Origin of the sequence: Collinsella aerofaciens (assembly GCF_040915545.1) — a bacterium.
In the GTDB taxonomy this organism is placed as follows: domain Bacteria; phylum Actinomycetota; class Coriobacteriia; order Coriobacteriales; family Coriobacteriaceae; genus Collinsella; species Collinsella aerofaciens_BE.
The window spans coordinates 3,844-56,179 of the sequence record NZ_JBCPDH010000014.1; the positions used below are offsets into that span (position 1 = coordinate 3,844).

Genomic DNA, 52,336 nt, shown 5'->3' on the forward strand with positions numbered 1-52,336 from the left:
TTGACGATGCTGCCGTGCTGCGCCATTTCGTCAGCTGCGGCATGGCGGAGGGCAGGCGCGGGAACGAGTCCTTCGACGTGCTGAGCTATTACAACAGATACCCCGACCTGCGTCGCGCGTTCGGTGCCAACCTCACCGCTCTATATGGCCATTACCTCAGTAGCGGTCGCGCTGAGGGGAGGATCGCGACCGGATGCGATTCCCTCGCGGGCGCTGTCGTTTCGCAAGGCGGTACCGATTATTCCCCCGTTTACGATTTCGACTTCTATACCTCCAACAACGGTGACGTCCTGAACGCCTTTACAGCCGTCAGGGGCGGTTTGAGGTTCGTTGACGATGCTGCCGTGCTGCGCCATTTCGTCAGCTGCGGCATGGCGGAGGGCAGGCGCGGGAACGAGTCCTTCGACGTTTACGGCTATCGAAATCGTTATACGGACCTGAGGAAGGCCTTCGGGCTGAACCTGAAGGGCTATTACATTCACTATTTATATTGCGGCATTAAGGAGGGGCGTAATGGCGCAAGTATGACTGGATATGAAGGTCTTATTATGTCGTCCGCCTATTCAACCTATCTAGATGCCGCCAATCATTTCACAAAGACCGTGGGCACTAAAGGATTCCCTTCAGCTGTTTATACGGATAGGGGAGTGTCGAACATTAGAGATTTCTGCAGAATTCTATATGAAGAAGCTCAGTCGGAAGGTGTCTCACCTGAGGTTTTATATGGACAGGTGATGAAAGAAACGGGATATCTAAAGTTTGGCAATTTGGTTCAGCCTGATCAGTGCAACTTTGGAGGCCTTGGTGCCACGGGGGCTGGTAATCCAGGCTATAGCTTCGGATCTGTTCGTGAGGGACTGCGGGCGCAGGTCCAACATCTAAAGGCGTATGGTTCAACGGATCCCTTGGTTAATCCGTGCATTGATGCTCGCTTTAAATATGTCAGTCGTGGTTGCGCTCCGAGAACCATTGATTTAAATGGTAAATGGGCTGTTCCTGGCGTTGGATACGGTGAAAGCATTGATGCAATCGCCAAAGAGGTTATTGGTTAGGCTATTTAATAAGATCTAAAACCGATTGGGTTAAATTGACTGATAATTTAAAGAAAAACATTACATGGAATACCGTAGGCTCTATTGCATACCTTGCTTGCCAGTGGTTAACGACAGTTGCTGTAGTTCGACTATCGTCGGATTTTACCTACGCCGGTGATTTATCTTTGGCAATGACAATCAGCAATCTATTTGTTCCAATCGGTTTATATAAGATTCGATCCTTTCAAGTATCCGATCTTTCATGTGAGTATTCTTCAGGGGAATACATTGGTTTTCGTCTAAGCACAATAGTGTTGGGATTTGTTTTCGTATTACCTTATGCATTCTTTACCTGCCAGCAGTCTTCCCTTCTCCCCGTGTACCTCTATTGCATATATAAGTCAATTGAAGTTATGGTTGATGTGTTCCATGGTATTGATCAAAAAGCGGGAAATATGATTTATTGTGGCATGTCGATGCTACTGAGAGGTATTTTGTCTCTTCTGGTGTTTTGTGCCGGAATGTATATCTCACATTCTCTTGTATTGAGTATTGTGCTGATGATTGCGGTGTCTCTGCCCGTGATGATTGTTGATGCACGTTGGGCTTCTAATTTCGACTCGATCGTTCCTTCCTTTAGGTTCAAGGCGATGTCTGAACTGTTTTATAAGTGTCTTCCCGCTACGGTTGGGGTTTTTTGTTGCGCTGCGGTTACATCCGTTTCGCGTCAAGAACTTGCTACCGTACTGGGAGCCTCAATGTTGGGTGTTTATTCCTCGGTGTGTTCTCCCGCGGCAATCGTTCAGGCGGGTGCTGCTAATGCCTATGCCCCTTTGCTCGGCGCTTTTGCGAGCGCCAGCGAGTCGGAGGATAATAAAACATTTAATACAATGTTGATGAAGGTCGTTCTTGGCGCCGTTGTTTTGTCCATTGCTATTCTGTTCGCTTGTTTTATCTGCGGCGACTACTTGTTGGGACTAATTTTTGGTGACCAAATTCATCAGTACTCTTTTTTGCTGTACGGTGCGGTTATTAGCTCGCTGCTTACGGCGTTTATCGGTTTCTTTTCCGACCTGACGATTGTTAAGAGAAAGATGGCTGGTAATCTTGTTGGTAATTTGGTTGCTTTAATTGTTGCCGTCCCCCTTTCTAGCTTATTGATTCAGCTATTTGGACCTAACGGAACGAGCGTTGCAATTTCGCTTGCTTATCTTGTCGGGTGTGTCGCGATGCTTCCATGCATTATTCGGAAATAGTGCATCAGGGATTCGTTAAATACTTAGATATAAAAGTGTTTGGCTGACGCTATATATCCACCTGCAATGACTTCTTCAACGTTAATTGGGGGAATTATCAATTTCGCGCAGGTATAAACGCTTTTTAATTCTAATTTATGCGCAGCAGTCGTCTTTTCGTTTAGGATAAGAAACGTTATTAGTAGGTTAAGCATCGACTTACAATTTCTATAAGTTTCATTCACCTTTAGTTTATTTAATTGGAGCTTGAAATGTGCGATAGCGTTTTCAAGGACAAGACCCTCATGATCACGGGAGGCACCGGCTCGTTCGGCAACACGGTGCTCAAGCACTTCATGGACACCGATCTGGCCGAGATCCGCATCTTCTCCCGCGACGAGAAGAAGCAGGACGACATGCGCCACCGCCTGCAGGAGAAGTCGCCCGAGCTCGCCTCCAAGGTGCGCTTCTTCATCGGCGACGTCCGCAACGCCCAATCGGTGCGCGACGCCATGCACGGCGTGGACTACATCTTCCACGCCGCCGCCCTCAAGCAGGTGCCCTCCTGCGAGTTCTTCCCCATGGAGGCCGTGCGCACCAACGTCATCGGCACGGACAACGTCCTGCACGCCGCCATCGACGAGGGCGTCGACCGCGTCGTGTGCCTGTCCACCGACAAGGCCGCCTACCCCATCAACGCCATGGGCAAGTCCAAGGCCATGATGGAGTCCATCATCTACGCCAACGCCCGAAACGGCGCCGGCCGCACCACCATCTGCTGCACACGCTACGGCAACGTCATGTGCTCGCGCGGCAGCGTCATCCCGCTGTTCATCGACCGCATCCGCAAGGGCGAGCCGCTGACGGTCACCGACCCCAACATGACCCGCTTCCTCATGAACCTGGACGAGGCCGTCGACCTGGTGCAGTTCGCCTTCGAGCACGCTAACCCCGGCGACCTCTTCATCCAGAAGGCCCCTGCCTCCACCATCGGCGACCTCGCCGAGGCCGTCCAGGAGGTCTTCGGGCACGTGGGCACCCAGGTGATCGGCACCCGCCACGGCGAGAAGCTCTTCGAGACCCTCATGACCCGCGAGGAGCGCCTGAGAGCCGAGGACATGGGCGGCTACTACCGCGTGGCCTGCGACTCGCGCGACCTGAACTACGACAAGTTCGTCGTCGACGGCGAGGTGGAGACCCAGGCCGACGAGTCCTACACCTCCCACAACACCGAGAGGCTCGACGTGGCGGGCACCATCGCCAAGATCAAGACCGCCGAGTACGTGCAGCTGGCGCTCGAGGGCCGCGAGCACGAGGCGGTGCAGTAGGGTGCGCGTCCTCGTCACCGGCGCGAGGGGCTTCGTCGGCAGGAACCTCTGCTGCGCCCTCAAGAACATAAGGGACGGCAAGGACCGCCGTGAGAAGTATCAGTCGCTGCTCCCGCTCGAGGTCATGGAGTTCGACGTCGACTCCACGCCCGGGGAGCTTGACGAGTACTGCTCCCGTGCCGACTTCGTCTTCAACCTGGCCGGCGTCAACCGCCCCGAGGACCAGTCCGAGTTCATGGAGGGCAACTTCGGGTTCGCCTCCACGCTGCTGGACACCCTTGAGAGCCACGGGAATAAGTGCCCCGTCATGCTCTCCAGCTCCGCGCAGGCGAGCCTGTCGGGCCGCTTCGAGGGATCGGTCTACGGCGAGTCGAAGCTCGCGGGGGAGGGCCTGTTCCGCGAGTATTCCGAGAGGACCGGCGCGCCGGTGCTCATCTACCGCTTCCCCAACCTCTACGGCAAGTGGTGCCGCCCGCGCTACAACTCCGCCGTCGCCACGTTCTGCGACGCCATCGCCAACGGCCGCCCCTACACCGTGAACGACCCCTCGGTGGAGCTGGAGCTCCTCTACATCGACGACCTCGTCGACGAGATGCTGGGCGCCCTGCTGGGGAAGGAGCACCGTTGCGGCTACGAGGGCCTCGAGCGCGTCGTGGGCGACGGGTTCTGCTACGTCCCGAAAACTGACGTGAAGACCCTGGGCGAGATCGTCTACCTGCTGGACAGCTTCCGAGACAGCCGCGAGACGCTCTCCGTGCCCGATCTATCCGAGTGTTCCTTCTCCAAGAAGCTCTGGAGCACGTTCCTGTCCTACTACGAGCCGGGGCACTTTGCCTATGGCCTCAAACCCAACACCGACGATCGCGGCTCGTTCACCGAGTTCCTGCGCACACCCGAGCGCGGCCAGGTGTCGATCAACGTGTCCAAGCCCGGCATCACCAAGGGCAACCACTGGCACATGAGCAAGTGGGAGAGGTTCCTGGTGGTCTCCGGCACCGCCTCCATCAAGCTGAGGAAGGTGGGGGAGGATGCCGGCGGCAACCCGTTCCCCGTCGACGAGTACGTCGTCTCCGGCTCCGACATGCGCGCCGTGGAGATGATCCCCGGCTACACGCACTCCATCACCAACCTGTCCGACACCGAGGACCTCGTGACGGTCATGTGGGCCAACGAGCCCTTCGACCCCGAGGACCCCGACACTTACTACGAGGAAGTCTAGAGGTTTTGACCAGATACGCTCATATTAATAGCGTTCCAAATGGATCCACTGGGCGCTTTATGATGAAGGAGCATCTTGCTCTTATTGATCAGGGGCACGAATCGCTTGCTTGCTGGGGCAGAAGAAGGCCTGCGAACAGTGTCAGTGAATACTGTTTTGGGTCACCGACTAATTTTATACTTGACGTTGGTCTTACTCTCCTTGACGGTAAGGTAGGCTTTCATTCGGTGAGGCAAACCGACGCGTTGATTCATCGTCTTGATGAGTTCGGTCCTGACGTGGTTCACTTGCACAACCTCCATGGTTACTATTTGAATATTGATAAACTGTTTAAATGGTTGATGAGATCTGATTGTCGTGTTGTATGGACTTTGCACGACTGCTGGGCTTTTACCGGCCATTGCCCTTATTTCACCTATTCTTGCTGCAATCAATGGAAAACTGGATGTGGCGCCAAGAGGTGCCCTCAACTTATGGGATATCCTCCAACTATTAATTCTGCATCATGTAAATGGAGCTACGAGGCCAAACGTTCGATTTTCACTTCGCTGCCTTCCAATCGAATGACTATCATTACCCCTTCTAAATGGCTGGCTGGACTGGTCGCTTGTAGCTATTTATCAAAGTATCCGATTGAGGTTGTACACAATACGATTGATCTCAACGTTTTTAAGCCACGATCCAATAGTGAGGTTTTTAGCGTTAAGGAGAAATACGGCCTTGATTCGAGGAAAATTATTTTAGGGGTTGCCTCTCCATGGTCCAAGCGTAAGGGTCTTTCAGACTTTTTTGCCCTTACGGATAAGCTTGACAAGTCCGGGTATTCTATTGTTTTGGTTGGACTGAGTGCTAAGCAGATGAGGCAACTACCTCCGGGGGTGGTTGGTATTCCGCGAACCGACTCTCAGATAGAGTTGGCCTCACTATATAGTTCTGCCTCCGTTCTATTCAATCCGACATACGAAGATAATTATCCTACGGTCAATCTTGAGGCTGAGGCTTGTGGGGTTCCGGTCGTTTGTTACGATGTCGGTGGATGCTCCGAGACCTTGCATAGGGACGATTCAAAACTTGTTGAATGTGGTGACGTGCTGTCCGCCTCATTATTGTTGGCTAAATACTAGACTCGGCTTTTAGGGAAAACTATGAATTCCAATATTTCTTTTAATAACGACGGCCGCCTGAAGCTACTCATCATCGTGGGCACCCGCCCCGAGGTCATCCGCCTGTCCGAGGTCATCAAGAAGTGCCGCCGCCACTTCGACTGCCTGCTGGCGCATACCGGGCAGAACTACGACTATACGCTCAACGGCATCTTCTTCCGCGACCTGTCGCTGGACGACCCCGACGTCTACCTGGACGCCGTGGGCGCCGACTTGGGCGAGACCGTGGGCAACATCATCGCCGCCAGCTACAAGCTGATGGTCCGAGTGCAGCCCGACGCCCTGCTGATCCTGGGCGACACCAACAGCTGCCTGTCCGCCATCGCGGCCAAGAGGCTCCACATCCCCATCTTCCACATGGAGGCGGGCAACCGCTGCAAGGACGAGTGCCTGCCCGAGGAGACCAACCGCCGTATCGTCGACGTGATCTCCGACGTCAACCTGGCCTACTCCGAGCACGCCCGCCGCTACCTCAAGGACACCGGCTGCGCGCCGGAGCGCACCTACGTCACGGGCTCGCCCATGGCGGAGGTCCTGCGCGCCAACCTGGACAAGATTGAGGCGTCGGACGTCCTTGCCGAGCTCGACTTGGAGCCTAAGCGCTACATGCTGCTCTCCGCCCACCGCGAGGAGAACATCGACACCGAGGCGAACTTCACGAGCCTGTTCACCGCGATCAACGCGCTGGCCGAGAAATACGACATGCCGATCCTGTACTCCTGCCACCCGCGCTCCCGCAAGCGCCTGGAGGCCACCGGCTTCAAGCTGGACCCGCGCGTGCGCATGCACGAGCCCATGGGCTTCCATGACTACAACTGCCTGCAGATGAACGCCTTCGCGGTGGTGTCGGACTCCGGCACCCTGCCCGAGGAGTCGAGCTTCTTCGCGTCTATCGGCCGCCCGTTCCCGGCAGTGTGCATCCGCACTTCCACTGAACGCCCCGAGGCCCTGGACAAGGCCTGCTTCACGCTCGCCGGCATCTCCGAGAGGGGCCTGCTGCAGGCCGTCCACACCGCCGTCGAGCTCGACGCGGAGGGGTCGCTCCCCGAGGCGCCCGTTCCCGACTACGCCGACGAGACCGTGTCCACCAAGGTGGTCAAGATCATCCAGAGCTACACCGGCGTCGTGGACAAGATGGTGTGGAGGAAGAGCATTTAATGACTAGCTCATGTGCTGGAAAGAAAATGCTTGTTGTTACGCAGCATTTCTATCCGGAATCTTTTCGAATTAATGACTTGGTGAAGGGATTTGTTGAAGACGGAGTAAGCGTAGATGTTCTCTGTGGCATCCCTAATTATCCTTCAGGCGAATGGTCTGATGGATATGGTTATTTCGGTCACCGTCGAGACGATTATTTCGGTGCGTCCGTTTTTCGGTCTGGCGAAATCCGTCGTAAGGGTAATACTTCGATACGCATTTTCCTGAACTATATTAGCTGGCCAATTACTGCTTCTTTTAGAGCTTTGAGGCTCAATAAAAAGTATGACGTTGTATTTTGCTACAATACAAGTCCTATTTTGATGGTAATTCCTGCAAGGGTTGCTGCATGGCGAAATAAATGTCCTCTAGTAACTTATGTCTTGGATATTTGGCCCGAGAACCTTTACACAGTCTTGAATGTCCAAAGCGGTTTTCTGAGGTCTTTTGCCAAATCTTTTTGCGACAAGCAGTATGCGGCCTGCAATAAGCTGATTGCTTTGAGCGACTCTTTGGCTGATAACCTGCTTCATAGAGTCAAGCCTTTGAATTCTGATGTTTCGATAGACGTAATACCTCAACATTGCGAGGAGAGTTACGAGCAAAAGATTGTCTCATCGGAACTGAGATCGCAATTCAAAAATCAATGCGTATTCCTATTTGCTGGTTCTATAACCCCCGCCCAAGGGCTTGATACGGTTATTGAAGCGTTCTCGCGTGCAATTTCAGAGAGCCCTATCGAGATGAAGCTGTTAATTCTTGGCGATGGCATGTCTAGGGCAGAACTGCAGAAGCTCGTTTCAAGTAAGGGGCTTGATAGTTCTGTTATGTTTTTGGGGCGCGTGGATCCCGAGGTCGTGCCCATGTATTCAGACATTGCAACGTCAATGATTGCACCATTTGCTGACAATCCCGAGTTAGAGCTTACTATTCCGGCGAAAATTTCAAGTTGCATGGCGTCTTCGAAACCAATACTTGCCGTAATGCGCGGTGAAGGGGCCAATGCGGTTCGTTTTGCTAGATGCGGGTTCGTCTCCAATCCTTCAGATGTTAATGCACTTGCTAACAACATGGTTAAAATTGCTTCAATGAATAAAGACGCTATTGAAGCTTTAGGATCTAATGGCTTCAATTATTATCGTGAGCATTTCTCGAGATTGGTTTGTTTGGATAAAATTAAGCAGGTTCTATTTTCAATATAGGTCCGATGTGGATCGTTGGGGTTTTAATGGATGACATGTTGAGAGTGCTGGTAATCATTCCTGCATATAATGAGCAAGCCAATATCGTTCAGACTGTTTCATCGGTTGTTGAAGCTGGCTATGATTATATAGTGGTGAATGATGGCTCAACCGATAAAACTCTATCTATCTGCCGTCAACATGGATTTAATGTCCTTGACCTTCCGCAAAATTTGGGCATCGGTGGTGCTGTTCAGGCCGGTCATAAATATGCGCTCAGGCATGGTTATGACATTGATGTCCAGGTTGATGGTGACGGGCAGCATGATCCTTCTTATATTGGGAACCTAATCGAGCCGGTTATTGATGGTGCCGATTTATCCATTGGTTCCAGATTTGCCGTTCCCACGGAAGGCTTTCAGTCTACTTTTTTAAGGAGAGTAGGTATCCGATGGCTTTCTGGTTGGTTGAGATTATTTACCGGAAAGACGATTAAAGATCCTACTTCTGGATTTCGCGCGTGCGGCAAAAAAGCCATAGATCTGTTCTGTAGGGACTATCCAGATGATTATCCTGAGCCTGAATCTATTGCCGCAGCATTAAAAACTGGTCTTTCAGTGGTTGAGGTTCCTGTACTTATGCGCGAGAGGCAGGGCGGAGTGTCATCAATTTCTGGCTTTTCTTCAATTTATTACATGATTAAGGTTTCGCTTGCAATTTCCATGGCCTGTTTTGTTTATAGAAAGGCGGCTCACTCATGAGTATGATAATTCGCGTGGGCGCTGGCGTAATTTTTAGTGGCCTTTTCTTTTATGTTGTTTCCTTAGTCGGTAAAGGAAAGCTACTTTTAAAGTACTCGTTACTATGGCTTTGCCTGTGCGTGGTGGCCCTATTTTGCGTTTGCTTTCCGGAGTTAATTTATCGAATTTCAGATCGTATTGGGTTTATTAGCCCGTCAAATTTCGCTTTTCTTGTCGCTGTAGTACTTTTATTGATGATTTCATTATCACTCAGTATTGCGATTAGCAGACTCGTTACGGCTTGCAAGAACTTAACCCAACGTATTGCGATTCTTGAAAATGAGAATGATGTTTTGCGAAATCAGCAGAGTTAATTAAAGACGAGGTTTAGATTAACTGTATGAATAACTATTTAGGAGCGGAAGCTCGAAACCATCGTGTTTGCAGCGGCTTGTATCGCCTTTACCATGTTGGTATTTTTGCCCTGCCGTTATCTTTTGCACTGATATATCTGTCTTTGTTTGTTAATTATATTGATGCTTTCTATGGCACGGTTGGCTTTACAATTGCCAACCCGATGTTTAATGACGATATGGCAGTTCTATTTGTTGCTGGAGTGACTATTGTATTTGTCATTTCTGTAATCAAATTGGTGGAGTATAAAAGCGAGTTTTTGTATAAACATCGATGGTTAATCGGTATGACTGTTGCGATGCTTGCCGTTGCTTTTAAAATCAGCGGCTCATCGATTGGAATGTGGAGCATTATGCTTCCCGGAAACGCTGGTACTCCGTTTTGGGGTATACCGAGGTCCCTTCGAAGTGATGAGTTCTCAGTTGGAACCCTGTTTCAACTCTCTCAATCCCATAATGGCTATGCTCCAATTTCGGAAATCCTGAGAGGAGATTTAACGGATGTCCGGATGGTTTATGGCGCTTCCTGCTGGAGCATAATCACGTTATTTAGACCAGTGCTTTGGGGTTATTTGTTATTTGGTTTTGAATTCGGTCTAGCGTTTGCTTGGTCCGCGAAACTATGTCTAATGGTTCTTGTCTCTTTTGATTGTGCCTTTCTCATTATTAAGTCAAAGCCGCTCAGCTTGCTCTTTTCATGCTTGCTTTGTTTTTCGCCACTAATTCAATGGTGGGGCACGGGCGAGGTGATTCTTTATGGCCAAGCCCTTGTCTTGTTGTTGGATAGGGCGCTCTTTACTCGAAAAAGGAATATCAGGATTATTGCGATGGTTGCTATAGCATGGCTATGTGGTTGTTACATAATGCTGATGTATCCTGCTTGGATGGTCCCATTTTTCTTCATTTTTGCCTTGATGGGTGTATTTAGAATAATAGAGTATTGTCAAACTTTAAAATCTAACGATCAACATTCAGTTCTTGCATGGTCACTAAGTGATACTTTTGTTTTAGTATTCTGCCTATTGATCTCAGCGGGGCTAATATTCCTTTCCTTCTTCCAGTCCTCCGAAGCAATGACATCTGTTATGAATACCGTTTATCCTGGTGCGCGCTTTGAAACTGGTGGAAGCGGACTCCCTGAACTTTTTTCTCATGCAATTCCACTCTTTTACGCCTTTGATTCACCGCTGGTTTCAAATGAATGCGAAATTGCAACCATTCTTTGTTTCTTCCCTCTTGGAACGCTTGCATCTCTGCTTTGTTTTATTAAAAGGCGAGATTGGCAGTTAATCGTGCTTACAGCACTTCAACTGTTTTTCCTAGTCTTTGCATTTATTGGTTTTCCGTCATTTCTATCTCGAATAACCTTAATGTATAACGTTCCTGTTTTGCGACTATTGTTTCCTATTGGTTACCTGGAACTTCTCCTATTTTTGATTTCTGTCGAAAAGGCTAAAGAATCCCAAGGGAAGTACAGCTCCATTGGTTATTTGCCAATTATCTTAATAATCGGTCTTATTCTGAGTTCAGCATTCCAGATTTTCATGCTTCTTTCTGCGAAATATCTTGTCGCAAGGATGCTGTATCTGTTAATGCTTATGTTGTTCTGTCTTTTTTCGTGCCTTTCGTTTTGCTCCTTTATTCTTGGAAAAAAATGTACCGGTTTATTCGTTGCTTTTGCGATTTGCTTCGGCGTAATTCCTGGGCTCTGTATTAATCCAATTCAAATCGGTGCGGCTCCACTTACAGATACGAATTTAGAGTCTCTCGTTAATCAGTTTGTGGAAGAGAGTGATTATTCAGATAAATGGGTTGTCGATGGTTCTTGGACAGTTGCCAATCTTTGCGCTGCGTATGGAGCTCCTGTAATTAACTCCACCAATGCTTATCCTGATCTGACGCGTTGGAATTCTATTGATGATAATAACGAGAATGAGTACGCATACAACAGATATGCTCATATCGTTGCTAACGTATTCGCTCCATCTACGTCATTTAATTCCACTCAGGATGATCTCTTCACAGTGAATTTGACTGAAAATGATTTAAGGCAGCTTAATGTGAAGTACGTTATGTCTAGTAGAGATTTGACAGAGTATTCATCTGTTGAATTGCAAATCACGCAATTAGGTTCAGCAAATGGGTTCTTTCTTTATAAATTAACCTATTGAGAATAAGGGGCTGTCGGTTAAACCGACAGCCCCTTATTCCTCCTTTACCTGCTCAGAATTAAAGCGTTATAAGCGTTTTTAAATTTGATAATACAAATTCCCGCTGACGATGTTGCGATTTATATACGGATCGCCCTTCACGTAATACTCTGGCCATAGGTAGTTGAGCAGTGAGTATTCCCTATGGAATCTCATTTTCTTTTCATCGCTGATTTCGTAGCCGCGTGATAACGACTCGTAATGATACAGCTCGGTATCGGGTGTATATACAACAAGATAGTTGTGACTTCTCACTTTGAGGCAATAGTCAACATCATTAAAAGCAACAGCCAGTTCTTCTCTAAAGCCGCCGACTTCGTCGAATACAGCTCTCTTAGTCATGAGGCATGCTGCGGTTACTGCGCTTAAATCTTGTGTGCGGTCACATAGATTGAAGTAGCCCCATTTACCTCTGGGGTAGTCTTTTCCAAGGTGACCGGCTCCAATTCCTCCGATACCGACGCCCGCATGCTGCAAAGTATTGTCGCTGTAGAAAAGTCTTGCGCCAACAATGCCAACCTCTTTTCTCGAACAAATGCCCAACATGTTTTCAATCCAGTTCGGGGTTATAACCTCCGTATCGTTGTTTAACAAGAGAAGGTAGTCGCCCTTCGCTTTGCTAGCGCCGAAATTCATCAACTTTGAGAAATTAAATTCCGCATCCCAATATTCGATGCGAATCGTATCGGGATAGCTCTTCTCTAATTCGGAGTAGTACTCGAATGTTTCTGGGTTCTCACTATTGTTTTCAATGATGACGATTTCGTAGTTATCGTACGTTGAGCGTTCAATGATCGACTTAATGCACGTATCGAGAACAGAGGGATGGTCCTTTGTCGGAATAATGATTGATACAAGTGGATGACTATCTGGAACTGCATAGGTAACTTTATAAGTGAAGGGGTCGTTCCCACGGTAAACCTTTGCTGAAACATTAAGTCTGTCCAAATGGGCCTGTACGGCTTTGACGCCAGCATCCCATGCATATAGCTTTGAGTTCGGGTCACCTGCAGTTGAGTTTTCGGTGATTCTCCAGTGGTACAGAATTTTAGCCACGTGTACCACATTCCGTGCGTTTTCTATCGCCTTAAGCGTCAGGTCATGATCTTGGGCTCCATCGTACTGCTCGTCGCCGTACTCCAGAGAATCGAATAGTGTTTTTCTGATTGCAAGAAAATGGCAAATATAATTAACACTTCGTAGTAAATCGATGCTTAAATCTGGCTTAAAGAATGGGTCACCATAGCTGCCATTGGCAAACAGTTTGTCTTCGTCGCAGTAAATAAGATCAGTATTGTTTTCAGCATTAATTGCATGCGCATATTCATAAAGCGCCGATGGCTCGAGCGTATCGTCATGGTCTAAGAAGCAAATGAAATCTCCATTCGCTTCTTTTGTCCCGGCAAGAGTATTTTTGGAAATGCCGGAATTGCTTGCTAGCTCTATTACCTTAATGCGAGCGTCTTTATTCTTAGCGGTTTCAATCATATCTACAAGCGCACTGTTATCTGGGCTTGCATTGACCAGCACAAGCTCCCAGTTCGCATAGCTCTGTTTAAGAACTGATTCCACCATTTCCCTGAACAAATTATCGGGTGTGTTGAATAGGGGAACGACGATGCTAAACAAAGGCATTTTCTTGAAGGTAACCATCGATTGCTTTTCGAGCATCGCCGAACTTGCCTTGTGTTGCTCGAACCAATTTGGATATGCAGACGGATCAATCGAAATAGGCTTCATTTTCGACGTGGTTAAAATGCGCAGCTTATCGAGCTCTTCGTTGTCCACAACAGCGAAGCTGTTAAAGCTTGGGTGGTTGTTGTCTTCGATTGTGAAGATAAGCCTATTTGTGCTATTTGGGATTCGGACCGAGTATTGAATTTCGCGACGTTTTTTATTGGGAGCAAACCACAAGGGAATCGTAATGTCATCGGTGGTGATCGGCTCGATCTCAATACGATTCATCGAAGTATCGAAGCAGCTGATGGCTATTTTGTTGTCGTTGCGCTGGGGAAGTTTTACTGAGCAACGAAGAATGGCCTCATCTCCATCTTCGATAAACTCGTGAAAACGCATGCTTGCTACATCCAAGTCATGCTTATCGTCATAGTTCCTAATGGAATGGGACAAATCATTCTTAATTTTGTAGTTTAATCTTGACGCCCATTTTGCCGTGCTAAAGCTGATTTTAATGGCGTCGTAGGCGTAGTGCGCACTCAAATCATTAATCTGAATATCGCAATCACCAGTTCTGAGGTCGGGAAGAACTACGACGTATTGACTTTTATCTGACTCGTATGGATAGATTGAGCTTGGTATTGTCGTTCCGTCGCTCTTCGCTGCTGTCACCTGAATATTTGATACATCTATCTCAACATTCTTTAGGAGAACGTATACCTTTCCGCTTCCGCGACAAATACAATCCGTGGTAATTTTCATTTCAATTTACCTTTCCGTTGCACTGAAGATGCCCACGCTATTTCACTTGGATCTCCGGTTGATTCTTGCATTGAATTAACCCAGTACAGGTAGTCTCTCGATTCTTTCTTGGTATCGAATGCGCGCCGCTGTAATTCGACGTTCATGCCATGTTGCCATAGTTGAATTGCTCTGCTCATCTAGCGGATGAATGTTTTCATACCCAATTGGATGCATATATTCTTTAGGATTCGCTATATACATTTGCGCTGCCTCGAGATTTCCGCTGCACCTACTTCTTAAATCGGGATTTCCATTCAGAAGAGAGCCGATAGAAAAATGTGGATGTGCAACTCGATGTTCATTAATGCCGATTGCGATGAAATGTTCCAGCGCTCCAAGGGGGTCGTCTTTATATCTATCGAATAGATCCTCGTAATGATTTACATAAAAGGAATAATCAAATACAGATGAATAGTCTACTCCGTTAAATATGGCATTCGTAGAGCAAGAGCATATAAGTTGCGGTCTCCTTCGAGGCCACGTGCTTTGATCGAACGTGAGGGCTTCTTTATTAATTGGGTTAAAGATGTGGCATTCATAGCATTTAATGTCTTCCTTTTTAAGGAAGACATTAAACAGTCGTTCTGAGATAAAGCCAGGCATCCTTTGTTGATAGCTATTGCGACCACTTATATAGTCAATTCGCTTCTCAAGTTGTTTTTCGATTTTGAAAAGCCATTTACAATATCGGTCCATCAGCTCCTTTTTGCAAATAAACATATTGCATGGCGAAAAAGAACACTCCTCGCAGATTGCTTTATCAAAAGCATCCAAGTAGCTAGGGCATTTCGTCCTGATGATTTCCCTTGCCTGTAGCAGATCTGTCGAAGAATGGATCATTCTATACTGCTCAGCAACAGTGATTAAGTTGCACCCGATTGAGCTTGTGCAGGGTTCTTTGGCTGCAACAATACAGTCATAATTAGTAAGGATGTTCTCAATTTCATAGTCTTTGAGCATCTGCTTTGAGTCATTGGGGGACTCAAACGCCCTTCGATAATGCGTGAGCCCAACTATCGACTCAGGAGAATTCTTCCATATCCAATAGAGGCCGGTAAGTTCACAGTAGTGTTTGTTTTTCTGGGAAATATTATCGCCTTGATCGTCGTACAGCCATCCAGCCTGACGATTGTCTGTTGGAATGGAGCTTGCCCCAACGTAGAGCGGCTGATATGGCGCTTGCGCATCAATGTCAAAGTGCTTATGCGCTGCGATGTAAATCTTCACTGTTCCTGACGCTCTTTCCGTGCTGAGGCAATTAGATGGCCTGTTCAATGGGTATCGCTCATATATTTTTAATTGATATGACCGATAGAGATTATTATATAAGTCGTAACTAAATCAGTTAAATGACACGGAGGACTACATGAAAGGCATCATCCTCGCCGGCGGGTCCGGCACGCGCCTGTACCCGCTCACGCTCGTGACCTCCAAGCAGCTGCTGCCGGTCTACGACAAGCCCATGATCTACTACCCGCTGTCCACCCTCATGCTGGCGGGAATCCGGGACATCCTGGTCATCTCCACGCCGACGGACCTGCCCAACTTCGAGCGCCTGCTCGGGGACGGCTCGCGCTACGGCGTGAACCTCTCCTACGCCGAGCAGCCGAGCCCCGACGGCCTGGCGCAGGCATTCACCATCGGCGAGGAGTTCATCGCCGGCGAGCCGTGCGCGCTGGTGCTCGGCGACAACATCTTCTACGGCAACGGCCTTTCGCGCCACCTGACGCGCGCCGTCCAGAACGCCGAGTCGGGCCGCGCCACGGTCTTCGGCTACCACGTGGACGACCCCGAGCGCTTCGGCGTCGTGGAGTTCGACCGCGAGGGGAGGGCCGTCTCCATCGAGGAGAAGCCCGCCGAGCCCAAGAGCTCCTACGCCGTCACCGGCCTGTACTTCTACCCGGGCGACGTCGCCGCCAAGGCGCATGAGGTCAGGCCCTCGGCCCGCGGCGAGCTCGAGATCACCACGCTCAACCAGATGTACCTGGAGGAGGGGACGCTGTCCGTCGTGACCCTCGGCCGCGGCTACGCGTGGCTGGACACCGGCACCATGGAGAGCCTGCACGAGGCGGCGGAGTTCGTCCGCGCCGTGGAGCACTCCCAGGACCTGCCCGTGTCCGTGCCCGAGGAGATCGCCTGGGAGAACGGCTGGATCACGACCGCCGAGCTGGAGGAGGCCGCCAAGGCCTACGGCAAGTCGGTTTACGGGCAGCACCTGAAGAAGGTCGCCGCCGGCGAGATCGTCAACAGCCCGCGCGAGTACTAGCGCCAGCTTGTTTTCTTTTAGGGGTCACCGTTTATCTGGTGGCCCCTTTCGTTATGATTACGTTGACCATAAAGATAATATGATTGGGAGTGGATGTGTTAAGCGTCTACTTTGGCGATATGCCAGAAGCGATTTACAACACAGCGACATATTTCAAAAACTCTTACCGGTCTACTTGGATTACGGATCCCTATGCAGTCTCGATAATTAAAGATGTCGATCGATCGGATGTTGTCTCCGAAAACGTCATCGAAAGCCCCGTGCTTGGATCCATCTCCCCACTCCAGCTTTCTGGTGGCGTGAAAACGCTGCTGCTTATGAGATTTGATCGTAAGCATATTTTTAACGCCTCTACCTGTGGTGACAACTGTGCCAAGTGGATTCTTGACATGGCGAAAGACCGCAAGCTCGTTGTGAATCTCTATCATGTGATGGACTTTGGTCGCGAGGATTTTAAAATTAAAGTCGTGAATAGCGGCCGAATCGTTCACAACATGGCCGAATTGATTCACGAGTCAATTCCGTATCTGTAGGTGCTGCTTATGAACGGTTCGCATCTCGTTAAGATTTCCCGCCGCAGGGGAACCAAGTACACATTTACCATCAAGCGGAACATCACTATTGTGCGTGGCGATAGTGGCACGGGTAAGACGACACTGTTTGACATGGTCGCAGACTACATGCGAACGGGCGAGCAGTCGGGTGTTTCCTTGCAATGCGATTGTCCCTGTGTCGCCCTGACCGATTATGATTGGCGAAACCAGCTTTCGTCCGTTCATGACTCGATTGTATTTGTCGACGAGGGCTTAAAAGAGATCCATTCTGATGAGTTTGCCCATCATGTGCTGTATTCCTCGAATTATTTCGTGCTGATCTCAAGGGCTGATTTCCCCAATCTTCCGTATAGCGTGGATGAGATTTACAAGATTAAGACGAGCGGAAAATACCATTCTTTCGTCCCTGTTTATCAAGATCGCGGGAATCATCGTTATGCTATTTCCCGGTCGGCGCCAAAACAGGACTTTTCTATCCTTCTATGCGAGGACAGTAAGTCTGGTTTCCAGTTCTTTGAACGGCATTTCGCTGACAGTGAGCTTACCTGCGCTTCGGCCATGACGAACAGCGCGATTTTGGGCTGGTTGGATCAGCATTTCGACGATCGCGTGTTTGTTGTCGCGGACGGAGCGGCATTTGGGTGCCATGCGGACCGCGTCCTTAAGCTGCAAGACATTCATCGCGATACTGTTACGGTTTGTCTTCCCGAGTCATTCGAGTGGCTTCTGCTGAGCTCTGGCGTAATTTCAAGGTTAGATGTTAAGGCGGTTTTGGAAACCCCAGAAGCCTTTGTAAACAGTGAGAAGTTTAAAAGCTGGGAAGACTTCTTCTATAAGTACTTACACGATAAAACTGGGAATTCGGTCTTCCGGTACGACAAAGACTGCATTCCGGAGGCGTTTTGTAGGGGAAGTAATTCTGCGAAGGTCATGGCTCTTATCGCATGCCGAAATGTCCGATAGTTTTGTTGAATAGTGCCGCGGCGTCACTTCCTGCGGCATACTAAAGAAGCTGTACTTGCTTCAGATTGGATTTTCATGTCTGAGATTTTTGAACCTAAGAACATCATCGTCACGGGCGGCTGCGGCTTCATCGGCAGCAACTTCGTGCACTACGTCGTGAACAACCACCCGGGCGTCCACGTCACCGTCCTGGACAAGCTGACCTACGCCGGCAACCCCGAGAACATCGCGGGGCTGCCCGAGGACAGGGTCGAGCTCGTCGTCGGTGACATCTGCGACGCGGAGCTGCTCGATAGGATCGTCCCCGGCCACGACGCGATCGTGCACTACGCCGCCGAGTCCCATAACGACAACTCCATCGCCGACCCCGAGCCCTTCCTGCGCACCAACGTGGAGGGCACCTTCCGCCTGCTCGAGGCCGTGAGGAAGCACGGCGTCCGCTACCACCACGTCTCCACCGACGAAGTCTACGGCGACCTGGCGCTCGACGACCCGGCCAAGTTCACCGAGGAGACGCCGTACCGCCCGAGCAGCCCGTACTCGAGCACCAAGGCGTCCTCCGACATGCTGGTCCGCGCCTGGACCCGCACCTACGGCCTGCGCACCACGATCTCCAACTGCTCCAACAACTACGGCCCCTACCAGCACGTGGAGAAGTTCATCCCCAGGCAGATCACGAACATCATCGACGGCGTGCGCCCCAAGCTCTACGGCAAGGGCCAGAACGTCCGCGACTGGATCCACACCGAGGACCACTCCTCGGCCGTCTGGGACATCCTCACCAAGGGCCGCATGGGGGAGACCTACCTCATCGGGGCTAATGGCGAGAGGAACAACATCACCGTCCTGCGCATGATCCTTACGGCCATGGGCCGCGACCCCGAGGACTTCGACTGGGTCGCCGACCGCCCCGGCCACGACCGCCGCTACGCCATCGACAGCACGAAGCTCCAGCGCGAGCTGGGCTGGAGGCCGGCCCACACCGACTTCGCCGAGGGCCTGAAGGCCACCATCGACTGGTACGTGGCCAACGAGTCCTGGTGGCGCCCGGCCAAGGAGGCCACCGAGGCCCGCTACCGCGCACAGGGCCAGTAGGCCGAACCCCGGCGAGCCGCACCGCGGGCGCCCCCGGTTATCCAACCTCTTCGATAGGAGCTTTTCCCACATGGCAGACATCGCATTCGAGAAGGACCTCGCCGTCACCGAGACCGGCATCGGGGGCCTGAAGGTCGTCGACCTGGCCGTCCACGGCGACTCGCGCGGCTGGTTCAAGGAGAACTGGCAGCGCGCCAAGATGTGCGCCCTGGGCATCCCGGACCTCAGGGTCGTCCAGAACAACATCTCCTACAACGACAGCCGCGGCGTCACCCGCGGCATCCACGCGGAGCCCTGGGACAAGTTCATCTCCGTGGCCCGCGGCTCGGTCTTCGGTGCCTGGGTCGACCTGCGCGAGGGCAGCGCCACCTACGGGAAGGCCTACACGACCGTGCTCGACCCGAGCAGGGCCATCTACGTCCCGCGCGGCGTGGGCAACTCCTTCCAGGCACTCGAGGACGGCACCGCCTACACCTACCTGGTGGACGCCCACTGGTCCCTCGAGCTGAAGAGGACCTACACCTTCGTGAACCTCGCCGACCCCGAGCTCGCCATCGAGTGGCCCATCCCGCTGGCCGAGGCCACCGTCTCCGAGGCCGACCTCAACCACCCGATGCTCAGGGACGTCGTCCCGATGGCGCCCAGGCGCACCCTCGTCACCGGCTGCGACGGCCAGCTGGGCCGCGCGGTGCGCGCGCTCGCCGAGGAGCGCGGCGTGGCGAAGGACTTCGACTTCTGCGACATCGACACCTTCGACATGTCCGACCCGGACGCCTACGCGCAGTACGACTGGTCGCTCTACGGCACCGTCATCAACTGCGGCGCCTACACGGCGGTGGACAGGGCCGAGACCCCCGAGGGCCGCGTGACCGCCTGGAAGGCCAACGCGACCGGCCCCGCCCTTCTCGCCCGGACCTGCGCCGGGCACGGGATCACCCTGGTCCACGTGTCCTCCGACTACGTCTTCGACGGCACCGCGGAGGTGCACACCGAGGAGGAGCCCATCAGCCCGCTTTCCGTCTACGGCCAGACCAAGGCCGCCGGCGACATCGCCGTGGCGGGGTGCCCCCGCCACTACATCATGCGCTCCAGCTGGGTCATCGGCGAGGGACACAACTTCGTCAAGACCATGAAGGGCCTGTCCGACCGCGTCGCCGACCCCGAGGACAAGCTGGACAAGATCACGGTCGTGGACGACCAGCTGGGACGCCTGACCTTCACGCGCGACATGGCCGAGGCCATCTTCCACGTGCTGGGGACGCACGCCCCCTACGGCACCTACGACTGCACCGGCTCCGGCGCCGTCAAGTCCTGGGCGGACATCGCCCGTGCCGTCTTCGGGGCAGCCAACGGCAACGGCGAGAGGGTCGTGCCGGTGTCGACTGCCGACTACTACGCGAATGCCGCCGGCCCCGTCGCACCGCGCCCGGTCCACTCCGCGCTCGACCTGTCCAAGCTCGAGTCGGTCGGGTTCCACATGCCCGACTGGGAGGAAGAGCTGGGGGAGTACATCAAGACGCTCTAGCCGCTATTAACTTTTCGAGAGTAAAAGCCGCCGTTCTTTAACGGCGGCTTTTCTTGTTGGTGGCTATCTGCGCAGTGGTGCCAATAGTATTTTGCGGAAGATCTACCTCTCGCTTGGCATGGAAGTAGGGTGGCCGGGCTGGTCGTCGTAGGCGTATTTGCTGTACACGTTGACCTCCCACTGCTTTTTTTCGACCTTTGCTACAGAATCTAGGATGAAGCCGGTCGCAAGGCTCAGGCCGCACAGGAACATAAACGAGGCGGCGAGCATAGCGGTGGGGAAGCGCGGGACGAGGCCGGTCTGGAAATATTCGACAACGATGGGCATGCCCAGGGCGAGGCCGAATACCGCGAACAGAAGCGCAACGAGGCTGAAGAACTTCAGCGGGCGGTAGTCCTTGAACAGCGTGCCGATCATCGCAACGACTTTAATGCCGTCGCTCACGGTGTTGAGTTTGGACTCGGAACCCTCGGGACGGTCGCGGTACTCGATGGGCACATCTTTGATGCGCCAGCGGTGGTCGACGGCGTGGATCGAGAGCTCGGTTTCGATCTGAAAGCCCTCGGAAAGCACTGGGAAGGTTTTAACGAACGGGCGGCTCATGGCGCGGTAGCCTGTCATGACGTCATCGAAGCTGTAGCCATAGATCCACTTGATCATGGCGCGGACCAGATTATTGCCAAAGCCGTGGAAGGCACGCTTGTTCTCCTCGGCGTAGGTGCCGTTGGAAAGGCGATCGCCTACGGTCATGTCGGCCGTGCCGTTAAGGATGGGCTCGCAGAGGGCCTTGGCCGCCTCGGCGGGGTAGGTGTCGTCTCCGTCGACCATCAGGTAGCAATCGGCGTCGATATCGCGAAACATCTGGCGGCACACGTTGCCCTTTCCCTGACGGGGCTCAAAGCGGACTGTGGCGCCGTGCTCGGTGGCAATGCGTGAGGTATCGTCCGACGAGTTGTTGTCATAGACATAGACCGTCGCCTGCGGAAGCTCGCGGTGAAAGTCGTCGATGACTTTGCCGATCGTGAGCGCTTCGTTGTAGCAAGGGATGATGACGGCGATGGATTCAGAATTCACTTAATGCTCCTTATACATTCAATCCTAGAAAGTATAGCCGTTTGGGCCTGGCATCCTAAGATGTGGGTTAGTTCTCCAGTTTTGTTGCGCGAATCGTTTGCATGGCCGTCGGGTCTATACTGTTCGTTTGTCAACGATTACGAGTAAAGGAGTTGCATCCGTGTCGGATCAGACAAAGCAACAAGAAACTCGCAGTCTGCCTGCGACGTTTGCTAAGAACGAATTTGAGAAGGACGCGTTTATCCTTCGTCAGCTGGTTACCAAGGATTTTAAGATCAAGTATCGCCGTAGCGTTCTGGGCGTCGCATGGTCGGTGCTCAACCCGCTGCTGATGATGATCGTCATGGCCATCGTGTTCTCGACGATTTTTGGCCAGGGCCGCAATGGCTCAATGACGCCCGAGATGTACCCGCTGTACTTGATCGTGGGTAACATCACCTTTGCCGTCATGTCTGAGTCTACTAACCAGGCCCTGACGTCGATCGTGGGCGCTGCCCCTCTGCTCAAGAAGGTTAAGGTGCACCGCTGGGTTTTCCCGGTGCAGAAGGTGCTCTTCTCGCTGGTCAACTTTGCCTTCTCGCTGGTCGCCGTCGCCATCGTCATGCTGTGGTTCCGCGTTATGCCTTCTTGGCACCTGATTCTGTTGCCGGTTTGCCTGCTGCTGCTTATGTGCTTCTGCATGGGCCTGGGCATGATGCTCTCTGCCCTTACGGTCTTCTTCCGCGACGTTATGCATCTGTGGAGCGTCGTCATTACGGCGTGGACTTACATTACGCCCATCTTCTGGACGACTGACTATATTGCGCAAATGCCGCATCTCGTGCGTATCTTGATGTATGCGAACCCCATGTTCAACTACCTGCAGTTTATGCGCGATATCTTCCTGTTCCAGACTACGCCCTCGCTTATGACGTTTGGTATGTGCGTCGCTTGGGCGGTTCTTGCGCTTATTATTGGCTATACCGTGTTCCATAAGTCCGAGCGCAAATTTATCCTCTACATCTAAGGAGTGCTGTGATGACTGAATCTGTTGTTGATTACAGCGAGCAGCCTCTGGCTGTCGAGGTCGACGACGTCACCATGATCTTTAACATGGCGTCCGAGTCGCTGACCAACCTCAAGGAGTACTTCATTAAGCTTGCCAAGCACGAGCTGTTCTTTGAGGAGTTTAGGGCGCTTAAACACATCTCGTTTGATATTCATCGCGGCGAGGTTGTGGGTCTGGTCGGCACCAATGGCTCCGGCAAGTCTACGATGCTCAAGATTATCGCTGGCGTTCTTGAGCCTAGCGAGGGCAGCGTTAAGGTGCACGGTAACATCGCGCCGCTGATTGAGCTTGGCGCCGGCTTTGACCCCGAGCTGACCGCCCGCGAGAACATCTATCTGAACGGCGCCCTGCTCGGCTATACCAAGGAGTTCATCGACGCCAACTTTGACGGCATTATCGAGTTCGCTGAGCTGCAGAACTTTGTCGATATGCCGCTTAAGAACTTCTCCTCGGGCATGGTGGCGCGTATCGCCTTTGCAATCGCGACGATTACCGAGCCCGATATTCTGATCGTTGACGAGACGCTGTCCGTCGGTGATGTGTTCTTCCAGCAGAAGTGCGAGGCCCGCATCCAGCACTTTATCCAGAGCGGCGACGTGACGGTTCTGTTCGTTTCGCACTCTATGGAGCAGGTTGAGCGCATCTGCCAGCGTGCCGTTTGGATTGAGAAGGGTGACCTTCGCATGGACGGCCCGGTCGATGAGGTCTGCAAGGCGTACCGCGAGCAGTTCAACTAGGTTATAATTACTTGCGCTTGACAGGCTTGCGCTTGCTTGGGCGTGCGGTTATTTGCTCCATTAGCTCAGTTGGATAGAGCAGGGGACTTCTAATCCCAAGGTCGACGGTTCGAATCCGCCATGGAGCACCATCGTTTATTAAGCCCAGACCGCTTGGTGGTCTGGGCTTTTTTCATCTTGTGTGCTGCTGGAGCCGAGCGCGAGCAAGCCGCTGCTGTTTGTTGGGGTTGGCATTTTACTTTTCGAGATGCTCCCTCAGCAGCTCCAGCGCGTGGGCGTAGCCCTGGAGGCCTTCGCCGGTGATGGTGGCGAAGCAGGCCAGACGGGCGTAGCTCACCTGGCGGAAGTCTTCGCGGGTCTCGACGGCGCTAATGTGGACCTCCACAGCCGGGATGGCGACGGCTTTGAGGGCATCCAAGATGGCCACGCTTGTGTGCGTGTAGGCGGCCGGGTTGATGACGATGCCGTCGACCTTGCCGTAGGCCTCCTGGATCTTGTCGACGATGCTGCCCTCGTGGTTAGACTGGAAGACATCGACCTCGTCAAAGCCCTGTGCGGCGCCCGCTTCCTGGCAGATCTGCACTAAGCGGTCGTAGTTGTCGCTGCCATAGATGCCCGGCTCGCGAATGCCGAGCATGTTGAGGTTGGGGCCGTTGATGACGAGTGCTTTCATGGTTGCTTCCTTTGCGGTTGGAAAACCACCACAAAGGTGCCTGTCCCCTTTGTGGTGGTTTTGGTTAGAGAGCGGGTGGGAGGGTGTCGAGGAGGGCCTGGGCGGTGTTGGCGGCGCAGTCGCGTGAGTCGATGATGTAGTCGGCCCAGGCGCGGTAGCGCGGCATACGCTGCTCGGCCAGCTTGTCGATGCCGTCGCGCGCGGTGATGGGGCGGCCCTTGTGGGCGAGCTCTTCGAGCTTGCGGTTGAGCATCACGATCTGGCTGTTCTGGTGCAGCAGCGGATAGTTCTCGTCGCGTGTGACCACGCCGCCACCGGTGGAGAGCACCAGGCCGCTGCGCTTGGAGATGTCGGCCAGTGCCGCCGTCTCCTGCTCGCGGAAGGTCGCCTCGCCGCGCTCGACGATATAGTCGGCGCAGGGCATGCCTAGACGCTCCTCAAGCGCGCGATCCAGGTCGATGTGCTCGCGGCCCGTGAGCTGAGCGATCTGCTCGCCCACGCGGGTCTTGCCCGAGCCCGGCATGCCAATCAGGGCGATGTTCTGCTCATGGCGCGACAGGCGCTCCGTTACGTCCAGGATGCGCTCGCGCGGGGTGACTTGGCCGGTGTAGCGCTCGACGGCCTGTGCCGCTTGGGCCACGAGCATCAGCAGACCGCCGATGCAGGGGATACCGCGGCGCTCGGCCTCGAGCATCAGGCCCGTGCGGGCGGGGTTGTAGACAATGTCGATGACGCCCTCGAGCGCATCGAGCCCTTCGAGCGTACAGGGCGCATCGGGGCAGTGGGGGAACATGCCGGCAGGCGTGCAGTTGACGAGCAGGGCGGCGTCGGATTGCTGCGCGATGTTGCCGTAGTTGACCTCGCTCGTGCGGCCCACGGGCACAACGATGGCGCCCAGATCTCCCAGCACCACACTTGCCGTGGTGCCGGCGCCGCCGGTGGCTCCGAGCACGAGAACCTTCTTGCCGGTAACCTCAACCCCCAGCTCCTCGACCAGGCACTGAAAACCGAAATAGTCAGTATTGTCGCCGCGCAGGCGGCCGTCGGGCAGGCGCGTGATGGTGTTGATGTTGCCCATGCGCTCGGCGAGCGGGCTCAGTTCGTCCAGGTAGTCCATGACGGCGCGCTTGTAGGGGATGGTCACGTTGGTGCCCTCCCATTCGTCGCCGGTCATAAAGGCCGCGAGGTCCTCGGGCTCGCGCTCAAATCGCACGTAGTCGAGCCCCGCGAGTTCTTTGTAGATGGTCGGGGTGTAGCTGTGGCCCAGTACGCGGCCTAGCACGCCGTAGGGGCGGGTTGCGGCAGTATCGGTCATCTAGAGCACCTCCGTGTAGCTGCCAAAGTAGGTGAAGCTCTCGCACACGTCGTCGATCGAATCGAGCAGGTCGTCGAGGGCCTTGCTGCCAAAGGGACAGTCCAGGTCAAAGTAGAACATAAACTCAAAGTCGCGACCGGGGATGGGGCGGCTCTCGAGCTTGATGAGGTTGATATTGAGTGCGTAGAAGCGCTCGAGCACGCGATAGAGGGCGCCCGGCTCGTTGGCCGTGGTGATCATGAGCGAGGTGCGGTTGGCACCGGGATAGACGCGTGGCTCGCGGCTGATGACGACAAAGCGCGTGTAGTTGTTGTCCGAGTCCTGGATGTTGGACTCCAGCACCTCCAGGCCATAGAGTGTAGCGCAGCTGCGCGATGCGATGGCGGCAACATCGGTGCGCCCGGAGTTGGCGACCATCTCGGCCGACATGGCGGTGTTGGGGTACTTGGTGGCGTGTAGGTCGTGGGACTCGATAAAGCCGGCACACTGGGCAATGGCTTGGCCGTGGCTGTAGACCTCGCGCACGTCGGCGAGCTTGGTGCCGGGCTTGACGAGCAAGTTGTGGTCGATCTTGAGGCGAAGCGAGCGCACGATGTGGAAGTCGAACTGGGCGAGCAGGTCGTAGACGGCGTTGACCGAGCCGGCGGTGGAGTTCTCGATGGGCAGCACGCCAAACTCGCAGAAGCCGTCGCGCACAGCGCGCATAACGCCTTCGAAGGTCTCGAAAAACGCGATGTCGGGCACGTCGAAGAGTTTGCACGCGGCGATCTGGCTATAGGCACCCTCCACGCCCTGGCAGGCAACGGTGGCCGTTTGAGGGAAGGCCGTGTCGGAGACTGCAGCCGTGGCGTGGGCCTTTTGCGAGACGGTGATGCCCTTGAGCTCGTTGATGTAGCGCTGCTGCTCGGCCTTGCTCATGCTCATGAGGAGACGGAACAGGGTGATGGTCTGCGCCTCGTAGCGCTCGGGCGCGCGGCTGGCAAGGTTGTTGAGCTTGGAGCGCTCACGGGCGGGGTCGAAGACGGCCTTGCCCATCTCGATTTTTGACTTGGCTACCTCGGTGGCAATGTCCATGCGCTCGACAAAGCTGTTGAGGAGCGTGGTGTCGATGCCATCGATGGCCTGGCGGATGTCAGCAAGGTCCATGGAGGCCCCTTTCACGTAACGGCTGAGTTGGCAGGCAACCCAGGTGAGTCGGGTTAGAGCTGGGCGGCGTCCTCTAGGAGGGCGTCCCAAATCGCGAGGGCAGCGGCTGCTTCGGCAACGGGGACGGCGCGCGGGACGATGCAGGGGTCGTGACGGCCGTGCACCGAGAGCTCGGCATTTTCCATAGCGTCCATGTCCACCGTCTGCTGCTCGCGGCCAATGGAGGGCGTCGGCTTTACGGCCATGCGCCACATGACGGGTGCGCCGGTGGAGATGCCGCCCAGGATGCCGCCGGCATTGTTGGACTCGACCGCAATCCCGCCGGTCTCGGCGTCGATGCGATACGGGTCGTTGTTCTCGCTGCCGCGCATGGCGGCCACGGCAAAGCCCATGCCAAACTCCACGCCCTTTACGGCGGGAATGCCAAACGCGATTTGCGCGATGCGGTTCTCGATGCCGTCGAACATGGGGTCACCGATGCCCGCGGGAAGCCCGTAAATGCCGCACTCCACGATGCCGCCGATGCTGTCGAGTTCGTCGCGCGCGGCCAGGATCTCCTCGCGCATGCGGCCGGCTGCGGCGGCGTCAATGCACGGCAGATCGTTCGTAAGGATCGCCTTGCGGTCGGCCTCTCGATAGACCATATCGTCCATCGGCAGGTCGGAGATGCCGCCGATCTGCGCGACGTGCGCCATGACCTGAATGCCGCGGGCCTCGAGTGCCTGTAGCGCAATGCCGCCGGCGATGCATAAGGGTGCCGTTAGGCGGCCGGAAAAATGCCCGCCACCAGCAACATCGTGCATGTTGTGATACTTCACGCGCGCGGGGAAGTCCGCATGTCCGGGACGGGGCTTGCAGCGCAGCTCGGAGTAATCATTGGAGCGCGTGTTGGTGTTCTCGATAATCGCGGCAATGGGCGCGCCGGTGGTATGTCCATCGACAACACCGGCGATGATGTGGGCGGCGTCGGCCTCGCGGCGTTTGGTCGCGGTCTCGTCGCGACCGGGGGCGCGACGGTCGAGGAAGGCCTGCAGCTCCTCCTGGTCCACGGCGATGCCCGCCGGGATGCCATCGAGCGAGCAGCCGATAGCGGGGGAGTGCGATTGGCCGAAGATGCTTAAGTGCAAGACGTTGCCAAAGGTCGAGGACATGCTATTCCTCCTCGAGTGTGACTTTGCCGCCCAGCAGGCGGTAGTGGTCGAAGAAATCGGGATAGGACTTGTTGACGGCCTCGGCGCCGTGGATCACGACCTCGCCGGTGGCGCGGCTCGCGGCGATGGCGGCCATCATGGCGATGCGGTGGTCGTTGTGCGAATCGACCTCGCCGCCGGTAAAGGCATCGACACCCTTAATGATGAGGTCATCGCCGGCAATGCGCACCTGCGCGCCCAGCGCGGTGAGCTCGCGGGTGGTGGTGGCCAGGCGGTCGGATTCCTTGATACGCAGACGGGCGCAATCGCGGATGAACGTGCGGCCCTGAGCCAGCGAGGCCACGGCCGAGATAACGGGCACCAGGTCGGGGATGTCGTGGGCGCTCATCTCAAAGCCGGCGAGCTTGTCGGACTGCACGGTGGCGGCGTTGGTGGAGCGCACGATGCGGGCGCCAAAGCGCGAAAGCGCGGCAAGCACGTTGCGGTCGCCCTGCGCGGAGCTCAGCGACACGCCCTCCACGGTGATGGGGTCGGTGCCGATGGCGCCAGCGCACAACCAAAAGGCGGCGTTGGACCAGTCGCCCTCGACGGCCACGCTGCCGGGCGTGCGGTACGAGCCACTGCTCACGCGGAAGTTCGTGACCTCGGGCTGACCGTCCTTGGCGGGAATGCGCTCGACGTTGACCTCAACGCCAAAGGCCTTCATGGCCTGGATCGTCAGGTTGATGTAGGGGCGGCTCTCAATGAGGCCGGTCACCTGCACACAGGAGGGCTGGGCGAGCAACGGGGCCGCCAGCAGCAGGCCCGAGATGTACTGCGAGCTCACATTGCCCGGCAGCACAAAGGTGCCCGGGCGCATGCGTCCGCTTGTCTTGAGCGGAAAACCACCCAGACCCTGTAGGTCGCAGCCGGCGGCGATGATCTCGTCCGAGAGCGGGGAGAGCGGGCGTGCGCCCAGACGACCCTGGCCCACAAAGGTGGCCTCTGCGCCCATCGCGCAGGCGACGGGCAACATAAAGCGGAGCGTGGAGCCGCTTTCGCCGCAGTCGAGCGTTCCGCCGGCAAGGGCCTTGAGCAGGCCAAACTCAACACTCTTCATGGTGGGGTGTACTTGGAAGCCGTCCTCGACGGTCTCGATGCGAGCACCCAGGGCCGTAAGACAACGCACCGTGGCCTCGATGTCGGCGCAGGTGGTGTTACAGGTAACGTGCGTCTCGCCGTTGGCAAGCGCAGCGCAGATGATGAGGCGATGCGCCATCGACTTGGACGCGATGGCGGGAACGGTGCCCTTGAGCGGGGACGGGGTGATGCGGGCTAGCATGCGGATGCGTCTCCCTTCTGGCCGAGGCCCTCGGCAATGAGTTCATGGAAAGTGGAAAGCGGCGTGCGGTCGATGCTGCAGCGGCCAATGCCGTGCGGAATCACCAGGTCGATAGTGTCACCGGCACGTTTTTTGTCGTGCAGCGCCTCGGCAAAGATGGCGTCGGCATCTTGGTCGCAGCGGGTCTTGAGGCCATGGCGGGCGCAGAGCTCCTCAATACGACCGGGCAGTGCAGCATCGCAAACGCCGTGCAGGGCCGCGGCGCGCGTGATGATACCCATGCCGATCGAAACGCAGTTGCCGTGTCCGAGCTCAAAGTGCTCGCAGGCCTCGACGGCGTGTCCGGCGCTGTGTCCAAAGTTGAGGAGCTTGCGCTGGTTGGTCTCGCGCTCGTCGGCGACGACCACGGCGCGCTTGATGTCGATATTGCGGGCGATGATGAGCGCTACGCGGGCCACATCGCGGTTGAGCAGCTCCAGCGTGAGCGGGGTCTTCTCCAGCTCGGCGAAAAGCTCTGGGTCGGCGATCACGGCGTGCTTGACGACCTCGCCACAGCCGTCGGCGAACTGCTCGGGCGTGAGGGTGGCCAGGCACCCCACGTCGGCGATAACCACATTCGGCTGCCAAAAGGCGCCGGCCAGGTTCTTGCCGGCAGCCAGGTCGATGGCGGTCTTGCCACCCACCGACGAATCCACCATGGCGAGCAGGCTCGTCGGGATCTGCACAAACTTGCAGCCGCGCATGTAGGTGGCGGCCACAAAGCCCGTCACGTCGCCCACGACGCCGCCGCCGAGCGCCACGATAACGTCGGAGCGCGAAAGCTCGTGCTCGGCCACAAACTCCAAAATGGCAACATAGGTTTCGGCGCGCTTATGGGCCTCGCCGGCCTCGAAGGTGCAGATACTCACCTCATAGCCCGCAGCCTCCAGGCTCTGCTTAACGGGCATCTGGTAGAGCGGGCCCACGTTGGTGTCCGTAACGATGACGGCTTTGGTGCCGCCTGCGGTGGCGCGGACGAGCGGGCCCGCCTGCTCCAGCAAAAAAGTGCCGACGTGCACCTGGTAGGGGCGTGCGGTGTCGATATCGATGGTAATCGCCATAAGCTTCGGTCCTTTCGACCTGGCGTGGTGGATGATCTAGCGGGAGGCCTCGTCGTCGAGCGCGCGCTTAATGCGGTCGCCCTCGGCAAGGAGGTTCTCCAGATAGCGCTGGTCGCGGTCTTTGAGCGCTCGGCTGTAGGCTCCGAGTGCCTCGATCAGATGGTCAATCTCGAAGGCGAGCGCGTCGGCGTCGTCGATCATGAGCTCCGACCACATCTGGGGGTTGAGGTGCGCCACGCGGGTAAGGTCGCGGTAGCTACCGGCCGAAAAACCGTGGTGAACCTGGGCGGTCGGGCTTTTGACGTAGGCGTTTGAGACGACGTGCGCGAGCTGGCTCGTAAAGGCGATGACGCGGTCGTGCTCGGCAGCGCTGGTCACGCTGAACTTGCCAAAGCCCAGGGGGCGCACCATTTCGCGCACCTGGCCTAAAAGCTCGAGCTTAAGGGCGTCGTCCACCGCGGGCGGTACGAGCACCAGCGGGGCGTCCTGGAACAGGTCGGCACGGGAGTGGGCGTAGCCCGAGAACTGGGTGCCTGCCATGGGGTGAGCGCCCACAAAGTAAAAACCGTGCTCGCGGGCGAGCTCAAAGGCACGCTCGCATACGATGCCCTTCACGCCCACGGTGTCAATCACCACGGGCCCCATGATGGCCTCGGTATCGGTGGCGTCGGCGAGCGCTTGGGCGTGCGCCTCGAGCCACTCGATGCAGGCCTCGGGGTAACAGGCCAGCACGATGATGTCGCACTCGCCGAGCGTCTCGTCGTTGAGCTCGCCGGCGACGGTGCCCATGCTGGCGGCCGTCATGACGTCATCGTCGGGGTCCCAGGCCAGCACGCGGACGCCCGCCTGCGCATAGCCGCGGGCAAAGCTGCCGCCGATGAGGCCCAGGCCCACGATACCGGCGCACTTGGGGCCGCCCTGGTTGACGCGTGCGTTTCTCACCGTACCCATGGGCTACTCCTGAACGGTCTCTTGGCAGACAACCTCGCGGATGGCTCGGATGCGGCGCATGGTGTCGTCGAACTGATCGGGGGTGAGGGCCTGGGCGCCGTCGGACCAGGCGCGGCTCGGCTCGTCGTGGACCTCGATCTCCAGGCCGTTGGCACCGCAGGCGGTCGCAGCGAGCGCCATGGGCTCAACGTAGCGGGTGTAGCCGGTGGCGTGGCTGGGGTCGGCGACGACGGGCAGGTGCGACAGGTGGTGCAGCACCGGCACGGCGTTGAGGTCGAAGGTGTTGCGGGTGCGGGTCTCGAAGGTGCGGATACCGCGCTCGCACAGGATGACGTTGTCGTTGCCCTCGCTCATGATGTACTCGGCGGCCATGAGCAGCTCGTCGATCGTGCCGGACATGCCGCGCTTAAGCAAGATCGGAGTCTGGGTCTTGCCGACCTCCTTGAGCAGGGGGAAATTCTGGGCGTTGCGGGCGCCGATCTGCATGACGTCAATCTTCTTGTCCAAGAAGACCTGTACGTCGCGTGGGTCCATGATCTCGGTGACGATCGGCATGTCGAGCTCGGCAGACGCCTCGCACAGCAGGTCGAGGCCGGCGGGGCCCATGCCCTGGTAGGCGTAGGGGGAGGTGCGGGGCTTGTAGGCGCCACCGCGCAGCATCGTGGCGCCGGCGGCCTTCACGCGGCGTGCGATGCGGATGAGGTTCTCGCCCTCGACGGAGCAGGGACCGGCGATGACCTGGAACTGGTCGCCGCCGATCTTGACGCCGTGGCCGCAGTCGATGACGGAATCCTCGGGGTGGAATTTGCGGTTGGCACGCTTAAAAGGCTCGGAGACGCGCTGCACGCGCTCGACGACATCCATAGACTCGAGCAGGAACGGGTCGATCTTGGTCGTATCGCCCACCAGGCCGATGATCGTCTCGTTCTCGCCGCGCGAGACGTCGGTCTTCAGGCCTTTTTTCTCAATCCAGCTGACGATATGGCTGACGGCCTCGTCGCTGGCGCTCTGCTTTAGAATTGCAATCATGGTGTGCCTCTCACCTCGATGGATAACTTTTGCAAAAACGGCCCGCATCGCGAGCCGTGTATATATGGTGCATGAGAGTTTATACTATCTGACTCGCTTTTGCCTTCTAAAGTGGGCCGTTGCGCCGCGTCTTCCTCGGAATTGCAAAGCTTTTTCTTTTATTTTGATAGCCCGTGGCGCACTTGGGTATAATGCCAGTCGTTCGCCCTATTAGCTCAGGGGATTAGAGCGTCTGCCTCCGGAGCAGAAGGCCGTTGGTTCGAATCCAACATGGGGCACCATCGAACGTAAGACCGTCCGAACCTCGCATGGTCCGGGCGGTTTTTCTTATACCGACGCGACGTGATGGGACGTGGTATGGCAGCAACGGATATCGAGCGCGGACTCTCGACCGCCGAGGTCGAGGAGCGCATCGCCGCCGGTAAAATCAACCGCAACATGGAACTCAAGACCAAGTCGGTCAAAGAGCTCATCATCGAGAACCTCTGCACGCTGTTCAATTTGATCAACGTGATCTTGGCGTTCCTGGTCATTTTGACCGGTTCGTTTAAGAATCTGACGTTCCTGTTCGTGGTGTTCCTCAATACCGCTATTGGCGTCATCCAGTCCATGCGTTCCAAGAAGATGGTCGATAAGCTCACGCTGTTGACCTCCAAGAAGGCCATCGCGGTGCGCGACGGCGCCGAGGTGGAGCTCGACCTGGACCAGATCGTGCTCGACGACATCATCCGCCTGGGGCGCGGCGACCAGATTCCCGCTGATGCCGTGGTGGTTTCGGGCGAGGCTCTCGTGAACGAGAGCCTGCTGACGGGCGAGAGCGACCTTATTAAGAAACAGCCCGGTTCCGAGCTCATGAGCGGCAGCTTTATCGACTCGGGCCTGCTGCGCGCCCGCGTGATCCATGTCGGCGCCGACAACTACGTGGCCAAAATAAATAACGAGGCCAAGTACGTCAAAAAGGTCAATTCCGAGATCATGAACGCGCTTAATGCCATCGTGCGCTTTGCGAGCATTATCATGATCCCGCTCGGTTTGGCGTTGTTTGCCTCGAGTGTGAGCGAGCTGTGGGATGCCGCGGGAACCCCGGGCGATAGCGCGCTTTCGTGGTGCTTCTCCGAGCTGTTGGCTGGTCATGTGCCTTCGTCGGCGCTGCTGTCCACGGTGGGCGCCCTGCTGGGCATGATCCCGCAGGGCCTGGTGCTGCTGACCTCGTCGGTGCTCGCCATCGCCACGGTGCGCCTGGCGCGTCGCAAGGTGCTGGCACAGCAGCTCTACTGCATCGAGACGCTCGCTCGCGTCGACGTGCTGTGCCTGGACAAGACGGGCACCATTACCTCGGGTCGTATGGAGGTCGAGGGCACCTACCCGCTGCCGGTTGAGGGTGTTGGCTTTGGCGTGGACTCGGACGAGGCGACTGTTCCCGTCGATACCACGGTGCTCGATTTTGCGCTGGCTAACGTCGCGCGTGCGACTTCGGCCGATGCCAACGAGACCTGCCAGGCGCTGCTCAACTATTACGCCGATCGTCCGGTCGAGGTGTCCGAGCCGCTGTCGGTCATTCCGTTCTCGTCGTCTAAAAAATGGAGTGGCGCTTCGTTTGCGCAGGGCTCCTATGTGATGGGCGCCGCGCAGTTTGTGCTTTCGGAGCGTGTGTTTTCGCAGGTCGAGAATCGTGTCGCCGAGCTTGCCGATACCTGCCGCGTGCTCGTGGTGGCTCGCGTGGACGGCTTTACGCCCGATGGCGATATGGTGGGCGAGGCCGAGCCCGTGGGCTTTGTGACCATCCGCGACGAGATTCGTACCTCGGCGGCCGAGACCATCGGCTACTTTAACGAGCAGGGCGTGACCCTCAACGTGATCAGCGGCGACGACCCGCGTACGGTGTCGTCGATCGCGCGCGTGGTGGGCGTGCCGGGGGCGGACGCTTATGTGGACGCCACGACGCTCGATACGCCGGCCAAGCTCGATGCCGCAGTGGACCGCTACCATGTCTTTGGTCGTGTGACCCCGCAGCAGAAGCGCGAGCTCGTGCAGGCGCTCAAGCGCCGCGAGCACACCGTGGCCATGACGGGCGACGGCGTCAACGACGTGCTGGCGCTCAAGGAGGCCGACTGCTCCGTCGCCATGGCGGCCGGCTCCGATGCCGCGCGCAACGTGGCCGAGATCGTACTCGTCGACAACGATTTTGCCTCGATGCCCGCCGTGGTGGCCGAGGGCCGTCGCTCCATCAACAACCTACAGCGTTCGGCCTCACTGTTCCTGACCAAGACGCTGTTCTCGATGGGCCTGACGGCGCTGTGTATCGCGCTGCCGCCGTACCCCTTCGAGCCCATCCAGATGACGCTCATTAACTTCTTCTGCATCGGCGCGCCGGGCTTTGTGTTGGGCCTGGAGCCCAACAATGCTCGTGTGAAGGGTGCGTTTTTGAGCAACGTACTCAAGCGTGCACTGCCGGCGTCGATTGCGGTCATTTTGGCTGCGGCGCTCGATATCTTTGTGGCGCGCGTGTTTGGCTTTAGCCAGCTCACGCTGTCTACGATGTGCCTGCTTACGTCGTGCGCGGCGAGCGTCAGCCTAATCTGGCGCATCTCGCAGCCTCTCACGCCCTTACGTGTGGTGCTCTTTGTGTTTGTAGTCGCCGGCATCCTGGTGGGCGTTATCGGATTCCCGGAGCTGCTGTCTATTGCCAACCTGTCGATGGGCCAGATGGTTATCTTGGCTGTTATCGTGGTCTTTACCTGCTCGGTGTTCTTTAAGCTCGCCCCGATGATGGATTCGCTCAAGCCGCGTCGTCGTCATGCCGCAACTGGTTTTGGCCGTGGTGTGCGCGTCCACCTGGGTCGCGGTGGCGGCAAGGTGAGCTCGACGGGTTCGACGGCCGAGCGTTTTGCCAAGCGCGTCGCCGCCGACATGGCGCAGCGCCGCGAAGATCGCACCGCTCGCGAGGCCGAGGCCCGTGCACTCGAGGGCGTGGCCCAGGCCCAGCCCAAGAAAAAGAGGAGTACCGGAGCCAAGCGCTCTCGCGTGACCAAGTCCGCCCAAGGCATCAAAGTCTCGATGCCAAGCAAAAAGAAGAAGTAACTACGCGCCCTGGCGATGTTGAATTGGTGCCTTGCTCCTGTGGGGCCGTGGCGATGTTATGCTCTAACCTCGATTGTTTGAATTGCTTCGAAAAGAGGATGCCGTGATCTGCCCGCATTGCCTTAAGACTATCGAGGACGGCGCCTCGTTCTGCCCCTACTGCAACGCCTATGTGGGTCCGGGAGATGGCCCCGAGCACACCGAGTTCGTGTTCTGCGAGGGCTGCGGTGCCCGTCTTTCTCCGCATGATCGTACGTGCCCCAAATGCGGACGCCCCGCTCCGGGTATCCTCTCCGAGGACGCGGCCGCATCCGACCTGGCAGCGGGCCGCACGGCGGGCTTTCCGCGCCTAACGCAAGAGCAGATCGATACCGAGGTGCCGCATGCGCCGGCCTCTGCCGCTGCGGTGCTTTCGGACGCCGCCGATCCTAACGAGACCTGCGTGTTGCCGGCTTTCGATAAGGATTTCGGGATCCCCAAGGTCGATATTCCCACGCCCGTTTCCCTGCATGACGATGCTCAAAAAACCAAGCGCAAGGTGCACCCCGACGAGGACGCCTATCACAAGCACAAGCGTCATATCCCCAAGCCGCTCATCGTCATCGCGGTCCTTGCCGTCCTTTGCGGCGGTGCCTATTGGTTCGTGACGGTCGATCCCATGGGTGTCATGCCTGGCTTCTACGACCAGTTTGGCCAGGCCGCGCAGACGACCTTCCCTACGCGCCAAAAGGGCGAGGCGACTGAGGACGATACCAAGCAGGACGATTCTGCCGAGGTGGTCCAGGAAGAAACCGTGCTCACCGATGATCAGCTCTATACCAGGCTCGACGGTCTGTATCAGACCATCGTGTCCTACGGTGATGAGGACCAGATCGGCGAGGTCATCGATTCCTTTAACAACGGCTATCTCCGATCGCCGCTGTCCACCCGTCAGGAGCTGTCGCAGAGTGCCTACGCCCTGCGCGACCAGATCAAAAAGACGCAAGATGAGCTCAACAACCTTAAGTATCAGGACGATACGGTCTATGCGGATGACATCGCGCACTTAAAGCAGCTTGCCGAGTGGATGTACGAGCGCGTCGACGTGATCTGCCAGAGCTGGGATATCTCGCTGGCCATTCCTGATGGTGAGTCGATGAGTTCCCACCAAAGCGAGATCCTGGCGCCCATCGCGCAGGGCGGCAACAGCGCGCTGAACCAGTACGACGCCAATGTGGGTTCCTGGAAGCCGCAGCAGCGTTCCTAAAATTAGTTCGCCATAGTCGGCATAACCTACGTGCGCAATTGATGTAAGCGCATGCTTATTGCTACAATTCGTACAAATATGCTTTAAACGCACGAGGAAGGAACCACATGTTTGGTTTTAAGAAAGAGCTCTACACGCCCGAGTATCAGCTTGCCGGCGACGAGTGCGCCGTTATCGAGACGTCGAAGGGTACCATCAAGGTCAAGTTTGACGGCGAGGGTGCTCCCATTCATGTCGCGAACTTCTGCGAGCTTTCCACGATGGGTTTCTACGATGGCCTTAAGTTCCATCGCTATGTGCCCGGTTTTGTCATCCAGGGCGGCGACCCCAATACCCGCGATATGTCCGGCGCCGACGTCGCTGCCGGTCTTGAGGGCCCCGACGGCATGCCCGGTACCGGTGGCCCCGGCTACTGCATCAAGGGCGAGTTTGCCACCAATCCGCGCAACAGCCATGTCGATGGCGCCCTTGCCATGGCACGCTCCATGGACCCCGATTCCGCGGGTTCGCAGTTCTACTTCTGCCTGGGCGCCCAGCATAACCTCGATTCCGGTTACACCGTCTTTGGCACCACGGTCGAGGGTCTCGATGTGATTTCGCAGCTGCGTGCCGGCGACGAGATCGTCCACGTCGAGATCGTTCACGAGTAAAGGGGACTTCCTTGAATAGCCAGCTGATCCAACAGGGCCGCGCCGCTTACCGCGCGGGTGATTTTTCCGCTGCAGCCCAGATGCTTGGTGCGGCAAAGACTCCCGATGAGATTATGGGCGAGGCCGATCACCTTCGTGGCAACGCCTTGATGCACCTGGGCATGTATGCCGAGGCCGCCGAGGCCTATGCCGCCGCCCTCAACGACGGCACCTACGGCAAGCGCGGCGCGCTGCTCACCAACCGCGGCAAGGCGCTCGCCGCCGTGGGCGACTACACGACGGCCGCTCAGGCGTTTTCTGCCGCTACGCAGGATGCTTCCTATGCCACGCCGTTCAAGGCCTATCTGGGCCTGGGTAACGCGCTGTTCCAGTCGGGCGACTATGCCAACGCAGGAACTGCCTTCCGTCAGGCTGCCATCGACGGCGCCAATCCGGCTCCTGCCGCCGCACTCGGCGAGCTCGGTCGTTGCTTCATTAAGCTCGGCCGTCCGGCGGATGCCGTGGAGACCTACCGCACGGCTATCGACTTTGCCGGTCCCCGTGACGACACGCGTGCGCTCAACGCCGGCATGGGTCAGGCGCTTTCTGCCGCCGGCCGTCCCTCCGACGCACTCGACGCCTTTAACGCCGCTACTGCCGATGGCATCTACCAGCTCACCTCCGAGCAGGCCGATGAGCTTGCCCGCGTGCACGATTCGCTTGACGCGCTGTCTGCCCAGACGGCTATGGCCACGGCTCCGGCGCCCGCGATGGACGCTCCTGCCGTCGATCCGCTCGATCCTACGGGCGCGACCGGTCAGTTTATGCCCGATCCCTCGGACACCGGCTTCTTTACGCTGTCCGAGTCCGAGATGGTCCAGCAGGACCGTCAGGATCGTAAGCAGGCCAAGGTCCGTCGTCGCCATCGCCACACGGGTCTCAAAGTCTTCATCGTGCTGCTTCTGCTCATTTTGATCGCCGCGGGCGGTCTGGGCTTTGCCTACACGCGCGGCTTTGGCTTCCCGTCTCAGGAGTCTGTCGTTTCCGATCTGTTCCAGGCTGCCGGGGACGGTGACACCGCAAAGGCCGAGTCTTGCCTGGCCTCGAGTCTGTCCGAGGACGCCAAGTCGATGATCATCTCTTCGATTCCGCAGGGCGCCACCGTGTCCGTCGAGGGCATGGATCAGTCCATGACCGAGACGACCGCTAAGGTGAAGGCATCGCTGTCCAAGGGCGGCGAGCAGGAGTACACCGTCAAATTCGTGCGCTCCGACAACCATATCGGCTGGGCCGTTTCCTCGCTCGATATGGATTTCTCGGCTGCTGACAACCGGTAGTGACCTTATGGGATTTAGCTTTGCCCGGCGCTTCACCGCAAGTGAGGTGCCGGGCTTGCGCTAGTATGATGAGCTAGTAGTTTTCCAGCAATCATCCAACACATCAGGAGTTGCGTTGTTTTCTTTGATGGATATGTTCTTCGGTAGCTATGCGGGCGATCTTGCCATCGACCTCGGCACCGCAAATACGCTTGTCTCCGTGCGCGGCAAGGGCATCGTCATTCGTGAGCCCTCCGTCGTCGCCATCGACAAGAACGACGAGCGCATCCTGGCGGTCGGTATCGAGGCAAAGCGCATGCTTGGCCGTACGCCCGGCAACATCGTGGCCGTTCGTCCCCTGAAGGACGGCGTCATCGCCGACTTCGATGTTACCGAAGCCATGCTTCGCTACTTTATCGACAAGGCTTCCGAGAAGCGCTATCCGTGGACCCCGCGTCCGCGCGTTGTCGTCTGCGTTCCCTCCGGCGTCACGTCGGTCGAGAAGCGTGCCGTATTTGAGGCCACGATCCAGGCCGGCGCTCGCCAGGCCTACCTGATCGAGGAGCCCATGGCTGCCGCTATCGGCGCCGACCTGCCCGTCGAGGAGCCCACCGGCTCCATGGTCATCGACATCGGTGGCGGTACCACCGAGGTTGCCGTTATCGCTATGGGCGGCATCGTCGTCTCGCAGTCCATCCGTATTGCCGGCGACGAGTTCGATCAGGCCATCCTCACGCACGTTCGTGATGCCTACAACCTGGCCATCGGCGAGCGTACGGCAGAGGACATCAAGATCAAGGTCGGCTCCGCCGTGCCGCTCAAGGACGAGCTCGATGTCGAGGTCAACGGCCGCGACGTGATCACCGGTCTGCCCAAGACCGTGCGCATCGAGAGCGAGGAGATTCGTCGCGCACTCAACAAGCCACTCGACGAGATGGCCAAGGCCGTCAAGGACGCACTCGACGCTACGCCTCCCGATCTTGCCTCTGACCTTATGTACTACGGCATTTTGCTGACCGGTGGCGGCGCGCTGCTGCGCGGTCTCGACGTGCGCCTGCGCGATGAGACCGGCGTTTCGGTCAACGTCAGCCCCACGGCGCTCGATAACGTTGTTAACGGCTGTGCCCGCGTGCTCGAGGCCAATGCGTTTGATGGCGGCTTCGTCCAGACCAATGCTTAATTTCCAAAAGGTGGATTCCATTTGGCACGATCTTCGGGTTTCTCCACAAATCTGAATACCAAGCGACAATCAACGGGTATGCGCCCGTTGATTGTTTTCAGCCTGATTTCGGTGTTGCTGCTCACGTTTTACATCCGCGAGGGCGAGGCAGGACCGATTCATGCCGTGCGTTCGGGCGTAACGACGATTACCTCGCCGGTGCGCTTTGTGGGCTCGGCTGTGGCGGCTCCCTTCAATGCGATCGGCAACGTGTTCTCTAACCTTACGGCGTCGCAGGACACGCTTGACGATCTTAAGAAGCAAAACGAGGAACTGACCTCTAAGGTTGCTGAGCTCTCCGAGGCTCAAAAGACCGCCGAGCGTCTGGAGGGGCTGGTCGGCCTGCAGTCGACCTATAACCTCAAATCGACCGCAGCTCGTATTGTTGGTGCCTCGGGCGATGCCTGGACCTCGACCGTCACCATCGACAAGGGCTCTGCCGACGGCCTTACCATCAACATGCCTGTGACGAGTTCGGCCGGTGTTATCGGCCAGATCATCGAAGTCTCGGCCAAGACGTCCACCGTGCGCCTGATTGGCGACGAGAACTCGGGCGTGTCCGCTATGGTGCAGGACACGCGCGCCCAAGGCATGCTGCAGGGTCAGGCTGACGGCACGCTGCGTCTTGAGTACGTGAGCGTCGACTCCGATGTTAAGGTTGGCGACATCATCGTGACCTCGGGCATTGGCGGTGTGTTCCCCAAGGGTCTACCGCTCGGCACCGTCTCGTCGGTCGAGAAATCGGCAAACGACGTGTACTACACCATTGTGGTGCGCGCCCAGACCACGGCCGAGAACAACGAGGAAGTGCTGGTCATCACCTCGCTGACCGACGAACAGTCGGCCTCGGATGAGGACGTGAGCACGGCCAACAGCACGCCGCAGGGAATGTCGCGCGATGCTGCGACCAAGACGAAGGACGAGAGCTCGGATGACAGTTCCGACACGTCCGAGACGACCGATTCCGGCTCGAGCGAATAGGGGGCATGTCCATGGATCTACACGAGCAGGGGATGAGCTCCCGCACGTTTGTAATCGCCGCCATTGTGTGCGTGCTGCTGCAGGCAGGCCTGGCACCGCAGATCTCCATTGCGGGCGGTCGCGTCAACTTCATGATTATCCTGGTGTGCCTAAGCGTGTTCTCGGGCGACCCGACCCGTGCCGTCGTGTGCGGTTTTTGCAGCGGCTTGTTCTATGACCTGTCCGCTGCCGTGCCGGTGGGCGTTATGTCGCTCCTGCTGACCGTGGGTTCTTTTGCCCTGGTGCACAGCGCCGTCGGTCAGACGGGCGGTACCCCGAGTGCGCGCGGCGTCACTGTGGGCGCCTTTGCGCTCGTCATTAATGTGATTTACAGCATCATCTTGCTGTTTATGGGTTTAGAGACGAGCTTTGTTGTGGCGATCTTCGGCCATGCGCTGCCGTCCTCGATCCTGACGGGTCTGGTTGCCATTCCGTTTTTGATGTCCGGCGTCGTGCCGCAGTCCGGCTATGGATTCTCCGCACGTGGCGGACGCCAGACGGGTATGCGCTTTAAGCCCAAGACCCGCAAGCTCAAATAGGGGAGGCCCGTAGATGTCTTCCCAGTTGACGGTTATTATCGCCGGTATCGTGCTGGTTGTGGCCATCGTGGTCGCGCTGGTCATCATGCGTCGTGGCGATTCCCGTTTTACCTACGATACGCAGCATGGAACGGCCCCGCGCGCCACCGAGGGCGAGGGCAATACCGCGGCGACCGCCTTTAAGGGCCGCTTTTCCATCCTCACCACGGGTGTGGGCGCGATGTTTGCGGCGCTCGCCGTCAAGCTGTGGGGCATGCAGATGGTCTCGTCGGACTATTACGAGAAGCAGGCTAATAGCAATCAGACTCGCACTGTTACCACTCCCGCTGTGCGCGGCCGCATCCTCGACCGCAATGGCGTGGCGCTTGTCCAGAACCGTCCCTCACTTGCTGTCGTGGCCTACCGCGACCTTGCCGAGGATGAGGTTCTGGTTCGCCATCTTGCCAACGTGCTCGGAATGCCTTACGTGGCGGTCCTTCGCAATATTCAGGACAATACAGAGGGCGCTCAGAGCCTGCATACCATCGCGACGGACGTCCGTCGCTCCACGGTCGCCTATATTCAGGAGCATGCCGGCGAGTTCCCGGGCGTCAAGATTGCCGAGCGTACCGAGCGCCAGTATCCATATGGCGAGACGGCATGTCATATCTTGGGCTATACCGGCACCATTACCTCCGAGCAGCTCGAGGCCCAGAATAAGAAAACCTCTGGCGATGATGATGCTTCTGCTGGCAAGATTACGTACCAGTCGGGCGATATCGTGGGCCAGGCGGGCGTTGAGAGCTACTACGAAAACCTGCTGCAGGGTATTCGTGGCGAGCAGACCGTCAAGGTCGATGCCTCGGGCAATGTGACCGGTCAGGCCGGCGCCGTGCCCGCGAAGGCCGGCTCCGACATTAAGCTCACGCTCGACCTTAAGATCCAACAGGCCTGTGAGACGGCACTGGCGAGCGCTATCGAGCTTGCCAAGACCACTGGCTACAGCAATGCCGGCAACGGCGCTGTGGTGTGTCTCGATCCCAACAATGGCGAGATCCTGGGCATGGCGAGCCAGCCCAAGTTCGATCCGTCCGTCTTTATCGGCGGCGTCTCAAATGACGTGTGGACCGAGCTCAATGATGACAAGGGTTCGCACCCGCTGCTCAACCGCGCCATTAGCGGACAGTACATGTCGGCTTCGACCATCAAGCCGCTCTCGGCACTGGCCGGTCTTGAGTTTGGAACCTACACGTCGGGGCAGACGACCAACTGCACGGGCTATTGGACGGGTCTGGGCAAGTCGTGGGGCAAGTACTGCTGGCTGCATTCCGGCCACGGCACCATGACGCTGCAGTCGGGTATCGCCAACTCGTGCGACCCCGTCTTCTACGACATGGGCAAGGCGTTCTTTTATGACGAGAAACATTCCGAGGGCCTGCAGGAGGTCTTTCGTCGCTGGGGTCTAGGCAAGACCTGCGGTATCGATCTGCCGAGTGAGGGCGCGGGCCGTATTCCCGATGCCGAGTGGAAAGAGTCGTACTTCACCGACGCCTCTGCCGAGGACCGCAAGTGGAATGCCGGCGATATGACCAACATTGCTATCGGTCAGGGTGACATCCTGGTGACGCCCCTGCAGATGGCGTGCGCCTATATGGGTCTTGCCAACGGCGGCAAACAGTACGTGCCTCACGTGTTTTTGTCTGCCGTGTCGCGCGATGGCGACGGCGATGCCTATAAGTACAACGGCAAGGGCAAGAAGAAGCGCCTGGAGGCCAAGATCAACAGCGATTCGGATTTGGCTCTAGTTCGCAACGGCATGCACGACGTGATTTACACGGCATCGACGTCCCTGGCGGCGCACTTTGGCACCCTGACGCCGCAGGTATACGGCAAGTCGGGCACGGGCGAGAAAAGCGGCGAGGACGAATACGCTTGGTTCTGCGCCTATGCACCGGCCGATGACCCCAAGTATGTCATCGCTACTGTCCTGGAGCAGGGCGGCGGCGGCTCGGATACCGCGATGCATGTCGTGCGCGACGTGCTCGGCGTGATTTATGACGAGCCCGATACCTCTTCGGCCTCGGGCGATTCTTCGGTTCGATAGGAGGTTGCGATGGATTTTTCTCCGGCGGATCTGTTCCGTTCAACCAAGACCGGCTCTCGCAGCAGCCTGGACCGTGTCAACAAGCAACTTTCGGCCTCGCGCGGCACGTTTCGCCAAAAGGTGCATATCGGTGTGCTCGTGGCTACTGTGGCGCTCGTCGCCTACGGTGCCATCATTATCTGGTCGGCTTCGCAGTTTAAGGCCGATGCTTCGTTCTCACGTCATCTGCTGGGAATTGGCATCGGAGCGGTGCTGGCGGTGCTCGTCTGGCGAACCGACCTGCGCGGTATTTCCAATTTCTCGACGGCGTTACTCGTCATCGACCTGATCGTGATCTTCTCGCCCAAGATTCCGGGTCTGTCCTATACGGGCGGTCTGGGCATGACGGGCTGGATCAAGATTCCCGGTATCGGCTTGACATTCCAGCCGGTTGAGCTTGCCAAGCTCATCACCATCTTCTTTATTGCTACGCTTGGCTCGCAGTATAACGGTCGCATCGATACTGTTCGCGACTACGTCAAGCTCTGCGGCATGCTGTCCATTCCGTTTTTGGCCGTCGTCGCCATGGGCGACCTGGGCTCGGGCCTGGTCGTGCTGGTTTCGGGCGCCATCGTCATTTGCATGAGCGGTGCACGCCGCGAATGGGTGCTGTCGACCCTGGCCCTGCTCGTGGGCCTGGTGGCCCTCGTCCTGGCGCTCGATTCGGTCTTTGATTCGCTGCTCGGCCACGATGTGCTCATCAAGCAGTATCAGATGAACCGTCTGACGGTCTTTATCGACCCCGATAATGCCGATTCGGACGATGCCTACAACCTGCAGCAGTCGCTTATCGCCGTTGGCTCGGGCGGCTTCTTTGGTAAGGGTTTGGGCCATGCGACGCAGTCAGCCGGCGGCTTTCTGCCTGAGTTCCACACCGACTTCGTCTTCGCCTTTCTGTCCGAGACCTTTGGCTTTTGTGGTTCCTTTTTGCTCCTCTGCCTCTACGTGCTGCTGATCTTTTCGACGATTCGCGTCGCCTTTAAGTGTGAGTCGCTGTTTTTACGTCTTTCGTGTGTGGGCATCGTTGGCATGTGGGCGTTCCAGACCTTCGAAAACATCGGCATGTGCATCGGCATGATGCCGATTACCGGTATTCCGCTACCGTTTATTAGCTTTGGCTCGTCTTCGATGATGATTCAGCTGCTGACGGTGGGTATCGTACAATCCATATGGCGGCATCGTTCGGGCGCCGCGTAACCGCTGGAGGGGTTTGCTATGAAAATTCCCGTAGATAAGCTGACCCGCGCTTTTAAGATGGGCGCGTCCGTTAAGAGGGATTCCGATACGCCGGTGCGCGTTTCGGTCTATCTGGATTCGTCCGCCTCGCGCTTTCTGGCCGAGACGGTGCGTGACGCCTTTGTGCCGCAGACGACCTCGGGCATTGTGCGCGTCGAGCGTCTGGGGGAGGAGCGAATTGCTCCAAAGACCGATACCGATGTGGTACTGGTGCTCTCGTGTGGTTCCGATCGCTTGGAGAGTGCCGTGCAGGAGCTCGTGATCGCCGGCGCACCCGTGTGCGTGCTTGCCGAGTCTGCTGTGGAGGTGCCGTTTATCGAGGAGTCTACGCCCATGCTCGGCGTGGTAGCGGCAACCGATAAGACGTATCTGCTCGAGACGCTTGCCCGCTGGATTCTCGACCGCACCGACAAGGAAACGGCTTTTGCGGCGAACTTTGCCTTCATGCGCATCGCGGCGGCCAATCGTATCATCACCTCGTGCGCGCTCACCAATATGGCGACCGGTGCACTGGTGTTTTTGCCGGGCGCCGATTATCCCGTTATGGCGCTGGCGCAGGTGGGCATGCTCTTTGAGCTCGCTGCCGTCTTTGGACGCGGCATTAAGCCTGAGCGCGGCTACGAGGTCGCGGGCGTGCTTGCCGGCGGTCTTGTGATCCGCGCGGTCACCCGCGCGCTCGTCAAACAGACGCCGCATATTGGGTTTGCCGTCAAGGCGCTCACTGCTGCCGCGGGCACCTACGGCATGGGCCGTGCGCTTGTTTCGCTCTACGAGCGCGATGTCGACTACAGCCGTGCCAACGAGGTGGTCACTGCCACGTTCTCCCGCGTTCGCGATCTGGTGACCACGGTCGCGGGCGCTACCCGTCCTATGGCGTCCTACCAAGACGCATCCGATCTCGCTGCTTAGGGGTTTTCCGTTGCGCGTTGCATACCAAGACTGTTTTCATTTAATTGAGCCGTTGCTCGCCAAGGTCGAGAAGCCGAGCCGCTATATCGATCACGAGTGGGGCACGCTTTCCAAGGCCGATGCCGACTACCGTTGCTGCCTGATCTATCCGGATGTGTACGAGGTCGGTCTGCCCAACCAGGGCATCGCCATCCTCTACAACATCCTTAACCAGGCCGAGGGCATCTCCTGCGAGCGCGGCTATGTGCCGTGGCCCGATATGGGCGACGCCATGCGCGAGGCGGGTATTCCGCTGCTATCGCTCGAGGGTGCAGCGCCGGTCGCTTCGTTTGATATCGTCGGTCTGCATGTGCCGCACGAGATGGCGGTGACGAACTTCCTCGAGGCTTTGGACCTCGCTGGCATTCCGCTGTTAGCGGCCGACCGAGGTGAAGACGACCCAATCATCATCGCCGGCGGTCCCTCGGTGTACAACCCCGAGCCGTACGCGGCCTTCTTCGATGCCATCCTCATCGGTGAGGGCGAGGAATCGCTGCTCGAGACCTGCCAGCTGCATCGCCGCCTGCGTGACGAAGGGGTCCCGCGCGCGCAGATTGTCGAGCAGCTTGCATCCATTGCCGGCAACTACGTGCCGTCGCTCTATGAGGTTCGTCACGACGAGCCCTGCTCGCCGCATGGCTACACCGTGCCGCGTGAGGGCAAGGATGCGCCGACCGTGGTCTACAAGCGCGTCGTCGAGGATTTCGGCGCCACGAATCCGCTGTCGCAGTCGTGCGTGCCCTATGCGCAGCTGGTTCACGACCGCCTGTCTATCGAGATCCTGCGCGGCTGCGCCCGCGGCTGTCGTTTTTGTCAGGCCGGCATGACGTATCGCCCGGTGCGCGAGCGCTCGGCCGACCAGATCGTCTCGTCGGTGATTCAGGGTCTGGAAAAGACCGGCTATGACGAGGTGTCGCTGACCTCGCTTTCCACGACCGACCACTCCTGCATTCGCGACGTGCTCGGCAGGCTCAACCGTCGCCTGGAGGATACGGGTATACGCGTGTCTATTCCGTCGCAGCGCCTGGATTCGTTTGGCGTGGATATGGCCGAGTCGGTCGCCGGCGAAAAGAAGGGCGGCCTGACGTTCGCGCCCGAGGCCGGTAGCCAGCGCATGCGCGACATCATTAACAAGAACGTGACCGAGGAGGACCTGGACCGTGCGGCCAAGGCGGCCTTCGAGGCCGGCTGGAACCGCATGAAGCTCTACTTTATGATGGGCCTTCCCGGCGAGCGCGATGAGGACATCGTGGCCATCGCCAATCTGGCCGATCACGTGCTGGAGCTCGGTCGTTCCGTGGTGCCCAAGGCTCGTCGCGGCTCGATCTCGGTGTCCATCTCGGTTTCGGTCTTTATCCCCAAGGCTGCCACGCCGTTCCAGTGGTGCCCGCAGCTCGACTACGACGACGTCAAGCGTCGCCAGAAGTTGCTTATCACGAGCGTTCGCAACCGTGCCGTCCGCGTGCATTACCACGATGCCGAGACCTCGCTCATCGAGGCCGCGCTTTCCCGCGCCGGTCGTGACATGACGCCCGTCATCATCGATGCTTGGCGCTCGGGCTCTCGCTTTGACGCCTGGGTAGAGCATTTCTCGCTCGATAACTGGAAGGAAGCTGCTGCCAAAAACGGCATCGACCTCAATGAGCTCGTGCACCTGCCCTACGAGTTGGACTGGCGCCTGCCGTGGGAGCACGTGAGCCCCGGCTGCACGCGCGGCTTCCTCGAGCGCGAGTACCGTCGCTCGCTCGAGGGCGTCACGACTCCCGACTGTACCCGCACGTCGTGCACCGGCTGCGGGATCTGCCCCACGCTCCACGCCAAGAATGTATTGATGGGTGATCGCGCATGAGTGAGCGCCTGACCGACAACCCCTCGCTCTTTAGGCTTCGTGTTCGCTATGGCAAGCGCGATCGCCTTAAGTACCTGGGCCATCTCGAAGTAATCCATACCATTGAGCGCATCGTGCGCCGTGCGGGACTTCCCTATGCCGTCACGCAGGGCTTCTCTCCGCACATGCGCGTGGGCTTCTCTTCGGCGCTGCCGGTGGGTACGTCGTCGACCTGCGAGTGGTATGACCTGTTTATGACCGAGTTCGTGGCGCTCGACGAGGCGTTTGGGCGCCTGGCTGCGGCGTCTCCGGCCGATCTGGCGCCCATCGAGGCGGCGTACATCGACGTGCGCACGCCGGCGTTGACGGCGCAGCTCACGCGCCTGTCGTATCGCATCGACCTGCACTTGGATCCCGAGGCGCCCGTAAGCGCCGACGAGGTGCGTCGTGCGATCGACACGCTGCGCGCGGGCCACGGCATCGACTACGCGCGCGGCAAAAAGAGCAAGCGCTTGGATTTGGATCACACGCTCGTGGGCTATGAGCTCACGGCGGGGGAGCGCCCGGACCATTTGGTGCTCATGCTCGACACCCATGCCGACAACGAGGGCTCCATGCGTCCGGAAATTTTGCTTTCTGCTGCTGATGTTTTGTTGCAGGGCTTGACCCCGGGCGTGGATGCACCTATTGTTTCCACCGGTATGCAAGACCTCGTGACCATCTGCTCCTACGATGTCGAGCGTCAGAATCAAGCATGCGAGGACGACGAGGGCCGACTCGTCAGCCCCATACCTGTGCGAACTTGTGGATTTGCTCCACATACTCGTTGACGGGGGTATTTTCGCCTGCTACTATATTCGGCTGTTGCACTAACTGATGCATGAAGGGCAAGTAAACATGTACGCAATCGTTAACACGGGCGGCAAGCAGTACAAGGTCGCCACCGACGATGTCATCACCGTCGAGAAGATCGAGGGCAATGAGGGCGACAAGGTCACCCTGCCGGTTATCTTCCTCAACGATGGTAAGAAGATCGTCACCGATCCCGACAAGCTGGCCAAGGCCAAGGTTACCGCTCAGATCGTTGAGCAGTTCAAGGGCGAGAAGCAGCTGGTCTTCAAGTTCCACAAGCGCAAGCGCTATCGTCGTCTGAAGGGTCACCGTCAGCAGCTCACCAAGCTGAAGATCGTGAAGGTTCAGGCTACCTCCCGCGCCAAGAAGGCTGTCAAGGCAGAGGCTGAGGCTGTTGCCGAGGCTCCCGTCGCCGAGTAGATTACACTCGTAACGAAAGAGTAGGTATACACAATGGCACACAAAAAAGGACTCGGTTCCTCCCGTAATGGCCGTGACTCCCGCGGTCAGCGCCTTGGCACGAAGCGCTATGCCGGCCAGACGGTAACCACGGGCACGATTCTCGTCCGTCAGCACGGCACGCACATCCACCCGGGTGAGAACGTTGGCCGTGGTAAGGACGACACGCTGTTCGCGCTGGTCGACGGTACCGTTGAGTTCCACAAGGGTATCAAGCACAGGGTCAGCGTACGCCCGCTCGCGAACGCGTAATTCACCCTTCATAGAGCACATATGTGGGAGGCACTTGAGTTTTAGGATTCAAGGGTCTCCCTCTTTTTTGTAGGAGGCGATTCTGTTGTCACAGTTCACCGATATCAGCCGCATTAACGTGTGCGGCGGCGACGGCGGAGCCGGATGCATGTCGTTTAGGCGCGAGGCATTTGTCCCCAAGGGCGGCCCCGATGGCGGCGACGGCGGTCGTGGCGGCAATGTCGTCATCCAGGCCGATGCTCAGCTGTCTTCGCTGATCGATTACCGCTTTAAGCATCACTTTCGCGCCGAGCGCGGCACGCACGGGCAGGGTGCCCGTCGTAACGGCAAGAGCGGCGAGGACCTGATTCTCAAGGTCCCTATGGGTACCGTGGTGCGCGAGCTCGATCCCGAGACGCAGACCCCGATGTTTGAGATTGCCGACCTGGTGCACGACGGCGAGCGCGTCGTCGTGGCGCCCGGCGGTGCCGGCGGTCTGGGCAACACGCACTTTGTGACGTCGGTGCGTCGCGCTCCGGCCTTTGCCCAGTTGGGCGAACCGGCCGAGGAGCACTGGATCGAGCTCGAGATGAAGCTTATGGCCGATGCCGCGCTCGTGGGCTTTCCCTCCGTGGGTAAGTCATCGCTCATCGCGCGCATGAGTGCCGCCCGTCCCAAGATTGCTGACTACCCGTTTACCACGCTCGTGCCGAACCTCGGCATGGTGCGTGCCGGTGAATATTCTTACGTCGTTGCCGACGTCCCCGGTCTTATCGAAGGCGCGAGCGAGGGTAAGGGCCTGGGTCACCAGTTCCTGCGCCACATTGAGCGTACGGCCCTGATCATGCACGTCGTCGACATGACGGGTGGTTTTGAGGATCGCGATCCGGTCGAGGATTACCACATCATCAACCGCGAGCTCGAGCAGTATGGCGCCGAGCTTTCGGAGCGTCCGCAGATCGTCGTTGCCAACAAGTGCGATGCGCCGGGCACGGCCGACAAGATTGCCGACCTCAAGCGCGCAGCGCTCGACGATGGACATATGTTCTTTGCCGTGTCTGCCGTGACGGGCGCCAGTCTCAATACGTTGATGCTTGCCGTAGGTGAGCAGGTGGCCAAGCTCCGCGCCGAGCTGGCGGTCTCCGATGAACCGGTCGACCTGCGCGACGATGAGTGGGAGCGCCGCCGCCTGCAGCGTGAGAAGCGTTTCCGCATTGTCCAGGAAGAGCCCGGTGCCTTCCGCGTGGTCGGTCGTGCCATCGAGCGCATGGTCATCCAGACCGACTGGGAAAACGAGGAAGCCGTCATTTACCTGCAGCATAAGTTTGCGCGTATGGGTGTTGACGACGCGCTCGAGAAGGCCGGTTGCCGTGCGGGTGACGAGGTCCGCATTTGCCAGCGCGCCTTTGACTTTGAGGGCGCCGAGGACTTCTCGGAGTACGAGGAGCTCGAGGATGCTGGCGAGGACGTTGCCGTTGAAGCCATTGACGTGGCCGATGCTGCGGATGAGGGAGTCGAGGTTGTCGATGCGGCGGATGCCGCGGGCGATGCCGAGACCTCGGAGGGCGAGTAAGCCATGTCGCTGCGCGGTGGAATCGGTCTGCCCGAGCTTCCTCTAGAGGACGGGCAGGAGTTTAGGCTCGGCATTATGGGTGGCACCTTTGATCCCATCCATTACGGGCACCTGGTGACCGCCGAGCAGGCGCGCGAGTCGCTCGACTTGGACGCTGTGCTCTTTATGCCGGCGGGCTCTCCTGCCTTTAAGCTTGACAAGCCGGTGACGCCTGCCGAGGACCGTTATGCCATGACGGTCCTCGCCACCGCCGCGAACCCGGCCTTTTTGGCGAGCCGGTTCGAGATCGACCGTCCGGGTGTAACCTATACGGCCGATACGCTTCATGCCCTTCGCGACTTTTACCCGCCGCAGGTAAAGCTCTACTTTATTACGGGCGCCGACGCGATTATCGATATTGTGACTTGGCATGATGCCGAACGAATCGCTGAGCTTGCTACCTTTATTGCGGCGACGCGACCGGGCTTTGATATCGATACGGCGCGTGCCCGAATCAAAGAGTCGGGGCTGCCGTTCGACGTGCGCTATATTCAGATTCCGGCGCTGGCGATCAGCTCGACGAACATTCGCAAGCGAGTTGCCCGCGGTATGAGCGTGCGCTATCTTACGAGCGAGTCCGTGCTCGGCTACATTCGCAAACGCAGGCTATATGCCGATTTGGGCCAAGAAGATTTTGAGTGATGGGGGTCTACGTTGTCGGTAGAGGATCAGTTTGAGGGCGATGAGCACGCGCTGCTCAAGCGCATTCAAGAGCTGCTCGATGTTCGCATGAAGGATAAGCGCAAGCGCTATGTGCATTCGCTGGGTGTTGCCGAGACCGCACTTCATCTGGCCGAGGTCTACGGCGTTGACCGCTTTGATGCCGCTGCTGCCGGTCTGATCCACGACTGGGACAAAGTGCTCTCCGACGACGAGCTGGTTACGCGCGCTCTGCATTACGGCATTAAGATTGCCGGCTCTCCTTCCGCCGCGACGCCGCTTTTGCATGGTCCTGTTGCCGCCTATGAGCTTCCGCAGCTTTTCCCCGAGTTGTCGCCGGCCGTTTTCCAGGCTGTCGACCGTCACACCGTGGGTGCCTGCGACATGACGCCGCTCGATATGGTGGTCTTTGTGGCCGATGCCATCGAGCCCAACCGCCACGGCGACTATGCGCATGCGCTGCGCAAGATGGTGGGGGAGTCGACGCTCGATGAGTTGTTCTTCTCCTGTTTTGCGCAGGGTCTGGTCTACGTGATCCAGACCGGGCGTTATCTTTATCCCACGGCTATTACGATTTACAACCATTACGCCCAGCTGCGCTAGCTCGGGCTGTCTAGAAAGAGGTATTCCATGGCCGACGAGACCATGACCGACGAACAGATTCTTGAACGTGTGGAGCACAAGAGCTTCGCCGCCACGTCCGACCGCACTGCCGCCTCGCTGTCCGCGAGCGGTGTCGCCGCCGAGGATGTCGCCCGCGCCGCCGCGCAGGCCGCCTACGACAAGAAGGGCGAGGACGTGCAGGTGCTCGACCTGACCGAGCTTTCCGATGTGTGCGACTACTTTGTGCTCGCCACCGGTACCAACAACCGCCAGGTCGATTCGATCGTCGACGAGATCGAGGAGAAGGTCGCCGAGACTTGCGGCGAGCATCCGTTCTCCATCGAGGGCCGCGAGCAGAAGACCTGGATGCTCATGGACTACGGTTCGGTTGTCGTCCACGTCTTCACTCCCGAAGCCCGCGACTTCTACCGCCTCGAGAAACTCTGGGGAGACGCCCCCCAGCTTCCCCTCGACCTCCTCTAAATGATTTTTCTGGGACGGGGATTAAAAAAGGCTCTGTTAGACCAGGATTGACATACATGTGTCCCCACGGTGCCATATCGTTGACCCCGTAGACCGCGATGAT

Annotated in this window: 46 protein-coding genes and 2 tRNA genes; 37 read left to right on the top strand and 11 right to left on the bottom strand. The window is 57.4% G+C overall.

Annotated features, from left to right (window positions below; genetic code table 11):
* The 10 genes from AB5202_RS05865 to AB5202_RS05910 all read left to right on the top strand — a co-directional run.
* Window positions 1-1,052: hypothetical protein (locus tag AB5202_RS05865; protein WP_438265664.1), on the top strand; the 1,052-nt coding region annotated here is incomplete at its 5' end.
* Between the two features lie 35 nt (window positions 1,053-1,087).
* Window positions 1,088-2,290: a lipopolysaccharide biosynthesis protein gene (locus tag AB5202_RS05870; protein WP_368143896.1), complete on the top strand. Its 1,203-nt coding sequence runs from the start codon at window positions 1,088-1,090 to the stop codon at window positions 2,288-2,290.
* 251 nt (window positions 2,291-2,541) lie between these two features.
* Complete coding sequence (locus AB5202_RS05875; RefSeq protein ID WP_368143894.1) at window positions 2,542-3,597, top strand: polysaccharide biosynthesis protein; 1,056 nt, start codon at window positions 2,542-2,544, stop codon at window positions 3,595-3,597.
* A 1-nt stretch (window position 3,598) separates the two neighbouring features.
* Complete coding sequence (locus tag AB5202_RS05880; RefSeq protein ID WP_368143893.1) at window positions 3,599-4,816, top strand: polysaccharide biosynthesis C-terminal domain-containing protein; 1,218 nt, start codon at window positions 3,599-3,601, stop codon at window positions 4,814-4,816.
* A 62-nt stretch (window positions 4,817-4,878) separates the two neighbouring features.
* On the top strand, window positions 4,879-5,940 hold the full coding sequence (locus AB5202_RS05885; protein WP_368143892.1) for a glycosyltransferase: 1,062 nt from the start codon (window positions 4,879-4,881) through the stop codon (window positions 5,938-5,940).
* Window positions 5,941-5,961: 21 nt separating this feature from the next.
* Complete coding sequence (gene wecB, locus AB5202_RS05890; protein WP_368143891.1) at window positions 5,962-7,137, top strand: non-hydrolyzing UDP-N-acetylglucosamine 2-epimerase; 1,176 nt, start codon at window positions 5,962-5,964, stop codon at window positions 7,135-7,137.
* Window positions 7,119-8,378 carry a glycosyltransferase family 4 protein gene (locus AB5202_RS05895; protein WP_368143890.1) on the top strand — a complete coding sequence of 420 codons (1,260 nt, stop codon included), beginning with the start codon at window positions 7,119-7,121 and terminating at the stop codon, window positions 8,376-8,378. Before wecB ends, AB5202_RS05895 begins: the two co-directional genes overlap by 19 nt.
* 26 nt (window positions 8,379-8,404) lie before the next feature.
* The gene (locus AB5202_RS05900) at window positions 8,405-9,118 is read left to right on the top strand and encodes a glycosyltransferase family 2 protein (RefSeq protein WP_368143889.1); all 714 of its coding nucleotides are present in this window, start codon (window positions 8,405-8,407) and stop codon (window positions 9,116-9,118) included.
* A 2-nt stretch (window positions 9,119-9,120) separates the two neighbouring features.
* Complete coding sequence (locus tag AB5202_RS05905) at window positions 9,121-9,471, top strand: DUF2304 domain-containing protein (RefSeq protein ID WP_368147492.1); 351 nt, start codon at window positions 9,121-9,123, stop codon at window positions 9,469-9,471.
* A gap of 26 nt (window positions 9,472-9,497) precedes the next feature.
* A complete protein-coding gene (locus AB5202_RS05910) occupies window positions 9,498-11,681 on the top strand; it encodes a DUF7657 domain-containing protein (protein WP_368143887.1) in 2,184 nt (727 codons plus the stop codon).
* Between the two features lie 78 nt (window positions 11,682-11,759).
* Here AB5202_RS05910 and AB5202_RS05915 read toward each other — a convergent pair whose 3' ends face one another.
* Window positions 11,760-14,159 carry a glycosyltransferase family 2 protein gene (locus AB5202_RS05915; RefSeq protein WP_161145081.1) on the bottom strand — a complete coding sequence of 800 codons (2,400 nt, stop codon included), beginning with the start codon at window positions 14,157-14,159 and terminating at the stop codon, window positions 11,760-11,762.
* A gap of 75 nt (window positions 14,160-14,234) precedes the next feature.
* Entirely contained in the window at window positions 14,235-15,428 is a 1,194-nt protein-coding gene (locus AB5202_RS05920; RefSeq protein WP_368143886.1) for a DUF4422 domain-containing protein, read from the bottom strand.
* A 139-nt stretch (window positions 15,429-15,567) separates the two neighbouring features.
* Here AB5202_RS05920 and rfbA point away from each other — a divergent pair, with 139 nt between their 5' ends.
* The 5 genes from rfbA to AB5202_RS05945 all read left to right on the top strand — a co-directional run bounded on the left by rfbA (window position 15,568) and on the right by AB5202_RS05945 (window position 20,604).
* Entirely contained in the window at window positions 15,568-16,467 is a 900-nt protein-coding gene (gene rfbA, locus AB5202_RS05925) for a glucose-1-phosphate thymidylyltransferase RfbA (protein WP_368143885.1), read from the top strand.
* A 95-nt stretch (window positions 16,468-16,562) separates the two neighbouring features.
* Window positions 16,563-17,000 (top strand): DUF4869 domain-containing protein, encoded by a 438-nt coding sequence (locus AB5202_RS05930; RefSeq protein WP_040360074.1) that lies wholly within the window; start codon window positions 16,563-16,565, stop codon window positions 16,998-17,000.
* A 9-nt stretch (window positions 17,001-17,009) separates the two neighbouring features.
* Entirely contained in the window at window positions 17,010-17,984 is a 975-nt protein-coding gene (locus AB5202_RS05935; RefSeq protein WP_368143883.1) for a hypothetical protein, read from the top strand.
* Between the two features lie 75 nt (window positions 17,985-18,059).
* The gene (gene rfbB, locus AB5202_RS05940) at window positions 18,060-19,079 is read left to right on the top strand and encodes a dTDP-glucose 4,6-dehydratase (protein ID WP_368143881.1); all 1,020 of its coding nucleotides are present in this window, start codon (window positions 18,060-18,062) and stop codon (window positions 19,077-19,079) included.
* 70 nt (window positions 19,080-19,149) lie between these two features.
* On the top strand, window positions 19,150-20,604 hold the full coding sequence (locus AB5202_RS05945) for a sugar nucleotide-binding protein (RefSeq protein ID WP_368143880.1): 1,455 nt from the start codon (window positions 19,150-19,152) through the stop codon (window positions 20,602-20,604).
* Window positions 20,605-20,706: 102 nt separating this feature from the next.
* Here AB5202_RS05945 and AB5202_RS05950 read toward each other — a convergent pair whose 3' ends face one another.
* Complete coding sequence (locus tag AB5202_RS05950) at window positions 20,707-21,678, bottom strand: glycosyltransferase family 2 protein (protein WP_052044190.1); 972 nt, start codon at window positions 21,676-21,678, stop codon at window positions 20,707-20,709.
* 160 nt (window positions 21,679-21,838) lie between these two features.
* Here AB5202_RS05950 and AB5202_RS05955 point away from each other — a divergent pair, with 160 nt between their 5' ends.
* From AB5202_RS05955 to AB5202_RS05965, 3 genes are all read left to right on the top strand, one after another.
* Window positions 21,839-22,684 (top strand): ABC transporter permease, encoded by an 846-nt coding sequence (locus tag AB5202_RS05955; protein WP_022094778.1) that lies wholly within the window; start codon window positions 21,839-21,841, stop codon window positions 22,682-22,684.
* Window positions 22,685-22,695: 11 nt separating this feature from the next.
* Window positions 22,696-23,463 carry an ABC transporter ATP-binding protein gene (locus AB5202_RS05960; protein WP_006236046.1) on the top strand — a complete coding sequence of 256 codons (768 nt, stop codon included), beginning with the start codon at window positions 22,696-22,698 and terminating at the stop codon, window positions 23,461-23,463.
* A 54-nt stretch (window positions 23,464-23,517) separates the two neighbouring features.
* Window positions 23,518-23,594: transfer RNA gene (locus AB5202_RS05965), tRNA-Arg, on the top strand.
* 104 nt (window positions 23,595-23,698) lie between these two features.
* Here the strand turns inward: AB5202_RS05965 and aroQ are convergent.
* The 8 genes from aroQ to aroF all read right to left on the bottom strand — a co-directional run bounded on the left by aroQ (window position 23,699) and on the right by aroF (window position 32,149).
* Window positions 23,699-24,136, bottom strand: coding sequence for a type II 3-dehydroquinate dehydratase (gene aroQ, locus AB5202_RS05970; RefSeq protein ID WP_271757798.1), 438 nt, complete (start codon window positions 24,134-24,136; stop codon window positions 23,699-23,701).
* Between the two features lie 64 nt (window positions 24,137-24,200).
* The gene (locus tag AB5202_RS05975; RefSeq protein ID WP_368143879.1) at window positions 24,201-25,451 is read right to left on the bottom strand and encodes a shikimate kinase; all 1,251 of its coding nucleotides are present in this window, start codon (window positions 25,449-25,451) and stop codon (window positions 24,201-24,203) included.
* Window positions 25,452-26,597, bottom strand: coding sequence for a prephenate dehydratase (gene pheA, locus AB5202_RS05980; protein WP_368143878.1), 1,146 nt, complete (start codon window positions 26,595-26,597; stop codon window positions 25,452-25,454).
* 53 nt (window positions 26,598-26,650) lie between these two features.
* Window positions 26,651-27,748: a chorismate synthase gene (gene aroC, locus AB5202_RS05985; protein WP_368143877.1), complete on the bottom strand. Its 1,098-nt coding sequence runs from the start codon at window positions 27,746-27,748 to the stop codon at window positions 26,651-26,653.
* 1 nt (window position 27,749) lies between these two features.
* Window positions 27,750-29,069: a 3-phosphoshikimate 1-carboxyvinyltransferase gene (gene aroA / locus AB5202_RS05990; RefSeq protein ID WP_368143876.1), complete on the bottom strand. Its 1,320-nt coding sequence runs from the start codon at window positions 29,067-29,069 to the stop codon at window positions 27,750-27,752.
* Window positions 29,063-30,169: a 3-dehydroquinate synthase gene (aroB, locus tag AB5202_RS05995; protein WP_368143875.1), complete on the bottom strand. Its 1,107-nt coding sequence runs from the start codon at window positions 30,167-30,169 to the stop codon at window positions 29,063-29,065. Before aroB ends, aroA begins: the two co-directional genes overlap by 7 nt.
* Window positions 30,170-30,205: 36 nt before the next feature.
* Entirely contained in the window at window positions 30,206-31,120 is a 915-nt protein-coding gene (locus tag AB5202_RS06000) for a prephenate dehydrogenase (protein ID WP_195234023.1), read from the bottom strand.
* 3 nt (window positions 31,121-31,123) lie between these two features.
* The gene (gene aroF, locus AB5202_RS06005) at window positions 31,124-32,149 is read right to left on the bottom strand and encodes a 3-deoxy-7-phosphoheptulonate synthase (protein ID WP_368143874.1); all 1,026 of its coding nucleotides are present in this window, start codon (window positions 32,147-32,149) and stop codon (window positions 31,124-31,126) included.
* Between the two features lie 204 nt (window positions 32,150-32,353).
* Here aroF and AB5202_RS06010 point away from each other — a divergent pair.
* The 19 genes from AB5202_RS06010 to rsfS all read left to right on the top strand — a co-directional run bounded on the left by AB5202_RS06010 (window position 32,354) and on the right by rsfS (window position 52,233).
* Window positions 32,354-32,430 (top strand) — tRNA-Arg (locus AB5202_RS06010).
* 76 nt (window positions 32,431-32,506) lie between these two features.
* On the top strand, window positions 32,507-35,230 hold the full coding sequence (locus AB5202_RS06015) for an HAD-IC family P-type ATPase (RefSeq protein WP_368143873.1): 2,724 nt from the start codon (window positions 32,507-32,509) through the stop codon (window positions 35,228-35,230).
* Between the two features lie 103 nt (window positions 35,231-35,333).
* Window positions 35,334-36,476, top strand: a complete 1,143-nt coding sequence (locus AB5202_RS06020; protein WP_368143871.1) for a zinc ribbon domain-containing protein — start codon at window positions 35,334-35,336, stop codon at window positions 36,474-36,476.
* 107 nt (window positions 36,477-36,583) lie between these two features.
* Window positions 36,584-37,126: a peptidylprolyl isomerase gene (locus tag AB5202_RS06025; RefSeq protein WP_006236059.1), complete on the top strand. Its 543-nt coding sequence runs from the start codon at window positions 36,584-36,586 to the stop codon at window positions 37,124-37,126.
* 11 nt (window positions 37,127-37,137) lie between these two features.
* Complete coding sequence (locus tag AB5202_RS06030) at window positions 37,138-38,442, top strand: tetratricopeptide repeat protein (RefSeq protein WP_368143870.1); 1,305 nt, start codon at window positions 37,138-37,140, stop codon at window positions 38,440-38,442.
* Between the two features lie 127 nt (window positions 38,443-38,569).
* A complete protein-coding gene (locus tag AB5202_RS06035) occupies window positions 38,570-39,601 on the top strand; it encodes a rod shape-determining protein (protein WP_006236061.1) in 1,032 nt (343 codons plus the stop codon).
* 78 nt (window positions 39,602-39,679) lie between these two features.
* The gene (gene mreC / locus AB5202_RS06040) at window positions 39,680-40,621 is read left to right on the top strand and encodes a rod shape-determining protein MreC (protein WP_368143869.1); all 942 of its coding nucleotides are present in this window, start codon (window positions 39,680-39,682) and stop codon (window positions 40,619-40,621) included.
* A gap of 11 nt (window positions 40,622-40,632) precedes the next feature.
* On the top strand, window positions 40,633-41,199 hold the full coding sequence (locus AB5202_RS06045) for a rod shape-determining protein MreD (RefSeq protein ID WP_022094761.1): 567 nt from the start codon (window positions 40,633-40,635) through the stop codon (window positions 41,197-41,199).
* 13 nt (window positions 41,200-41,212) lie between these two features.
* Window positions 41,213-43,282: a penicillin-binding protein 2 gene (gene mrdA, locus AB5202_RS06050; RefSeq protein WP_368143868.1), complete on the top strand. Its 2,070-nt coding sequence runs from the start codon at window positions 41,213-41,215 to the stop codon at window positions 43,280-43,282.
* A 9-nt stretch (window positions 43,283-43,291) separates the two neighbouring features.
* A complete protein-coding gene (locus AB5202_RS06055) occupies window positions 43,292-44,518 on the top strand; it encodes an FtsW/RodA/SpoVE family cell cycle protein (RefSeq protein ID WP_022094759.1) in 1,227 nt (408 codons plus the stop codon).
* Between the two features lie 18 nt (window positions 44,519-44,536).
* Window positions 44,537-45,466, top strand: a complete 930-nt coding sequence (locus AB5202_RS06060; protein ID WP_368143867.1) for a YcjF family protein — start codon at window positions 44,537-44,539, stop codon at window positions 45,464-45,466.
* Between the two features lie 10 nt (window positions 45,467-45,476).
* Window positions 45,477-47,354, top strand: coding sequence for a TIGR03960 family B12-binding radical SAM protein (locus AB5202_RS06065; RefSeq protein ID WP_055309861.1), 1,878 nt, complete (start codon window positions 45,477-45,479; stop codon window positions 47,352-47,354).
* Window positions 47,351-48,163, top strand: coding sequence for a TIGR03936 family radical SAM-associated protein (locus AB5202_RS06070; RefSeq protein WP_055285117.1), 813 nt, complete (start codon window positions 47,351-47,353; stop codon window positions 48,161-48,163). The genes AB5202_RS06065 and AB5202_RS06070 overlap by 4 nt, the downstream gene beginning before the upstream one ends.
* A 67-nt stretch (window positions 48,164-48,230) precedes the next feature.
* The gene (rplU, locus tag AB5202_RS06075) at window positions 48,231-48,605 is read left to right on the top strand and encodes a 50S ribosomal protein L21 (protein ID WP_035138585.1); all 375 of its coding nucleotides are present in this window, start codon (window positions 48,231-48,233) and stop codon (window positions 48,603-48,605) included.
* A 33-nt stretch (window positions 48,606-48,638) separates the two neighbouring features.
* The gene (gene rpmA, locus AB5202_RS06080) at window positions 48,639-48,896 is read left to right on the top strand and encodes a 50S ribosomal protein L27 (protein WP_006236075.1); all 258 of its coding nucleotides are present in this window, start codon (window positions 48,639-48,641) and stop codon (window positions 48,894-48,896) included.
* 85 nt (window positions 48,897-48,981) lie between these two features.
* Window positions 48,982-50,448, top strand: coding sequence for a GTPase ObgE (gene obgE, locus AB5202_RS06085; protein WP_368143866.1), 1,467 nt, complete (start codon window positions 48,982-48,984; stop codon window positions 50,446-50,448).
* 3 nt (window positions 50,449-50,451) lie between these two features.
* Complete coding sequence (gene nadD, locus AB5202_RS06090; protein WP_055285119.1) at window positions 50,452-51,129, top strand: nicotinate-nucleotide adenylyltransferase; 678 nt, start codon at window positions 50,452-50,454, stop codon at window positions 51,127-51,129.
* Between the two features lie 87 nt (window positions 51,130-51,216).
* Entirely contained in the window at window positions 51,217-51,750 is a 534-nt protein-coding gene (yqeK, locus tag AB5202_RS06095; protein ID WP_368143901.1) for a bis(5'-nucleosyl)-tetraphosphatase (symmetrical) YqeK, read from the top strand.
* A 27-nt stretch (window positions 51,751-51,777) separates the two neighbouring features.
* Complete coding sequence (gene rsfS, locus AB5202_RS06100) at window positions 51,778-52,233, top strand: ribosome silencing factor (RefSeq protein ID WP_368143865.1); 456 nt, start codon at window positions 51,778-51,780, stop codon at window positions 52,231-52,233.
* Window positions 52,234-52,336 lie beyond the last annotated feature (103 nt).

Excerpts from the sequence above, each read along its gene's own strand:
- AB5202_RS05875 (WP_368143894.1), top strand. The coding sequence starts at position 2,542 with ATGTGCGATAGCGTTTTCAAGGACAAGACCCTCATGATCACGGGAGGC.
- AB5202_RS05885 (WP_368143892.1), top strand. The coding sequence starts at position 4,879 with ATGAAGGAGCATCTTGCTCTTATTGATCAGGGGCACGAATCGCTTGCT.
- wecB (WP_368143891.1), top strand. The coding sequence starts at position 5,962 with ATGAATTCCAATATTTCTTTTAATAACGACGGCCGCCTGAAGCTACTC.
- AB5202_RS05900 (WP_368143889.1), top strand. The coding sequence starts at position 8,405 with ATGGATGACATGTTGAGAGTGCTGGTAATCATTCCTGCATATAATGAG.
- AB5202_RS05905 (WP_368147492.1), top strand. The coding sequence starts at position 9,121 with ATGATAATTCGCGTGGGCGCTGGCGTAATTTTTAGTGGCCTTTTCTTT.
- AB5202_RS05910 (WP_368143887.1), top strand. The coding sequence starts at position 9,498 with ATGAATAACTATTTAGGAGCGGAAGCTCGAAACCATCGTGTTTGCAGC.
- AB5202_RS05915 (WP_161145081.1), bottom strand. The coding sequence starts at position 14,159 with ATGAAAATTACCACGGATTGTATTTGTCGCGGAAGCGGAAAGGTATAC.
- rfbA (WP_368143885.1), top strand. The coding sequence starts at position 15,568 with ATGAAAGGCATCATCCTCGCCGGCGGGTCCGGCACGCGCCTGTACCCG.
- AB5202_RS05935 (WP_368143883.1), top strand. The coding sequence starts at position 17,010 with ATGAACGGTTCGCATCTCGTTAAGATTTCCCGCCGCAGGGGAACCAAG.
- rfbB (WP_368143881.1), top strand. The coding sequence starts at position 18,060 with ATGTCTGAGATTTTTGAACCTAAGAACATCATCGTCACGGGCGGCTGC.
- AB5202_RS05945 (WP_368143880.1), top strand. The coding sequence starts at position 19,150 with ATGGCAGACATCGCATTCGAGAAGGACCTCGCCGTCACCGAGACCGGC.
- AB5202_RS05960 (WP_006236046.1), top strand. The coding sequence starts at position 22,696 with ATGACTGAATCTGTTGTTGATTACAGCGAGCAGCCTCTGGCTGTCGAG.
- aroQ (WP_271757798.1), bottom strand. The coding sequence starts at position 24,136 with ATGAAAGCACTCGTCATCAACGGCCCCAACCTCAACATGCTCGGCATT.
- AB5202_RS05975 (WP_368143879.1), bottom strand. The coding sequence starts at position 25,451 with ATGACCGATACTGCCGCAACCCGCCCCTACGGCGTGCTAGGCCGCGTA.
- pheA (WP_368143878.1), bottom strand. The coding sequence starts at position 26,597 with ATGGACCTTGCTGACATCCGCCAGGCCATCGATGGCATCGACACCACG.
- aroC (WP_368143877.1), bottom strand. The coding sequence starts at position 27,748 with ATGTCCTCGACCTTTGGCAACGTCTTGCACTTAAGCATCTTCGGCCAA.
- aroA (WP_368143876.1), bottom strand. The coding sequence starts at position 29,069 with ATGCTAGCCCGCATCACCCCGTCCCCGCTCAAGGGCACCGTTCCCGCC.
- aroB (WP_368143875.1), bottom strand. The coding sequence starts at position 30,169 with ATGGCGATTACCATCGATATCGACACCGCACGCCCCTACCAGGTGCAC.
- AB5202_RS06000 (WP_195234023.1), bottom strand. The coding sequence starts at position 31,120 with ATGGGTACGGTGAGAAACGCACGCGTCAACCAGGGCGGCCCCAAGTGC.
- aroF (WP_368143874.1), bottom strand. The coding sequence starts at position 32,149 with ATGATTGCAATTCTAAAGCAGAGCGCCAGCGACGAGGCCGTCAGCCAT.
- AB5202_RS06015 (WP_368143873.1), top strand. The coding sequence starts at position 32,507 with ATGGCAGCAACGGATATCGAGCGCGGACTCTCGACCGCCGAGGTCGAG.
- AB5202_RS06025 (WP_006236059.1), top strand. The coding sequence starts at position 36,584 with ATGTTTGGTTTTAAGAAAGAGCTCTACACGCCCGAGTATCAGCTTGCC.
- AB5202_RS06035 (WP_006236061.1), top strand. The coding sequence starts at position 38,570 with ATGGATATGTTCTTCGGTAGCTATGCGGGCGATCTTGCCATCGACCTC.
- mreC (WP_368143869.1), top strand. The coding sequence starts at position 39,680 with ATGCGCCCGTTGATTGTTTTCAGCCTGATTTCGGTGTTGCTGCTCACG.
- AB5202_RS06045 (WP_022094761.1), top strand. The coding sequence starts at position 40,633 with ATGGATCTACACGAGCAGGGGATGAGCTCCCGCACGTTTGTAATCGCC.
- mrdA (WP_368143868.1), top strand. The coding sequence starts at position 41,213 with ATGTCTTCCCAGTTGACGGTTATTATCGCCGGTATCGTGCTGGTTGTG.
- AB5202_RS06055 (WP_022094759.1), top strand. The coding sequence starts at position 43,292 with ATGGATTTTTCTCCGGCGGATCTGTTCCGTTCAACCAAGACCGGCTCT.
- AB5202_RS06060 (WP_368143867.1), top strand. The coding sequence starts at position 44,537 with ATGAAAATTCCCGTAGATAAGCTGACCCGCGCTTTTAAGATGGGCGCG.
- AB5202_RS06070 (WP_055285117.1), top strand. The coding sequence starts at position 47,351 with ATGAGTGAGCGCCTGACCGACAACCCCTCGCTCTTTAGGCTTCGTGTT.
- rplU (WP_035138585.1), top strand. The coding sequence starts at position 48,231 with ATGTACGCAATCGTTAACACGGGCGGCAAGCAGTACAAGGTCGCCACC.
- rpmA (WP_006236075.1), top strand. The coding sequence starts at position 48,639 with ATGGCACACAAAAAAGGACTCGGTTCCTCCCGTAATGGCCGTGACTCC.
- nadD (WP_055285119.1), top strand. The coding sequence starts at position 50,452 with ATGTCGCTGCGCGGTGGAATCGGTCTGCCCGAGCTTCCTCTAGAGGAC.
- yqeK (WP_368143901.1), top strand. The coding sequence starts at position 51,217 with ATGAAGGATAAGCGCAAGCGCTATGTGCATTCGCTGGGTGTTGCCGAG.
- rsfS (WP_368143865.1), top strand. The coding sequence starts at position 51,778 with ATGGCCGACGAGACCATGACCGACGAACAGATTCTTGAACGTGTGGAG.